50 protein-coding genes and 2 tRNA genes (2 of these 52 running past the window's edge) are annotated in these 57,671 nt (G+C 58.7%); 16 read left to right on the top strand and 36 right to left on the bottom strand.

The features are described 5' to 3' along the window. A protein-coding gene (locus CE491_RS27435; protein ID WP_110951444.1) for a LacI family DNA-binding transcriptional regulator crosses the window boundary here: on the top strand, window positions 1-464 show its final stretch. 553 nt of this gene lie to the left of the window's left edge; 464 of the gene's 1,017 nt are visible here — the last part of the coding sequence; its start codon lies off the left edge, out of view; it ends in the stop codon at window positions 462-464. A gap of 198 nt (window positions 465-662) precedes the next feature. On the opposite strand, the gene CE491_RS27430 is transcribed toward CE491_RS27435, so the two are convergent. The 6 genes from CE491_RS27430 to CE491_RS27405 form a co-directional block, all read right to left on the bottom strand. Continuing rightward, the gene (locus tag CE491_RS27430; protein WP_110951443.1) at window positions 663-1,400 is read right to left on the bottom strand and encodes an SDR family oxidoreductase; all 738 of its coding nucleotides are present in this window, start codon (window positions 1,398-1,400) and stop codon (window positions 663-665) included. Window positions 1,401-1,402: 2 nt separating this feature from the next. Further along, a complete protein-coding gene (locus CE491_RS27425) occupies window positions 1,403-2,935 on the bottom strand; it encodes an FGGY-family carbohydrate kinase (protein ID WP_110951442.1) in 1,533 nt (510 codons plus the stop codon). 176 nt (window positions 2,936-3,111) lie between these two features. Further along, window positions 3,112-4,203 (bottom strand): alcohol dehydrogenase catalytic domain-containing protein, encoded by a 1,092-nt coding sequence (locus CE491_RS27420; RefSeq protein ID WP_110951441.1) that lies wholly within the window; start codon window positions 4,201-4,203, stop codon window positions 3,112-3,114. Window positions 4,204-5,163: 960 nt separating this feature from the next. After that, window positions 5,164-6,123, bottom strand: a complete 960-nt coding sequence (locus tag CE491_RS27415) for an ABC transporter permease (RefSeq protein ID WP_110951440.1) — start codon at window positions 6,121-6,123, stop codon at window positions 5,164-5,166. Between the two features lie 4 nt (window positions 6,124-6,127). After that, on the bottom strand, window positions 6,128-7,639 hold the full coding sequence (locus CE491_RS27410; RefSeq protein WP_110951439.1) for a sugar ABC transporter ATP-binding protein: 1,512 nt from the start codon (window positions 7,637-7,639) through the stop codon (window positions 6,128-6,130). 84 nt (window positions 7,640-7,723) lie between these two features. After that, window positions 7,724-8,668: a substrate-binding domain-containing protein gene (locus tag CE491_RS27405; RefSeq protein WP_110951438.1), complete on the bottom strand. Its 945-nt coding sequence runs from the start codon at window positions 8,666-8,668 to the stop codon at window positions 7,724-7,726. A gap of 328 nt (window positions 8,669-8,996) precedes the next feature. On the opposite strand from CE491_RS27405, the gene CE491_RS27400 reads away from it, so the two are divergent. The 8 genes from CE491_RS27400 (at window position 8,997) to CE491_RS27365 (ending at window position 16,721) form a co-directional block, all read left to right on the top strand. Further along, window positions 8,997-9,821: an NAD-dependent epimerase/dehydratase family protein gene (locus CE491_RS27400; RefSeq protein WP_110951437.1), complete on the top strand. Its 825-nt coding sequence runs from the start codon at window positions 8,997-8,999 to the stop codon at window positions 9,819-9,821. A gap of 67 nt (window positions 9,822-9,888) precedes the next feature. After that, a complete protein-coding gene (locus CE491_RS27395) occupies window positions 9,889-10,788 on the top strand; it encodes an SMP-30/gluconolactonase/LRE family protein (protein WP_110951436.1) in 900 nt (299 codons plus the stop codon). Window positions 10,789-11,054: 266 nt separating this feature from the next. Then, complete coding sequence (locus CE491_RS27390; protein ID WP_234407692.1) at window positions 11,055-11,816, top strand: hypothetical protein; 762 nt, start codon at window positions 11,055-11,057, stop codon at window positions 11,814-11,816. Window positions 11,817-12,123: 307 nt separating this feature from the next. Further along, entirely contained in the window at window positions 12,124-13,035 is a 912-nt protein-coding gene (locus CE491_RS27385) for a TauD/TfdA dioxygenase family protein (protein ID WP_110951434.1), read from the top strand. Between the two features lie 32 nt (window positions 13,036-13,067). After that, window positions 13,068-14,186 (top strand): ABC transporter substrate-binding protein, encoded by a 1,119-nt coding sequence (locus tag CE491_RS27380; RefSeq protein ID WP_110951433.1) that lies wholly within the window; start codon window positions 13,068-13,070, stop codon window positions 14,184-14,186. Window positions 14,187-14,190: 4 nt separating this feature from the next. Continuing rightward, window positions 14,191-15,102: an ABC transporter permease gene (locus tag CE491_RS27375; RefSeq protein ID WP_110951432.1), complete on the top strand. Its 912-nt coding sequence runs from the start codon at window positions 14,191-14,193 to the stop codon at window positions 15,100-15,102. Beyond that, on the top strand, window positions 15,099-15,887 hold the full coding sequence (locus CE491_RS27370; RefSeq protein WP_110951431.1) for an ABC transporter permease: 789 nt from the start codon (window positions 15,099-15,101) through the stop codon (window positions 15,885-15,887). Before CE491_RS27375 ends, CE491_RS27370 begins: the two co-directional genes overlap by 4 nt. 39 nt (window positions 15,888-15,926) lie before the next feature. Further along, entirely contained in the window at window positions 15,927-16,721 is a 795-nt protein-coding gene (locus CE491_RS27365) for an ABC transporter ATP-binding protein (RefSeq protein ID WP_110951430.1), read from the top strand. A gap of 156 nt (window positions 16,722-16,877) precedes the next feature. Here CE491_RS27365 and CE491_RS27360 read toward each other — a convergent pair whose 3' ends face one another. The 18 genes from CE491_RS27360 to rlmE all read right to left on the bottom strand — a co-directional run bounded on the left by CE491_RS27360 (window position 16,878) and on the right by rlmE (window position 35,705). Further along, complete coding sequence (locus CE491_RS27360; protein ID WP_110951429.1) at window positions 16,878-17,837, bottom strand: sensor domain-containing diguanylate cyclase; 960 nt, start codon at window positions 17,835-17,837, stop codon at window positions 16,878-16,880. A gap of 3 nt (window positions 17,838-17,840) precedes the next feature. Continuing rightward, complete coding sequence (locus tag CE491_RS27355) at window positions 17,841-18,839, bottom strand: response regulator (protein WP_110951428.1); 999 nt, start codon at window positions 18,837-18,839, stop codon at window positions 17,841-17,843. Window positions 18,840-19,707: 868 nt separating this feature from the next. After that, complete coding sequence (locus CE491_RS27350) at window positions 19,708-20,058, bottom strand: BON domain-containing protein (protein ID WP_110951427.1); 351 nt, start codon at window positions 20,056-20,058, stop codon at window positions 19,708-19,710. Between the two features lie 296 nt (window positions 20,059-20,354). Then, entirely contained in the window at window positions 20,355-22,460 is a 2,106-nt protein-coding gene (gene pnp / locus CE491_RS27345) for a polyribonucleotide nucleotidyltransferase (RefSeq protein WP_110951426.1), read from the bottom strand. A gap of 175 nt (window positions 22,461-22,635) precedes the next feature. Further along, on the bottom strand, window positions 22,636-22,905 hold the full coding sequence (rpsO, locus tag CE491_RS27340) for a 30S ribosomal protein S15 (protein ID WP_002555121.1): 270 nt from the start codon (window positions 22,903-22,905) through the stop codon (window positions 22,636-22,638). 150 nt (window positions 22,906-23,055) lie between these two features. Continuing rightward, window positions 23,056-23,973 (bottom strand): tRNA pseudouridine(55) synthase TruB, encoded by a 918-nt coding sequence (truB, locus tag CE491_RS27335; protein ID WP_110951425.1) that lies wholly within the window; start codon window positions 23,971-23,973, stop codon window positions 23,056-23,058. 4 nt (window positions 23,974-23,977) lie between these two features. Further along, window positions 23,978-24,379: a 30S ribosome-binding factor RbfA gene (rbfA, locus tag CE491_RS27330; RefSeq protein WP_110951424.1), complete on the bottom strand. Its 402-nt coding sequence runs from the start codon at window positions 24,377-24,379 to the stop codon at window positions 23,978-23,980. A 158-nt stretch (window positions 24,380-24,537) separates the two neighbouring features. Beyond that, window positions 24,538-27,075, bottom strand: coding sequence for a translation initiation factor IF-2 (gene infB / locus CE491_RS27325; protein ID WP_110951423.1), 2,538 nt, complete (start codon window positions 27,073-27,075; stop codon window positions 24,538-24,540). A 27-nt stretch (window positions 27,076-27,102) separates the two neighbouring features. Then, a complete protein-coding gene (gene nusA / locus CE491_RS27320) occupies window positions 27,103-28,584 on the bottom strand; it encodes a transcription termination factor NusA (RefSeq protein WP_110951422.1) in 1,482 nt (493 codons plus the stop codon). A 47-nt stretch (window positions 28,585-28,631) separates the two neighbouring features. Next, window positions 28,632-29,090, bottom strand: a complete 459-nt coding sequence (gene rimP, locus CE491_RS27315; protein ID WP_199885276.1) for a ribosome maturation factor RimP — start codon at window positions 29,088-29,090, stop codon at window positions 28,632-28,634. 131 nt (window positions 29,091-29,221) lie between these two features. Next, window positions 29,222-29,298: transfer RNA gene (locus CE491_RS27310), tRNA-Met, on the bottom strand. A 97-nt stretch (window positions 29,299-29,395) separates the two neighbouring features. Next, window positions 29,396-29,481: transfer RNA gene (locus CE491_RS27305), tRNA-Leu, on the bottom strand. 45 nt (window positions 29,482-29,526) lie between these two features. Further along, a complete protein-coding gene (gene secG / locus CE491_RS27300) occupies window positions 29,527-29,910 on the bottom strand; it encodes a preprotein translocase subunit SecG (protein ID WP_110951420.1) in 384 nt (127 codons plus the stop codon). A gap of 4 nt (window positions 29,911-29,914) precedes the next feature. After that, window positions 29,915-30,670, bottom strand: a complete 756-nt coding sequence (gene tpiA / locus CE491_RS27295) for a triose-phosphate isomerase (RefSeq protein WP_110951419.1) — start codon at window positions 30,668-30,670, stop codon at window positions 29,915-29,917. Between the two features lie 66 nt (window positions 30,671-30,736). Further along, window positions 30,737-32,080 (bottom strand): phosphoglucosamine mutase, encoded by a 1,344-nt coding sequence (gene glmM, locus CE491_RS27290; RefSeq protein WP_110951418.1) that lies wholly within the window; start codon window positions 32,078-32,080, stop codon window positions 30,737-30,739. 16 nt (window positions 32,081-32,096) lie between these two features. Beyond that, the gene (folP, locus tag CE491_RS27285) at window positions 32,097-32,948 is read right to left on the bottom strand and encodes a dihydropteroate synthase (RefSeq protein ID WP_110951417.1); all 852 of its coding nucleotides are present in this window, start codon (window positions 32,946-32,948) and stop codon (window positions 32,097-32,099) included. Window positions 32,949-32,956: 8 nt separating this feature from the next. Continuing rightward, window positions 32,957-34,867, bottom strand: a complete 1,911-nt coding sequence (gene ftsH / locus CE491_RS27280; protein WP_093464327.1) for an ATP-dependent zinc metalloprotease FtsH — start codon at window positions 34,865-34,867, stop codon at window positions 32,957-32,959. A 187-nt stretch (window positions 34,868-35,054) separates the two neighbouring features. Further along, window positions 35,055-35,705, bottom strand: a complete 651-nt coding sequence (gene rlmE, locus CE491_RS27275) for a 23S rRNA (uridine(2552)-2'-O)-methyltransferase RlmE (RefSeq protein WP_110951416.1) — start codon at window positions 35,703-35,705, stop codon at window positions 35,055-35,057. A gap of 102 nt (window positions 35,706-35,807) precedes the next feature. Between rlmE and yhbY the strand changes: the two genes are divergently transcribed. After that, window positions 35,808-36,116: a ribosome assembly RNA-binding protein YhbY gene (gene yhbY, locus CE491_RS27270; RefSeq protein ID WP_110951486.1), complete on the top strand. Its 309-nt coding sequence runs from the start codon at window positions 35,808-35,810 to the stop codon at window positions 36,114-36,116. Between the two features lie 134 nt (window positions 36,117-36,250). Here the strand turns inward: yhbY and greA are convergent, their stop codons facing one another. From greA to grpE, 7 genes are all read right to left on the bottom strand, one after another. Further along, the gene (gene greA, locus CE491_RS27265) at window positions 36,251-36,727 is read right to left on the bottom strand and encodes a transcription elongation factor GreA (protein ID WP_110951415.1); all 477 of its coding nucleotides are present in this window, start codon (window positions 36,725-36,727) and stop codon (window positions 36,251-36,253) included. Continuing rightward, window positions 36,724-39,945, bottom strand: a complete 3,222-nt coding sequence (gene carB / locus CE491_RS27260) for a carbamoyl-phosphate synthase large subunit (protein WP_110951414.1) — start codon at window positions 39,943-39,945, stop codon at window positions 36,724-36,726. Before carB ends, greA begins: the two co-directional genes overlap by 4 nt. Before the next feature lie 128 nt (window positions 39,946-40,073). Then, entirely contained in the window at window positions 40,074-41,210 is a 1,137-nt protein-coding gene (gene carA / locus CE491_RS27255) for a glutamine-hydrolyzing carbamoyl-phosphate synthase small subunit (protein WP_110951413.1), read from the bottom strand. Between the two features lie 280 nt (window positions 41,211-41,490). After that, the gene (gene dapB / locus CE491_RS27250) at window positions 41,491-42,297 is read right to left on the bottom strand and encodes a 4-hydroxy-tetrahydrodipicolinate reductase (protein ID WP_110951412.1); all 807 of its coding nucleotides are present in this window, start codon (window positions 42,295-42,297) and stop codon (window positions 41,491-41,493) included. Between the two features lie 10 nt (window positions 42,298-42,307). After that, window positions 42,308-43,438 carry a molecular chaperone DnaJ gene (gene dnaJ, locus CE491_RS27245; protein WP_110951411.1) on the bottom strand — a complete coding sequence of 377 codons (1,131 nt, stop codon included), beginning with the start codon at window positions 43,436-43,438 and terminating at the stop codon, window positions 42,308-42,310. A gap of 335 nt (window positions 43,439-43,773) precedes the next feature. Beyond that, on the bottom strand, window positions 43,774-45,693 hold the full coding sequence (dnaK, locus tag CE491_RS27240) for a molecular chaperone DnaK (protein WP_110951410.1): 1,920 nt from the start codon (window positions 45,691-45,693) through the stop codon (window positions 43,774-43,776). 104 nt (window positions 45,694-45,797) lie between these two features. Continuing rightward, window positions 45,798-46,364: a nucleotide exchange factor GrpE gene (gene grpE, locus CE491_RS27235; RefSeq protein WP_110951409.1), complete on the bottom strand. Its 567-nt coding sequence runs from the start codon at window positions 46,362-46,364 to the stop codon at window positions 45,798-45,800. Window positions 46,365-46,640: 276 nt separating this feature from the next. Here grpE and recN point away from each other — a divergent pair, with 276 nt between their 5' ends. Beyond that, window positions 46,641-48,314: a DNA repair protein RecN gene (gene recN / locus CE491_RS27230; protein ID WP_110951408.1), complete on the top strand. Its 1,674-nt coding sequence runs from the start codon at window positions 46,641-46,643 to the stop codon at window positions 48,312-48,314. A gap of 89 nt (window positions 48,315-48,403) precedes the next feature. On the opposite strand, the gene fur is transcribed toward recN, so the two are convergent. After that, window positions 48,404-48,811 carry a ferric iron uptake transcriptional regulator gene (gene fur / locus CE491_RS27225; protein ID WP_110951407.1) on the bottom strand — a complete coding sequence of 136 codons (408 nt, stop codon included), beginning with the start codon at window positions 48,809-48,811 and terminating at the stop codon, window positions 48,404-48,406. 98 nt (window positions 48,812-48,909) lie between these two features. On the opposite strand from fur, the gene CE491_RS27220 reads away from it, so the two are divergent. Further along, window positions 48,910-49,434, top strand: coding sequence for an outer membrane protein assembly factor BamE (locus CE491_RS27220; RefSeq protein ID WP_110951406.1), 525 nt, complete (start codon window positions 48,910-48,912; stop codon window positions 49,432-49,434). An 88-nt stretch (window positions 49,435-49,522) separates the two neighbouring features. Here CE491_RS27220 and CE491_RS27215 read toward each other — a convergent pair whose 3' ends face one another. Genes CE491_RS27215 through CE491_RS27205 form a run of 3 tightly spaced genes read right to left on the bottom strand, consistent with a single transcriptional unit; the run spans window position 49,523 to window position 51,678 of the window. Further along, a complete protein-coding gene (locus CE491_RS27215) occupies window positions 49,523-49,840 on the bottom strand; it encodes an RnfH family protein (RefSeq protein WP_110951405.1) in 318 nt (105 codons plus the stop codon). Further along, window positions 49,833-50,267, bottom strand: coding sequence for a type II toxin-antitoxin system RatA family toxin (locus CE491_RS27210; protein WP_110951404.1), 435 nt, complete (start codon window positions 50,265-50,267; stop codon window positions 49,833-49,835). The genes CE491_RS27215 and CE491_RS27210 overlap by 8 nt, the downstream gene beginning before the upstream one ends. 7 nt (window positions 50,268-50,274) lie before the next feature. Next, window positions 50,275-51,678 carry a sodium-dependent transporter gene (locus CE491_RS27205; protein WP_110951403.1) on the bottom strand — a complete coding sequence of 468 codons (1,404 nt, stop codon included), beginning with the start codon at window positions 51,676-51,678 and terminating at the stop codon, window positions 50,275-50,277. A 128-nt stretch (window positions 51,679-51,806) separates the two neighbouring features. Here CE491_RS27205 and smpB point away from each other — a divergent pair, with 128 nt between their 5' ends. After that, on the top strand, window positions 51,807-52,289 hold the full coding sequence (gene smpB / locus CE491_RS27200) for an SsrA-binding protein SmpB (RefSeq protein ID WP_110951402.1): 483 nt from the start codon (window positions 51,807-51,809) through the stop codon (window positions 52,287-52,289). Window positions 52,290-52,411: 122 nt separating this feature from the next. On the opposite strand, the gene CE491_RS27195 is transcribed toward smpB, so the two are convergent. After that, window positions 52,412-53,179 carry a GntR family transcriptional regulator gene (locus CE491_RS27195; protein WP_110951401.1) on the bottom strand — a complete coding sequence of 256 codons (768 nt, stop codon included), beginning with the start codon at window positions 53,177-53,179 and terminating at the stop codon, window positions 52,412-52,414. A gap of 418 nt (window positions 53,180-53,597) precedes the next feature. On the opposite strand from CE491_RS27195, the gene CE491_RS27190 reads away from it, so the two are divergent. From CE491_RS27190 to CE491_RS27180, 3 genes are all read left to right on the top strand, one after another. Continuing rightward, window positions 53,598-55,295 carry a lactate permease LctP family transporter gene (locus CE491_RS27190; protein ID WP_110951485.1) on the top strand — a complete coding sequence of 566 codons (1,698 nt, stop codon included), beginning with the start codon at window positions 53,598-53,600 and terminating at the stop codon, window positions 55,293-55,295. Window positions 55,296-55,365: 70 nt separating this feature from the next. Continuing rightward, the gene (lldD, locus tag CE491_RS27185; protein WP_110951400.1) at window positions 55,366-56,511 is read left to right on the top strand and encodes an FMN-dependent L-lactate dehydrogenase LldD; all 1,146 of its coding nucleotides are present in this window, start codon (window positions 55,366-55,368) and stop codon (window positions 56,509-56,511) included. Window positions 56,512-56,581: 70 nt separating this feature from the next. Next, window positions 56,582-57,671, top strand: the 5' portion of a protein-coding gene (locus CE491_RS27180) for an FAD-binding and (Fe-S)-binding domain-containing protein (protein WP_110951484.1). It continues 1,721 nt past the right edge of the window; only the first 1,090 of its 2,811 coding nucleotides appear in the window; its start codon is at window positions 56,582-56,584; its stop codon lies off the right edge, out of view.

The raw sequence follows: 57,671 nt of genomic DNA, 5'->3' as shown, positions 1-57,671 counted from the left end.
CGCAGATGCAGCGCCTGCTGGTGTTGACCGGGCCTGCGCACTCGCGCATTTCCCAGGAGCGTCTCAAGGGCGTGAAAGCCGCGCTGACGCAAAGCGGCAAACAGGTGCAGCTGGTTGTATTCGCCGGTGATTACACCCTCGAACCTGCCTATAAAAAAACGCTGGATTACCTGCGACAGCACCAACTGCCAGATGCGATTTTCGGATTCAATCAATTGATCACACTGGGCGCGATGAAGGCCCTGCGGGACCGGGACATCGCCCACGAAAGCCTGCCGATCTGCGGCATCGACCGCCTGCCGTTCGCTGACATCTTCGGCATTCCCATCGCCTGCATTGCCCATGACGCCTCGCTGGCGGGAAGCAGCGCGGTGAAGATGCTGCTGGAGCGGATCCAGGATCGATATCTGCCTAAAGCGAAAGTAGTGATTGTGGGGGAGCTGGAGAATGGGGTGGCAGGATGACGCCAGCGCTCGTTCACGACGCGTCGCAAGCGACCTGGCACTTCAGGCGAGATCAACACCCGACCCGTGGGAGTGAGCTTGCTCACGAAGGCTAAGCTTCAGCCGCTGAAAATTTGGCGGATGTACCCACCTCTTCGTGAGCAAGCTCACTCCCACAGGGGTATGCGACCAGCAGCCATATCGCGCCGGACTCATGAATCAACGACTCGTATACCCCCCATCGATCGGCAATGACACCCCGCTGATCATCGACGCCGCGCTACTGAGCAGGAACAGAATCGGTGCGGCGACTTCGGACGTCTGGGCAAAACGCCCAAGCGGAATCGCCGCCAACGCCGGGTCGCGCTTGCTCGGTTCGCTCCACGCCATCTGCGCCATAGGCGTCAGCGTGACCGTAGGGTTGACGCTGTTGACGCGGATTCCGTGCCTGCCCCACTCGCCACATTGCACGCGGGTCATGGCGTCCATCGCGCCTTTGGATGCGCAATAACTCAGATGATCGTCCAACGCCACCAATGACGCCTGGCTCGACACGTTGACGATGCTGCCCGCCACGCCCTCGCCGATCATAGCCTTCGCCACGCTCGCCGCGACCATCGCCGCGGCGCGCACATTGACCGTCATGACCTGATCGAACGCAGCGGCGCTGACCTCTGTCGCGGCTTCGAGAATGGAAATCCCCGCGCAGTTGACCAGGCCGTGCATCACCGGCAGCCCGGCGAGCACAGTGGCCAGTTGCGGTGCCTCGCCGATGTCCGCGCGCAGCACGTGACAGCCTTGAGCTTCCAGTTTATGCAGTGCCAGCGCGTCGCGCCCCAGGGCGTATACCTCGGCGCCGCTGATGAGCAATTGCTGTGCGACTTCCCAGCCAATACCGCTGCTGGCCCCGGTCACCAGAATGCGCTGGCCGCTGAAATCGAAGTGGGCAGTGTTCACATTCAAGCTCCCTGCAGACGATGCATGATGGGTTTGAGCGCCGGATACAGCGCCACGTAATCGGCGAACAAACGCGAATACAGCGCCACATTCTCGGCCTGCGGTTCGGCCCTGCGCTCCAGCTGCACCCAGCCTGTATGTACCTGCGCCTCGTCCACCAACCCTACGGCGTGGGCTGCGAGCAGTGCCGCACCCAGCGCTGCTTCCACTTCCTGCACGATGGTGTAGACCGGGAAGTTGGTGACGTCGGCGATGATCTGCATCCACAGATCCGAATGGCTCGCGCCGCCGACCACGATCAATCGTGGGTCCAGGGATTGCGCGCCTCTGGCACCGGCTTCGATGTTGTGGCGTAGGGCGAAGGTGACGCCTTCCAATACCGCGCGGTACAGGTGAATGCGTGTGTGATAGAGGTTGAGCCCGACGAAACTGCCGCTGGCCCTGGCATCCCAGATCGGGCTGCGTTCGCCCATCAGGTAGGGCTGGAACAGCACGCCGTCGCTGCCTGCGGGAATCTGCGTCGCGGCGCGTTCGAGAATGACGTGGCTGTCTTCATTCGTCTCGCGGCCCTGTTGCTCTTCAGCCTGGCAGAACTGCTCGCGAAACCAACTGACCGAGGCGCCCGCTGTAATCGCCCCGCCGAAGATGTAGAGGTCTTTGGCGCCGTTGAAGACGTGGGGGAAACTCACCAGGCCATGCCGTGCATCGACCTGCTGATTGAGGTAGCCCCAACACATGCTGGTGCCGATCATGGCCACGTGGTTGCCAGCCTGAGTGACGCCCGCCGCGAAGGTCGCCATCGCCGCATCGACGCCACCGCCGAGCAAAGGAATGCCTGCCGAGAGGCCCAGACGCTCGGCCCAATCAGCCAGCAACCCGCCGACCACCTCGCCGGAGTGCACCAGCCGCTCGGGCATCATTGATGACGCGATGCCGAGTGCGTCGAGCATCTGCGTCGACCAACTGCGTGCCTCGATATCGTAGACGCCGCCGATGTTGCCAGCGGAACTGTGATCGACCGCTATCTCGCCGGTGAGGCAGTAGTTGACGTAGCTGTTGGGCGGCAGCAAATAACGCGTATCGGCCCAGATTTGCGGCTGTTTGTCCTTGAGCCAGAGCATCTTGGTGAAGCCGTAATAACTGTCCACGGAATTGCCGGTGATCGAATACAGGCGCTCGATATCGACATTCTTATTGACCCACTCGACCTGCTCTTCGGCACGCCGATCCATCCAGATCAGGCACGGATACAGCGGTTTGATCTGGGCGTCTACGGCGATGCCGGAGCCGCCATACAGGCTGCTGACGCACAGGGATTTGACGCTGTCTCTGGGCACGCCGCTCTTGTGCATGCAGGCGGTGACGCAGATTTCCACGGCATCGAGCCAGACCTGCGGCCATTGCTCCGCCCAGCGCGGTTTGGGGGTGTCGACCTTGTAGCCGTGGCTGTGCTGCGCGACGATCCGACCCTGAGCATCGACCAGCAATGCCTTGGTGCTCTGGGTGCCGATGTCGACCCCGATGACGTATTCCATCTTGGTGCGCTCTCTTGTTATTGGCTTTCAGGCTTTGGAATCGGCGATGCCAGGGCATATGCCTTCGTGAGCAAGCTCACTCCCACAGGTTCAGTGCATGGCAACAAAATCTGCCACACCGCCGATTACTGTGGGAGTGAGCTTGCTCACGAAAGCGTCATCCCCAGCACCCCAACTCAGGCCCCGGCTACCGGCTTGAGCAGCACTTTGATCGACTTGGTCGAATTGGCCAGCTCGAACGCCTCGGCATAATCATCCAGCCCGAAATCATGGGTGACGATGCCTTCGGACGTCACCAGCCCACGCTCGAACAGGTCGATGGCGATCGGGTAGCAGTACGGACCCAGGTGAGCGCCGCGCACGTCCAGTTCCTTGCGGTCGCCGATGATCGACCAGTCGGCGCTGGTCTCGGCACCGAACACGCTGAACTCGACGAAACGGCCCAGTTTGCGGATCAGGTCCAGCCCCTGAGTCACGCCGACCGGCACGCCGGTGGTCTCGATATACACATCGCAGCCATAGCCATCGGTGAGGCCGTTGATGATCTCTTTGGCATTGTCGCGGCTGGGGTTGATCACCACGTCGGCGCCGAATTTCTTCGCCAACTCCAGACGCTCGTCGACCATGTCGATGACCACCAGTTTCTTCGGCGTCTTCAGCGCGGCGACCTGGACCATGCACAGGCCCAGCGTGCCTGCGCCCGCGATCACCAGCACGTCATCGAGCTGCACGTCGCCACGATTGACCGTATGGATCGAGCAGGCCATCGGCTCGATCAGCGCGGAGTCTTCCAGCGAAACCGACTCGGGAATCTTGTGCACGATGGCCGTCTTCGGAATGCGCATGTACTGCGCCATGCCGCCTTCGGCCACGTCCTTCTGGAAGCCGAAAATATTGTGCACTTCGCACATCCAGTACTTGCCGGATTTGCAGAATTTGCACTTCTCGCAGGGCACGATTTGCTCAGCGATAACCTTGTCGCCGACCTTCACGTCGAAGTGCTCTTCAGCGCCGTCGCCAACCGAATCCACGTAGCCAAAGAATTCGTGACCAGGCACGACAGGCGCCTTGACCCACGGGTTTTCGCCCCCCCAGAACATTGCCGCGCCCGAGTGGCATTTGCAGTCGCTGGCACAGATGCCACAGGCGCCGATGCGAATCACCAGCTCATTGGCGCGGGCCACGGGCTTGCTGATGAGTTCGAGTCGGTAGTCCTTCGGCGCGTGGCAGACGACGGCTTGCATGGTGGTTTTTGTGTTTTGTTCCATGTCGGTTCACCTGTTGTTGTTCGGGCGGCTGATTTGGCCGCTGATTTCACTTTCGATTCGTTGGTGCTGGACCGGCCCTTTCGTGAGCAAGCTCACTCCCACAGGTCTTGTGCTTGATCAAAAACACATGTGCTCGCCACCTCTACAAAGCCTGCGCATGGCTACAAATAGTCGCCACACCACAGGCCTTGTGCCTGATCAAAAACACGTGTGTAGCCCCTTCTATAAACCCTGCGCATGGCTGAAAACATTCGCCACACCACTTGCTTTGTGTTTGATCAAAAACAAGTGCGTCTCCATCTCTACAAATCCTGCGCATGGCTGCAAACAGTCGCCACACCACAAGCCTTGTGTCTAATCAAAAGCAAGCGTGCTCGCCACCTCTACAAATCCTGCGCATAGCTGCAAATAGTCGCCACACCACCGGCTTCGTGCCTGATCAAAAACAAGTGCGTCTCCACCTCTAAAAATCCTGCGCATAGCTGCAAACAGTGGCCACACCACAGGCCTTGTGCCTGATCAAAAACAAGTGTGTAGCCCCTTCTATAAATCCTGCGCATGGCTACAAATAGCCGCCACACCACAGGCCTTGTGCCTGATCAAAAACAAGCGTGCTCGCCACCTCTAAAAACCCTGTGTATGGCTGCAAATAGTGGTCACGCCACAGGCCTTGCCAGATCAAAAACCAGTGTGTAGCCCCTTCTATAAATCCTGCGCATGGCTGCAAACAGTCGCCACACCACAGGCCTCGTGCCTGATCAAAGCAAGCGTGCTCGCCACCTCTACAAATCCTGCGCATGGCTACAAATAGTCGCCACACCACCGGCTTCGTGCCTGATCAAAAACAAGTGCGTCTCCACCTCTACAAATCCTGCATATGGCTGCAAGCAGTGGCCACACCACAGACCAACTGTGGGAGTGAGCTTGCTCACGAAGGCGCCGGAACAGTCATCACCTGTCTTATTTATGCCGCTGCCGACTGATGAAAATCGCCAGCAAAATGATTGCGCCCTTGATCACGCTCTGCACATACGGCGAGACGCCGAGCATGTTCAACCCGTTGTTGAGCACGCCCAGCAACAGCGCGCCAACCAGCGTGCCGATGATCACGCCACGTCCGCCAGCAATCGAAGCGCCACCGAGTACAACGGCAGCAATTGCATCCAGCTCGAAACCGACCCCGGCGTTGGGTTGGCCGCTCATCAGGCGCGACGACAGCACCAGCCCGGCAATCGCCGCGGTCAGGCCGCTGATCGAATACACCAGCAGCTTGAACCGCGAGGCACGCACGCCAGACAGGCGCACCGCTTCCTCGTTGCCGCCAATGGCATACACATAGCGACCGATGCGCGTGTGCTGCAGCAGTACCCAGGCAACGAAGTAGGTCAGCAGCATGATCAGGATCGGTACCTGAATCCCGAACAGGGTCCCGCGACCGAACCAGGCGAACCAGTCAGGCATGCCCGAGATCGGGTAGCCGTCGGTGTACATCAGGCCCAAGCCGCGGGCGATGCCCATGGTCGCGAGGGTGACGATGATCGGCGGCATCTTCAGGTAAGCGACGAAGATGCCGTTGCCGACACCAAAGCCCACGCCAACCAGCAGACCGATGAGAATCGCAACCGGCGCCGGAACACCGGCGACCATCAAGCCCGTGGTCAGCGTGCCGGACAGCGCCATCACCGGCCCCACTGACAAATCGATACCGCCGGTGAGAATCACGCAGGTCATGCCCACGGCGATGATCGCGTTGATCGACACTTGTCGCGCGATGTTCTCCAGGTTGGCGCCGGTGAGGAATTTGTCGCTGGCGAAGATCATGAACACCGTTACCACCACCAGCCCGACGAAGGGATAGAACGCAGGTGAGCGGATCAGTCGGGCGAAGTTGAGCTTCATCTGGCCGGGTTGTCTGGTCATGGTTTTAATGGAAGTGTTCACTGTTCAGACTCCCGGTGGCATGGCGCATCACTTCTTGTGGATTGATGGCCGCTGACTCCAGCACGTTGACGATGGTGCCCTTGTTGAAGACGGCTACGCGGTCGCACATGCCGATGATTTCCGGCAATTCCGAAGAGATCATGATGATCGCGAAGCCTTGTTCGGTGAGTTTGCGCATCAGGTTGTAGATCTCCGCCTTGGCGCCGACGTCAATGCCTCGAGTCGGCTCGTCGAAGATCAGGATGTCGCAGTGGTGGTTGATCCAGCGCGCGATCACCACCTTCTGCTGATTGCCGCCGCTGAGGTTGAGCACCCGGCTTTCGCAGGTCGGTGCCTTGATCGACAGCTGCTTCATCAGCTGGACAGTGGTGGTGTCTTCCTTGTGCCGATCGAGCAAGCGCGCTGCGCCTTCGTACTTGCCCAGGTTGTTGAGCGAGATGTTTTCACGAATGCTGAAATCGACGATCAACCCCTCGCTCTTGCGACTTTCCGGCAGCAGGCCGATGCCGTTGGCCAATGCATGCGCCGGGTCGCTGAGGCTGACCGATTGCCCGCGCAGCAGAACGTTCTTGCTCACCACCGGCAGCGCGCCGATCACCCCCAGCGCCAGCTCCGTACGCCCGGAACCGACCAGCCCAGCGAAACCGAGGATCTCGCCCTCATGCAGATCGAAACTGTTGTGTGGGCCGTTGCGGGTCAACTGAATGTCGCGCACCTGCAGCACCACTTCGCCGCGCGCATGGGTGGGTTTGGGCGGAAAGCTCGCCTCCAGACGCCGCCCGACCATCATCTCCACCAGCGTATCGATATCGCTGTCGGCCACGGTCAGCGCGCCGACATTGGCGCCGTCGCGCAGCACGCTGATGCGATCGCAGACCTGGAAAATTTCCTCAAGATGATGAGAGATGAAGATCACCGCCACGCCCTGAGTTTTCAACTCGCGCATGATGTCGAACAACAGTTCGGCTTCGGACGGCGTCAGGGTCGCGGTGGGCTCATCCAGAATCAGCAGACGCGCCTCGAGGGCCAGCGCCTTGGCGATCTCCACGAACTGCTGCTCGGCGACGCTCAGATGCTGTACCGAACACTCCAGATTGATCTTCACGCCCAGACGATCGAACAGCGCGATGGCTCTCTCACGCATCTCGTTCTTGCGCAGCAGACCGAAGCCGTTGACGATCTCGTGACCGAGGAAAATGTTTTCCACGGCGTTGAGGTAAGGAATCAGGCTGAACTCCTGAAAGACGATTCCAATACCCGCCGCAATCGCTTCGTTGTACGTCGCGAAGTGCTGTTCGGCGCCATCGATGAGAATGCTGCCTTTGTCCTGATGCTCGACACCGGCGAGGATCTTCATCAGCGTGGATTTGCCCGCGCCGTTTTCGCCGAGCAGTGCATGAATCTCGCCGCGTTCGACCTGCAGATTGATCGACTTGAGCGCATGCACGCCGGGGTAGCTTTTACAGATGTTTTCCAGTTGCAGAAGGCAGCTCATGCGCACCTCGCCAAAGCAGAAACTCGCTCGAATCGGTGGTGCTCGCGTGACCCGGAGAAGGTCAAGCGAGCAACGACAGGCCCGTTACCAGGAAAAGGTTTTGGCCTTGGCCTGATCCACCAGCAGGATGTCCACCGGAATGGTCGCCGGGACTTGCGAGCCCCACTTCCTGGCAAGCGCCAGCCCCAGCGCCAGACGCACCTGATCGCGGGGGTATTGCGCGGAGGTGGCGATGAACTTGGTGTTCGGCTTCTGGATTTCCTTGATCGCTTCCGGCGAGCCGTCGACGCTGGTCAGCTTGACGTCCATGCCGCTGGATTCGATAGCCGCCAGCGCACCGAGCGAGCCGTTGTCGTTGACGCTGAACAGGCCTTTGAGATTCGGCTGCGCCTGAAGCATGTTCTCGGTCACGCTGAGCGCCTGATCACGTTCCTGCTTGCCGTTCTGAATGCTGACGATCTTGATGTCCGGGTACTTGCCCAGCGCTTCCTTGCAACCGCGAACGCGCTCGAGGATCGGCACTACCGCGATGCCATCGAGAATGCCGACGTCGCCTTTGCCGCCGATGTTCCTGGCCAGGTAATCACAGGCCTGAACGCCCGCATCGAAGTTCTTCGAGCCGACGAACGCATCCAGCGGGCCATCGGCCTGCGCATCCACCGCGACCACCACGACGCCTTTGTCATGGGCTTGCTTGACTGCTGACTGCACGCCCACTGTATCGGTCGGGTTGATGATCAGAATGTCGATGCCCTTTTGCAGCATGTCCTCGATATCGCTGATCTGCTTGGAGACATCGTGACGAGCGTCGGTCACCAGCAAGGTCGCGCCGATACTGCCAGCGGCGTCCTGCAGCGCGTCCTTCATGGTCACGAAATAGGGATTGTTGATCTCTTGAAACGAGGCCCCGATCTTCAGTGGACCGCTTTTGGCATCGGCCGCCTGAACGGCAAAGGAGCTGGCACAGGCCACAGCGACGGCGAGCGAACAGAGGACGGCGGAGAAGCCCTGCTTTAGGCGAGTTGTCATAGCGAAAAATCCCGTTGTTTTTATTGTTAAAGCGGAAATGTCATCGTTAACATTTTCGAAACTAGCAGAGAAATCGGGGGTTCGCAACAGCCAGGAGCAGACGCTGGTCGGGGATCATCTCATCGCTTTTTGTGGGGACGCGCTTGCCCGCGACAGGAACAACGCGATGTGCCGGATTCACCGCGTGTTCCTTCATCGCGGGCAAGGGCGCGTCTACACACATGGCACTCGTTGACAAAAATTGTTACCGCTGCCGATAATCCGGCGATATGTCATACGACGACGGATGACACCAATAACAACAACATTTGAAGCAGGGCTTCTCACGATGACTCAATACAGTGCCCACACCCCATTCAATCGCCTTCTGCTGACCGGCGCCGCTGGCGGACTTGGCAAGGTGCTGCGCGACAGCCTGCGGCCCTATGCCCAAATATTGCGTCTTTCCGACATCGTCGAAATGGCCCCAGCCGCGGGCGCGCACGAAGAAGTGCAGATCTGTGATCTGGCCGACAAGGCTGCCATTGATCAACTGGTCGAAGGCGTCGATGCCATCGTGCACTTTGGCGGCGTTTCAACCGAGCGCCCTTTCGAAGAAATTCTCGGGCCTAACATCTGCGGCATTTTTCACATCTACGAAGCAGCCCGTCGGCATGGCGTGAAGCGCGTGGTGTTTGCCAGTTCCAATCATGTGATCGGTTTCTATCGTCAGGACGAGACCATCGACGCCAGCGCCGTGCGACGCCCCGACAGTTATTACGGGCTGTCGAAGTCCTACGGCGAAGACGTCGCCAGCTTTTACTTCGATCGCTACGGCATCGAAACCGTGAGCATTCGCATCGGCTCCTCGTTCCCGGAAGCGCAAAACCGCCGCATGCTGGACACCTGGCTGAGCTACGACGACCTGACGCAATTGATCGAGCGTGGCCTGTTCACGCCCAATGTCGGCCATACCGTGGTGTATGGCGCTTCCGACAACGCGAACGTGTGGTGGGACAACCGTCTGGCCAGCCATCTGGACTACCAGCCCAAAGACAGCTCCGAGCAATTCCGCGCCAAGGTCGAAGCCCAACCGATGCCGGCTGCGGACGATCCGCTGCTGGTCTATCAGGGTGGTGCATTCGTCGCATCGGGTCCGTTTGGCGACCAGTGATGCCACGCTGAAAACGGCCAACGCTCGGTTGGCCGCCCTGCCCTCTTCAAACTCCCGGATGGTCACCATGCAGGCTGAACTGGTCCTCGACGCGCGCAATGCCACGGGCGAGTGCCCGGTATGGGACGCACGTGAACAAGCGCTTTACTGGGTGGATATTCCGGCGCGCACACTTAACTGCCTGAGCTTGATGGACAATCGTGTGCAGCGCTGGGAGGCGCCGCAGATGCTGGCCTGCATCGCCAGCTACGGCGACGGCAGCTGGCTGGCCGGGATGGAGAACGGCCTGTTCCACGTTACCCCCCGGGACGATGGAACACTCGCCTCGCAGCGGCTGATCGATGTCGAGCACGCTCGCCCCGGCATGCGTTTCAACGATGGCCGCTGCGACCGCCAGGGGCATTTCTGGGCGGGCACGATGTTCATGGACATGGCCGAAGCGTCCGCAGTAGGCAAGCTGTACCGTTACGCCAGCGGCCAGCGCGAACCGCTTAACGCATACGTCACCAACATGATCGTGCCCAACGGTCTGGGCTTCAGCCCTGACGGCAACATCATGTACCTCTCCGATTCGCATCCCTCCGTGCAGAAAATCTGGGCCTTCGATTACGACGTCGACACCGGCACGCCGCACGATCGCCGCCTGTTCGTCGACATGAAGCACTACCCAGGCCGCCCCGATGGCGCTGCGGTGGATGCCGAGGGTTGCTACTGGATCTGCGGCAACGATGAAGGTTTGATCCATCGTTTCACGCCTGCCGGGAAGCTGGATCGTTCGATGCCGGTGCCCGTGAAGAAGCCGTCGATGTGCGCTTTCGGAGGTCGCGACCTGGACACGTTATTCGTCACCTCGATCCGTCCTGGCGGCGATCTCGGTGATCAGCCATTGGCCGGCGGGGTGTTCGCCCTGCGTCCTGGAGTCAAAGGCCTGCAAGAACCGGTTTTTCGTAGTGACCTGTCGACATGAGCCTTGAAAAAGCATGTGACACAAAATCGTTACAGTTGCCAACCCGTACAAAAACGCCACTCTGCGTCGATCTGTTTCAAAAACTGACACAAAATCGGTGTTTTTGATGGCAAAAAACATATTTCGAAATATTTATTCCGTGCATGACGATAAAGTCGTGCTAGCTGCTAGTCTGTCGCTTCGCCCGGCAGGAGCGGCACATCTCAGGCATTAGGTCCGAGGGCAAAAAAAGAACGATTCAACGACCCCGCAATGAGGTTATTCCGATGCCCTACTCGACCTTTTCGGACGCCCAGGTGAACAGCCTGATCAAGGCCATCGACAGTGACGGATACGCTGTTTTGCCGGACTGGGCCAGTCCGGCGCAATTGCAGGAGCTGCAGGCACTGGTGGCAGAAACAGTGGCCGCCAACGGCAACGAATACGTTGCCCTTTCCGGTCGAAGGGCCGTGGCCGGAACCCCCATGTGCGACTGGGGCAACTCCCGGGACTTCATCGACCTGTGCCGTCGCATCGTTGTAGGTGCCACCGGCGACCACTCCAGCGATACCACGCTGACCCAGACACTGCGCTGCCTGACCGGTAACGGCGGGCGCAGGGAATCGCTGATCTTCCACTACGACTCGTTCGTGCTGACCACGATCATGCCGGTTTGCATGCCGCAAACCGGCGAGCGCGGCGATTTGCTGATGCTGCCCAATCGTCGTCCGATCAGGCACAGCTACCTGCGCAATCTCATCGACAAGGTGCTGGTGGATAACAAGTGGGTACAGCGCTACCTGAAAAACCGGCTCGAGCGCGATGCTCAAGCCTTCACCCGGATTGCCATGCAACCTGGGCATCTCTATCTGTTCTGGGGTTACCGCTCGCTGCATACGAACATGCCGGTGGCCGAAGACGCCCTGCGCGCCACGGCGGTTTTCCATTACCACAACGTGCATGGCAGCAGCTCTCTGGCGAGCCGGCTGCGCAAATCGCTGGGGACATTGAAGGGACCGGATCTTCAGGACGATGTTCCGCAAACGTAAAATGCCAACCCGGTAACTGTCGCAGCGATAGCCTGTGGCAGTGAGCCTGCTCACGAATGCAGTGGTTCAAATGCCAACGAAGGGGCGGCTCTACCTGCCTATTCGTGAGCAGGCCCATTCCCGCCGCATGTCGTTGCCAGCCAAATCCGGGGACCACCGTTTCGTAATAACCTTATGAAATCTGGTTATCTTCATAAACACCCCGCATAAACTCTCCTTCTATATTTATGACAAAAGGTGATTAGCGAATCGCTGATTTATATCTTTATGATCTGAGCCACAACAACCCTAAACAGGAGTTCAGGACATGGCGATTCAGATCAAACCCGTGGCAGGCAGAATTGGCGCCGAGCTGAGCGGCGTAAAACTCTCCGGTGATATCTCCGCGCAAGACTTCGACTTCATCAATCAGGCGCTGCTCAAGCACAAGGTGCTGTTCTTCCGTGAACAGTTCCTGACCGATGAGCAACACGAAAGCTTCTCCCTGCGCTTCGGCGATCAGGTGCCGCATCCGACCGTGCCTTCTGCCAAGCAGAGCAATGCCATCCTGCACCTTGATGCCAAGGAAACTCGCGCCAACTCCTGGCACACCGACGTCACCTTTGTCGCCAACTACCCGAAAATCTCTATTCTGCGTGGCGTGGTCATTCCGCCCTATGGTGGCGATACCGTGTGGGCCAATACCGCTTCGGCCTACGCCGACCTGCCTGCTCCGCTGAAAGCGCTGGCCGACAATCTGCGCGCCCTGCACACCAATCTCTATGATTACGCAGCGCCGCGCGATACCGGCGATGCGGGCGTGAAACGCTACCGCGAACAGTTCACCGCAGAGGTCTATGAAACCGAACACCCGCTGGTGCGCGTGCATCCGGAAACCGGTGAGCGCAGCCTGCTGCTCGGCCACTTCGTCAAACAGATTCAGGGCGTGAGCAGCAACGACTCCAAGCAACTGATCCGCCTGTTCCACGACCGCATCACTCACCTGGACAACACCGTGCGCTGGCGCTGGAGCGAAGGCGACGTGGTGATCTGGGACAACCGCGCCACGCAGCACATCGCGATCAATGACTACGGCAACGCCGAACGTATCGTTCGTCGCACAACCGTAGCCGGCGACATCCCGGTCGGCGTCGATGGACGCGCGAGCCAGGCGATCAAGCCGACACCCGACACCCTTTCCCCGTCGACAGAAGCCGACAAAAAACATCTGGCCGCCTGATCCTCGTCACTCAATTTCAAGGAAAAAACGTCATGGCAAAGGCCAAGCGAACATCTGTATTCAGCACGACAAGCGTAGCTGCCGCACTGGCGGCGCTGCTGCTGATGCCCTTGGCCGAGGCGGACGTTCTGCGTATCGGCGTGGCCAGCGCAGGGGGCGGTGACCCCGTGACCTTCAGCGGCTCGCCATTGGGCATCGTGCGCAACCAGAAACTCTTGGAAAAGGCCTTCGAAGGCACTGGCACCGAAATTCAATGGTTCTTCTTCAAGGGCGCAGGGCCTGCTGTGAACGAGGCGCTGTCGAACCAGCAGCTGGACTTCGCCTATGAAGGCGACCTGCCGCAAGTGGTCGGTCGCGCCAACGGGCTGGACACCAAACTGCTGGCCGCGATCGGCGTGCGCTCCAACGTGTATCTGGCGGTGCCAAAAGGCTCCGACATCAAGACCATCGAAGACCTCAAGGGCAAGAAAGTCGCCGTTTTTCGCGGCACCAACGGCCATTTGGTGTCGATCAACCTGTTGGCTGACCACGGCTTGACAGAACGCGACTTGAAAGTGATCAACCTCGACAGCGGCAGCAGCCAGGCTGCGTTGGCTTCCAAGGGCGTCGATGCCGCGTTCGGTGGCCGCGAGCTGTTCAAGCTGCGCGATCAGGGGCTGGTCGACATCATCTTCGATAACCCGAACAACGACGTGCGCTACACCCGCCAGTGCGCCCTGGTGGTTCGTGGCGCCTATGAAAAGGAACATGCCGACAACGTACAGAAAGTGGTCGATACGCTGGTCGACGCCGCGAAGTGGGAATCCGAGGAAAGCAACCGCGACGCCGTGCTCAACGAATGGGCCAAGACCAACGAGCCGCTGGCCTCGCTCAAGGCCGACTTCGAACACATCACCTTGCGTGACAGCGCCTCGCCGCTGGTGGATGAATTTCTGCGCACCCGTTATCAGGCAGTCGCCGATCAGGCCAAGGACGAGAAAATGATTCGTCGCCCGGTGACCATCGACGGCTGGTTCGAAACCAAATACCTGGAAACCGCGCTGAAGGCCAAGGGCCTGGAGCATTACTGGACCGCCTATGGCGCGGACGGCAAGGCGACGGCGAACACCGCGACGGCGTCATCGGATAAAACCGTCAACAACGGAGGCTGATGTCATGGCCAGAGCCACCGCAACCGCGCTCGATCAACAACCGTCGCCAGCGAAAAAGCTGGCGCCCGTAGAACGTCTGCCCAACTTTCCGGCGCGCGCGCCACGCCAGGTCGCAGCTGCCACGCGTCCCCGTTCAGGCTGGCAAAGCCGCGCGCTGAACATCGCCCTGTCTTGGTTGCTGCCCATCGCGCTGCTTGGCCTGTGGTACCTGGGCACCGAACGCGGCTGGCTATCGGAGCAAGTACTGCCGCCACCGGCGTACGTCTACCAGACACTCACCGACCTGATCACCACCGGCGACCTGTGGCTCAACGCCTCGGCGAGTCTGCAGCGGGTGTTGGTGGGCTTTCTGATCGGTTCGGGTCTAGGCGTGACGCTGGGCCTGTTCATGGGGCTTTCGAAAACCGTCGAAGACTATCTGCTGCCAACCTTCAACGCGCTGGTGCAGATCCCGGTGCTGGGCTGGATGCCCTTCGCCCTGCTGCTGTTCGGCATAGGCGAGCCTTTGAAATACGTGCTCATCGCTCACGCGGCGCTGGTGCCGGTCACCCTGTGTACCTTGCAGGCATTTCATCAGGTGCCCAAGCGCCTGCTGGAAGTCGGTCAGGCCTACGGCTTCAGTCAGCGCCAGATCGTCACCGACATCGTACTGCCGTCTGCGGTCGCACCGATTTTCACCGGGCTTCGGCTGGGCTTCACCAAAGCCTGGTTGTCGCTGGTGGTGGTCGAACTGCTCGCCTCCAGTGAAGGCCTGGGCTATCTGATTGCTTACGGACGTCAGCTGTTTCAGCTGGATCTGGTGATGGCGGCGGTGGTCGTGGTGGGCACGGTCGGGCTGTTGATCGATCGCGGCTTCGAAGTCATCGAGCGTCGGCTCAACAAAGGTCGGGCAATTACGCCGGGGAGACTGGCATGAGTTCACTGGCAGCAACACACGCACCCCGTCAGCATCGCTATCGCGGCTGGGTCGTGCCGGTGGTCGGCGTCGCGATCTGGTGGCTGGCGGCGAGTCAAGGCTGGAGCGATTCGGGCCTTCTGGTCTCGCCGCAAAAGGTCGCCGTCACGGCTTGGGAACAAGTGACCTCCGGCCAGTTCTGGCGGGCGATCTCGTCGAGTCTGGCGCGCAACCTCAGTGGATTTTTCATCGGCACTGTCCTGGGGCTGATCCTCGGCTGCCTGCTGGGTTTCTCGCGCCTGTTCGAGCGTCTGGTGGGGCCGAGCTTCAATACGTTCAAGCAGATTTCGCTGTTCGCCTGGATCCCGCTGATCTCGGTGTGGTTCGGCCTGGGCGACGTGGCCAAAGTGGTGTTTCTGTCCCTTGCGGCGCTGGTCCCGGTGGTGGTCAACACCTGCGACGGTCTGCGCAACGTGCCTAACGCCTTTCTGGAAGTAGCCAAGGTGTATGGCTTCAGCCGCTGGCAGACCATCATCGGGGTGATGTTGCCTGCCGCACTGCCTTCGATCTTTACCGGGATCTATCTGGCGCTGGTGTACTCGTGGCTCGCGACCATTGGCGCTGAATACCTTCTGGTTTCCGGCGACGGTATCGGCAACACGCTGATCGACGGCAGCGAGCATTTCATGATGGATCTGGTGCTGTTCGGCATGGTCATCATTGGCCTGGTCGGCTGGGGCCTGAACGTTCTGGCACGCCGACTGGAGCGCCGCATGCAGCGCCTTTACGGCATCACACCTCGCTAGTTCTTACTTTGACATTTCAAGCATTCAAAGGAATTCACCATGTCCGCCAGTCAACCGCTCCCCCTTTCAACACAGCAAGGCAACGGGCTGCGTCTGGAGAACATCAGCAAACGCTTCTCCGGCGCCAGCACCGACACCCAACTGCAAGTGCTGGACAACATTGAGCTGGACATCGCCCCCGGCGAATTCATCACCATCGTCGGCGCCAGCGGTTGCGGCAAGTCGACGTTGCTGCGACTGATCCTCGGTCTCGACGAGGAGTTCGACGGACGCATCCTGCTCGACGAAAAACCGATCAAGGGCACCGGTCTTGAGCGCGGCATCGTGTTTCAGGATCATCGGCTGTTCCCGTGGCTGACCGTGGAGCAGAACGTGGCGGTGGGTTTGAAGAACGCGCCCCTGACGACTGCGCAAAAACGTGAGACCGTGCGCGAGCATATTCAGCTGGTGGGTCTGCAGGATTTTACCGAGTCCTACCCGCATCAGATTTCCGGCGGTATGGCTCAACGGGTGGCGATCGCTCGCGGTCTGGTCAATCGCCCGAGCGTGTTGCTGCTGGACGAGCCTTTCGGCGCCCTCGATGCCCTGACTCGTACGCGCCTGCAACGTGAGCTGCAGAACATCTGGCAACAGGAAAAAATCACCATGGTGCACGTCACCCACGACGTCGACGAGGCGGTGTATCTGGGTGATCGCGTGGTGGTGATGCAACCGCATCCGGGGCGGATTCGTCGCATCGTCGACATTGACCTGCCCCGCCCACGTAACCGCAGCGATGCGCGATTCATTGCGCTGCGCGATGATGTGTTGAGCGATTTTGCGGAGTTGTCTTGAGTAGTTAAGAGCGGTTAATTCTGGCGTTCGCAGTACACCTGTGGGAGTGAGCTTGGTCACGAAGGCAGCCTGTCAATCGCTACAGATGTTGCCTGAGTGGACGCATCATTGAGCAGGCTCACTCCCATAGGTCTGCGTTGAGTCAGCAAAACATAATCACCCCGCCCCATGCAACGACACCTGATTACGCCCATTCTTCTTCGAGGCGTATAGCGCCTGGTCGGCCCATTCGATCAGGGTCTTGTGCTCGCTCAGCGGTGTGTTCATGTCTGCGACGCCGAGGCTGATGGTGCAGCGGATGACCTCGCCTTCATGGATGATTTCCTGCGCCTGGACGGCCACCCGCAGGCGCTCGGCGAACATCCCTCCACCGTACTTGTCGGTGTCCGGTAACAGCACCGCATACTCCTCGCCGCCATAACGACCGGCGATATCGGTGTCGCGAATGTGTTCGCGAATCACGTCAGCCACCCGCTGAATCACCTTGTCTCCACACTGATGACCGTAGGTGTCGTTGACGCGCTTGAAGTGATCGATGTCGAACATCACCAAGGCTGCCGTCGTGCCGTAGCGTAAATGCCGCGCATACTCCAGGCGCAACGCCTCTTCCCAGTGCCCGCGGTTGTAGAGCCCGGTCAGGCGATCGGTGCTGGAGAGTTGCTGCAGTTCCTTGTTGGCCGTCTGCAATTGCAACCGGTTGGTCGCCACATCCGTGACGTCGTAGATCACCAGACACACATGGGAAACCTCGCCACTGGTGGAACGCAGCGGGAACATCGTGGTGTTCTGATACATGAAGTCTTCCAGCCCGGTGATTGGCTGATAGCTCTTGAAGCGCACCAGGTACGGACGCTGCTCCCAGATGGTGAACGCCGGCGTGCCCAGGGTCATCACACTGTCGATCTTTTTTTTCAGCCAGTCCCGATTGACCTCCGGGAACAGCTCGAAGAACGAGCGATTGGCTGCCTCGTACGGCAACACCCCCGAACGGTTTTCCATGAAGGTGTTCCACACCTGTACCCGATAGTCCTGATCCAGCACCACCACGCCGACGTCGATGCTCTGGGTGATGGTCAGCAGCCAATGCAGTTCTTTGATGTCGATACGATCGTTCATGAATCAGCTCATCAGGTAGGCGAGTTTTCGCGACAGCCGCTCTACCGAGTCTTCGGTGAACAGCATCAACAGATCGAAATGAATATTGTGGCCTTCCAGGCTGTAACTGATCTCCACAGCGAGGGTCTTCCTCCAGCGCTGCTGATTGATCCGGATCAGTTCCTCGATCCCGCTGTGCACGCCAAGGACCTGTGGATGCCCCTGGGAAAATGCGATGTCGATCTGCTCGGCAATGCCGCAGAGGCAGGCGCCGATCAGGATCGACGACAGGTCCAGCAGCATCTCCATCTCGGAATAGTCGCTGTCGTCGATCTTCATCAACTGAGCCATGTCGGCGATTTCGGAATCGTGAAACAGCAGCAGCGCCTCACCGGCGATACCGCCACCGATATATCCCTGGCAGACGGCAGTCAATCGGTCGCTGGCCTGGGCATCGGCGAGCGCCATGTGCAGCTCACCGACTTCCAGCATGTTGACGTTGGGCACCGGCAGCTGCACGAACACACCGAGCACCCGGGCCAGCAAGGCAGCGGCACGCCCCATGGCGACGTTGACGGTTTCGCGGAACGCGTCCTGAAAGCTGATAGCGGCGTGCTCGACCTTTGGCGAGACAGCCACAGCGGCGGTCGGCTCACCCAGCAGTCCGAGGCGCTGCAACGTCTGCTGCAGTTCGAGGGGGTCCGCCGGTTTTTTCAGGAATGCCAAGGCACCCAATTCAAAAGTTCGGCGCACAGCCTCTTCCTGGACATCGCCCGACACCACGATGACCTTGGCCTGCAGGTTTTCTGCGCGGATGACGGCCAGTGCCTGGTAGCCGTCCATATCCGGCATGGTCAGGTCGAGTAACACCACCTGGCCCAGACCCTGACGAATAGCCTCCAGACCTTCATGTCCATTGGTCGCTGTCGTGACCGACACCCCCCAATCGGAAGGTAAGGCCCTTATCAGCTGTTTGCGCGCCATGTTGGAGTCATCGCAAATCAGCAGCGGAATCGTGGGCATTGCTTTCAATCTCACGGCAAAAGAGTTTCAGGCCTGGCCCGGAATATCTGTGCAATTATTTGTGTGGCAACACTTGAGCCCACCGGGAACTGAAAAGTTATTCAGTCAAGGATCAGCAGACAAAGTGAGTTGAATCATCACTGGTTTATATAAGTGATGGCAGTATGCAATATTTATGCTCAGGGACAAGCCCATTTACACTCAAACGAATGAATAAAATATCCATCGCTTGTCTTCTGGCGTCAATAATCACGCATATGGATTGGTTAACCCGGGTAGATCATGCCACCGTTCACGAAACAGCAGCAGGGCCCCCTCTGCAAGCGAGCCAAACAACTTTATTTGTCCAGTTTACGTGAGCAGTAACGCTTGATGACAAGGCTTCAGGGTCCGGATACCAAGTCCAATCCTCGGCAGAACGCTGAGTGCGGGGGGCAGCGCTCGCCCGCCCAGGCTGTGCGTGCAGACGAAGCTCATCGACGGTGCGTCGGCGGTTTAAGGGCGAACCAATACGGTGCTTATCAACTTGAGCAGATAAATGGGGGTGTAAGTTGTATTTAAAGAATAGACCCTGGACTTCAGATCCGCTCTTAAAGGGATAACGGCGCAACGCCATGATCTATATGATTTTTTATACGCTGCTCTGAATTATATCCAGAGCCCTGAACCGGATAGTTGACCTGGCTCACTGGTACAAGCGTTAGTCAGCCACGATTGAACAAATCCCCTGAATAGAACAAGCCCCGACACAAAGGCCGAGGCTTGTAATGGCCACATCCTTGTGGCCTTCGCATGAACCTTCAATCGATCAATCAACAGCCTCCCTGGCCGTCAATCGTCCGTTCGTATGGTTCTTGGAGAAAATCGGTTACTCGGCTTTCAGGCCGTCAGCCGAAACGGCTTTCACGCCTTTGATTTTCTTGGTGATGGCAACAGCGGTGGTTTTCTGAGCGTCAGTGATGGCTACAGTCGAGGACAGGGAAACAACACCCTTGTTGGTTTCGACCTTGATGTCCGAGCCTGGAATGCCTTTTTCAGTCAGCAGGTCCGATTTGACCTTGGTGGTGATCCAGGTATCCGAAGTTGCTTCTTTGGTTTTGGCGACTTCGTTGGCGGCGACTACCATTGGAGCTTGAGCAGAGGTTTGAGCCATGGCTACGTTAGCCATAGTCAGAGTCAGAGCAGTGGCGGTAGCGGCAGCAATAGCGAACTTCTTCATACGAGTAACTCCTGTTTTTCTCAGAAACTGCGCCAACCTGGTTGGCTGCAGGGTTACTGATATATCGCAAGCGCTGTGCCAAACCTTGGCTTAATACTTTTACTATATAAATCAGATAGTTAATCAATAACGGATCGTTTTCCATCGTGCAGATTGCCCGTTTACGAAAAGTTCCGCTTGCAAGATGCATGTTCAGGCCATCTGACCAAGGGGCGCCCGAGCCGTAAACCATTAATTGCAATCGAAAAAAAAGAGCCCCGAAGGGCCCTTTTCTCTACCGCCTGAGCGATATGCGATTAAACGCCCGACGCCTTGGCGGCTGCCACGTCTTTAATTGACAGCTTGATGCGACCACGGTTGTCGACGTCCAGTACCAGTACTTCGACCTCCTGACCTTCTTTGAGGATGTCGGTCACTTTCTCGACGCGAGCATCGCTCAGCATGGAGATGTGAACCAGACCGTCCTTGCCCGGCAGAATGTTGACGAAAGCGCCGAAGTCGACGATGCGCTCGACCTTACCAACGTAAATCTTGCCGATCTCGGCCTCTGCGGTGATACCCAGAACGCGCTGACGTGCCGCTTCAGCCGCTTCCTTGGTTTCGCCGAAGATCTTGATCGAGCCATCGTCTTCGATGTCGATCGAAGCCTTGGTTTCTTCGCAGATGGCGCGAATGGTTGCTCCACCTTTACCGATGACGTCACGGATCTTGTCGGTGTCGATCTTCATCGCGATCATGGTCGGAGCGTTTTCCGACAGCTCGGTGCGCGACTGACCGATGATCTTGTTCATCTGGCCGAGGATGTTCAGGCGAGCTTCCAGGGCCTGGCCCAGGGCGATCTCCATGATCTCTTCAGTGATGCCCTTGATCTTGATATCCATCTGCAGCGCGGTGACGCCATTGGCGGTACCGGCCACTTTGAAGTCCATGTCGCCAAGGTGGTCTTCGTCACCCAGGATGTCGGTCAGAACAGCGAACTTCTCGCCTTCTTTAACCAGACCCATGGCGATACCGGCAACCGGCGCCTTCATCGGCACACCAGCGTCCATCAGAGCCAGGGAAGCGCCGCAGACCGAAGCCATGGAGCTCGAACCGTTGGACTCGGTGATTTCCGATACGACACGGATGGTGTACGGGAACGCGTCAGCGGCTGGCAGCATGGCCTGAACCGAACGACGGGCCAGACGGCCGTGACCGATTTCGCGACGACCAGCGCCACCCATGCGACCACACTCGCCCACCGAGAACGGAGGGAAGTTGTAGTGCAGCATGAAGGGGTCTTTCTTCTCGCCTTCGAGGGTGTCGAGCAGCTGTGCATCACGCGCGGTACCCAGAGTGGCAACCACCAGCGCCTGAGTTTCGCCACGGGTGAACAGTGCCGAACCGTGAGTCTTGGGCAGAACGCCAACCTCGATGTTCAGCGGACGCACAGTGCGGGTGTCGCGACCATCGATACGTGGCTTGCCGTTGACGATGTTTTCGCGAACGGTGCGGTATTCGATTTCACCGAAGGCTGCTTTGACTTCGGAAGCCGTCGGGCTGCCTTCTTCAACAGCCAGCTTGGCAACGACTTGATTCTTCAGCTCGCCCAGGCGAGCGTAACGGTCGGCCTTGACGGTGATGGTGTAGGCCTCGGAGATGGCAGCGCCGAATTCGGAACGGATAGCGCCCAGCAGTTCGGTGGCCTCAGCCTGAGGAGCCCAGGTCCAGGTTGGCTTGGCAGCTTCGGCGGCCAGCTCTTTAACGGCCTTGATGACCGACTGGAATTCGTCATGGGCGAACAATACGGCGCCCAGCATCTGGTCTTCGGTCAGCTCTTTGGCTTCGGATTCAACCATCAGCACCGCTTCTTCGGTACCGGCAACGACCATGTCCAGGCTCGACGCCTTCAGTTGCTCGTAAGTCGGGTTCAGCAGGTAGCCGGTGCTTTCGTGGAAAGCTACGCGAGCGGCGCCGATCGGGCCGTCGAAAGGGATACCGGAGATCGCCAGAGCGGCCGAGGTGCCGATCATCGCAGCGATGTCCGGATCGGTTTTCTTGCTGGTGGAAACGACGGTGCAGACAACCTGCACTTCGTTCATGAAGCCTTCGGGAAACAGTGGACGGATCGGACGGTCGATCAGACGCGAAGTCAGGGTTTCCTTTTCGGAAGGACGGCCTTCACGCTTGAAGAAACCGCCTGGGATCTTGCCGGCAGCGTAGGTTTTTTCTTGGTAGTGAACGGAAAGTGGGAAGAAGCCTTTGCTGGCGTCCGCTTGTTTGGCGCCGACCACAGTCACGAGCACGGTGACGTCGTCGTCAACGGTGACCAATACTGCGCCAGAGGCTTGACGGGCGATGCGGCCTGTCTCCAGGGTTACGATCGATTGACCGAATTGAAACTTCTTGATTACCGGGTTCACGGTTTCCTACCTTCTTTGTGGCTCTTGGGGGAACTGGTTTCTTGCGAATTCTTGGGCAGCGAGGGGAATCGGACCCTTCGGCAGTCCAGATACAACTAGAGGCTGGGAGCCTGCCAGGAACCGTCGATTGAATCGATGGAACATGACAGACAACCAACCTCTATCTGAGTCGTTATTAGCGACGCAGACCCAGACGACCGATCAGGGCGCTGTAACGGCTAACGTCCTTACCTTTCAGGTAATCCAGCAGCTTACGACGCTGGTTTACCATACGGATCAGACCACGACGGGAGTGGTGATCTTTACCGTTGGCCTTGAAGTGGCCTTGCAGTTTGTTGATGTTGGCGGTCAGCAGTGCAACTTGCACTTCTGGCGAACCAGTGTCACCAACAGCTTGCTGGTAGTCGGTTACGATCTGAGCTTTTTCTTCAACGCTGAGTGCCATGTGGGCATTCCTTTTATCAGGAAACCAATCCAGGGAGAGGTTTCAACAGGCCGAGAGCAGACTCTCGTATTAAAAAGTGAGGAGTGACCATGCCTGTTAACAGCCATCCTCATACTGCCATGCCAGGAAACCCTGTCACGACAGCTTCGGTCACTCTGACCGAATCAGCCGACGCGGCGCAATGCGTCCGTCTTCGCTCACTTCACCGATCCCGATGAAGCGTCCTTCATGATCCTGCACCCGCACCATGCCGGAGTTCGGCGCATCGGGGGCCCGAACTGGCTGACCATGCAACCAGTAAAACGAACTGTGCTCGGAAAACTTCAACAGCGGCCAATCCTGCAAGCCGCTGTCGGAAGGCATCAGGAAGCGATCAACCGCCTCGTTACCGCCTTCGGCGTGTACTGCTTCCAGCTCTTCCAGCGTTACCGTCTGGGCAAGACCGAAAGGACCCGCTTGTGTACGACGCAATTCGGCAACGTATGCACCACAGCCGAGTTTTTCACCGATATCCTCCACCAGGGTACGAATATAGGTGCCCTTGCTGCAGTCAACGGCCAGGCGTGCGGTCTCGCCTTCGCTCGCCAATAATTCCAGGCGCGCAATAGTAACAGAACGTGCTTCGCGCTCCACCACTTCCCCTGCTCGAGCCAGCTTGTACAGCGGCTGGCCATCACGCTTGAGGGCGGAGTACATCGGTGGTATCTGACTGATTTGCCCACGAAAATCGGGCAATACAGCTTCGATATCAGAGCGACCAACGGTCACCGGACGAGTTTGTAACACTTCGCCTTCGGCATCCGCCGTGGTGGTGGTTTTGCCCAATTGCATCAGGGTTTCGTAACCCTTGTCGGAATCGAGCAGATACTGAGAGAACTTGGTTGCCTCGCCGAAGCACAGCGGCAGCACGCCGGTGGCCAGCGGATCGAGGCTACCGGTGTGGCCGGCCTTTTCCGCATTGAGCAACCAGCGAACCTTCTGCAAGGCCGCGTTGGACGTGAACCCCAATGGCTTGTCGAGCAGGATGATGCCGCTGACGTTGCGGCGAATACGCTTGACCTGGGCCACGCCGTTACTCCTCCGAGCCGTCTTGCTTGGCAGAAGTGTCGTGCTGACCGTCTTCGGCCACCGCGCGTTCGATCAACGCCGACAGATGCGCACCACGAACAACGCTTTCGTCGTAGTGGAAGTGCAACTGAGGCACGCTGCGCAGCTTCATTTCCCGCGCCAGTTGCATGCGCAGGAAACCGGCTGCCGAGTTCAGTACCTTGATGGTCTGAGCAATGTCTTCGGCGTTGTCCTGCCCCATCACGGTGATGAAAATCTTCGCGTGGCCCACGTCGCGGCTGACATCGACTGCGGTGATGGTGACCAGACCCACACGCGGGTCTTTCACTTCGCGACGGATCAACTGAGCCAATTCGCGCTGCATCTGATCGCCGATACGTTGAGTACGGCTGTATTCTTTTGCCATGTCTTGTTACCTGTCACTGACCCACTGCAAAAGCCGTGCGGTCTGAAAGCGGCAAACGCCCGGCCTGGCAGAAGCCGGACCGGGCGTTGCGTTTAGAGTCCATGACGGGCGCTGGGCATTTGCATGCGACGCCTGCCATGACTCCTGAAGCTCGCGGTTTAGAGGCTGCGAGCCACTTGGACCTTCTCGAAGACTTCGATCTTGTCACCGACCTTGACGTCGTTGTAGCTCTTGACGCCGATACCGCATTCCATGCCGGCACGTACTTCGGAAGCGTCATCCTTGAAGCGGCGCAGGGATTCCAGCTCGCCTTCGAAGATAACGATGTCTTCACGCAGTACACGGATTGGACGGTTACGGAACACGACACCTTCGATGACCATGCAACCGGCGATCGCACCGAATTTCGGCGAGCGGAATACGTCGCGAACTTCGGCGATACCCAGGATGTTCTCCCGGACGTCACTGCCAAGCATACCGGTGAGGGCTTTCTTGACGTCTTCGATGATGTCGTAGATGACGTTGTAGTAACGCATGTCCAGACCTTCCTGCTCGACGATCTTGCGCGCGCCAGCATCAGCACGCACGTTGAAGCCGAACAGGACCGCGTTGGAAGCCAGCGCCAGGTTGGCGTCGCTCTCGGTGATACCACCGACGCCGCCGCCCACTACACGTACTTGTACTTCGTCGTTGCCCAGGCCATTCAAAGCGCCTTGCAAAGCTTCCAGAGAACCACGGACGTCGGATTTGAGGACGATGTTGAGCGTCTTCTTCTCTTCCTGACCCATATTCTCGAAGATGTTTTCCAGCTTGCCGGCGTGAGCACGGGCCAGCTTCACTTCGCGGAACTTGCCTTGACGGAACAGAGCCACTTCGCGGGCTTTCTTCTCGTCAGCCACAACGCTCATCTCGTCGCCAGCGTCCGGTGTACCGTCCAGGCCGAGGATCTCGACCGGGATGGACGGACCGGCTTCCTTAATAGGCTTGCCGTTTTCGTCGAGCATGGCGCGAACGCGGCCGTAGTTGGAGCCGACCAGAACCATGTCGCCCTGACGCAGCGTGCCGTCCTGAACCAGAACGGTCGCAACTGGACCACGGCCCTTGTCCAGGCGCGATTCAACCACGACACCACGGCCAGGAGCCGATGGCGTAGCGACCAGCTCAAGCACTTCAGCCTGCAGCAACACGGCTTCGAGCAGCTCGTCTACACCGGTACCGACTTTCGCCGAAACAGGTACGAACGGTGTATCGCCACCCCATTCTTCGGACGTCACGCCATGAACCGACAGTTCACTGCGGATGCGGTCCAGGTCAGCGCCCGGCTTGTCGATCTTGTTCACGGCCACTACCAGCGGAACACCAGCAGCCTGTGCATGTTGCACGGCTTCGATGGTCTGCGGCATCACGCCGTCGTCAGCAGCGACAACCAGGATCACGATGTCGGTCGCCTTGGCACCACGAGCACGCATTGCGGTAAACGCGGCGTGACCAGGGGTGTCGAGGAAGGTCACCATGCCACGATCGGTTTCCACGTGGTACGCACCGATGTGCTGGGTAATACCACCGGCTTCGCCAGCGGCGACCTTGGCACGACGAATGTAGTCGAGCAGCGAGGTCTTACCATGGTCAACGTGACCCATGACGGTCACGACCGGCGCACGAGGAACCGTCTCACCTTCGAACTTCAGGGACTCGGCCAAGGAATCTTCCAGGGCGGTGTCGCTGACCAGGGTCACTTTGTGGCCCAGTTCTTCGGCGACCAGCTGGGCAGTTTCCTGATCCAGTACCTGGTTGATGGTGGCTGGAGTACCCAGCTTGAACATGAACTTGATGATTTCAGCGGCTTTGACCGACATCTGTTGAGCGAGATCGCCCACAGTGATGGTCTCGCCGATCTTCACTTCACGAACCACAGGACCGGTAGGGTTCTGGAAGCCGTGAGCATTGCGTTTCTTCAGCTTGGCCTTGCCACGACCACCGCGACGGAAGCCATCGCTTTCTTCGTCGGTAGTACGTGGAGCAACCCGTGGCGCAGGCGCCTTTTCCTTGACCGAAGCGCGATGCGGAGCGTTCTTACGCTCGCCATCACCACCACCGCCGCGACGATTGTTGTCATCGTTGCGTGGTTTGTCAGGGCGGCGAGGTTCGTCCTTCTTGCGCTCGGCAACCGGTGCAGGTGCAGCGACAGGCGCCTCCTGGACAGGCTGGGCAGCGACTTGCGGAGCCGGTTCGGCAACAGGCGCGCTGGCAGCGACAGCGTCGGCAGCTTGCGGGGCAGCAGCAGGCTGACGGCGCGCTTCTTCTTCGGCACGCTGACGGGCTTCTTCTTCAGCCTTTTGACGCGCGGCATTTTCTACCGCACGACGCTCTTCCTGCTCACGCTTGCGCTCGGCTTCGATTTCTTCCGGGCTGCGCTGTACGAAGACCTTCTTTTTACGCACCTCAACGCTGATGCTTTTACTGCCAGCAACGCGCAGGGTACTGGTGGTTTTACGCTGCAAAGTGATCTTGCGCGGTTCTTCCACTTTAGCCTTGTGGCCGCTTTTCAGGTGCGTCAACAGGGCTTGTTTTTCGTTATCGGTCACAACTTGCTCGGCGGCGGTGTGCGGCAGACCTGCCTCACGCATCTGCTGTAACAGGCGCTCTACCGGTGTGTCGACCGTTTTGGCCAGTTCTTTCACCGTGACTTGCGTCATGCACTTCTCTCCTCAGGCCGCATCTACTTACTCGAACCAATGGGCTCGGGCGGCCATGATCAACTTGCCGGCACGATCATCGTCAATGCCGTCGATGTCGAGCAGATCGTCAATAGACTGCTCGGCCAGGTCTTCGCGGGTAATTACGCCGCGCACCGCCAGTTCCATCGCCAAATCCTTGTCCATACCCTCAAGCGAGAGTAGGTCTTCGGCCGGATGGGCGTCTGCCAGCTTTTCCTCAGTAGCGATGGCTTTGGTCAACAAACGATCCTTGGCGCGAGCACGAAGCTCGTTGACGATGTCCTCGTCAAAGCCGTCGATGTTGAGCATTTCTTCCAACGGTACGTAGGCAATCTCTTCCAGGCTGGTGAAGCCTTCGTCTACCAGTACCTGAGCGAGTTCTTCGTCGACTTCCAGCTCGTCGATGAAGTTGCGCAGGATGTCACCGGTTTCCGCTTGCTGCTTGGCCTGGATGTCCGACTCGGTCATCACGTTCAAGGTCCAGCCAGTCAACTGACTCGCCAGACGCACGTTTTGACCACCGCGGCCAATCGCCTGGGCCAGGTTGTCTGCGCCTACAGCGATATCCATGGCGTGGGCGTCTTCATCAACGATGATCGCTGCCACTTCGGCAGGCGACATGGCGTTGATAACGAACTGTGCCGGGTTGTCGTCCCACAGCACGATATCCACACGCTCGCCGCCCAACTCGCCGGAAACAGCCTGGACACGCGAACCGCGCATTCCGATGCAAGCGCCTTGCGGGTCGATGCGTTTGTCCTTGGAGCGAACTGCGATCTTTGCACGCGAACCAGGATCACGAGAGGCAGCCATCACCTCGATGAGACCTTCGGCAATTTCCGGAACTTCAATCCGGAACAGCTCGATCAGCATTTCCGGCGCTGTACGCGACAGAATCAACTGAGGGCCACGGTTTTCAGTGCGGATCTCTTTGAGCAATGCACGAACGCGGACACCTACGCGGAAAGTTTCCCGAGAGATGATGTCTTCACGCGCCAGCAGAGCCTCGGCATTGTTACCCAAGTCGACGATGACATTGTCTCGTGTAACTTTTTTAACAGTACCGGAAATGATTTCGCCCAGACGCTCACGATAAGCGTCCACGACTTGGGCGCGCTCGGCCTCGCGAACCTTCTGCACAATGACTTGCTTGGCAGTCTGGGCAGCGATACGGCCGAACTCGATGGACTCGATCTTTTCTTCTACGACGTCGCCAACGTTGGCGCCCGGATGAGTCTCGGCAACCTTGCTCGGCCAGGTTTCGATGGCCGGATCATCAAGATCGTCTTCTTCAACGACTGTCCAGCGACGGAAAGTCTCGTATGCGCCCGTGTGGCGATTGATTTCCACACGAAGGTCAACTTCGTCTTCGAAACGCTTTTTAGTGGCCGTGGCCAGAGCTATTTCAAGCGCTTCAAAAATCACACCGGCCGGTACGCCTTTTTCATTGGATACCGACTCAACAACCAGCAGTACTTCTTTGCTCATCGTACGCCTCGCCTTTCGCAAGCCATTGGATCCGCGGGATCCGCGTCTCAGTCAAACGTGGGAATAATGTTGGCTTTGTCGATCAGATCGATCGGCAACAGGTATTCGTGGTCATCCACTTGCACCACGACGTCCTGCTCCTCCACCCCGCGGAGAAGGCCTTGAAAGTTGCGTCGACCGTCGAAGGGCGAACGCAGCTTTATCTTCACTTGTTCCCCGGCAAAGGATGCAAACTGCTCGATCGTGAACAGCGGGCGTTCCATGCCAGGAGAAGAAACTTCGAGTGTATATTCGGAGCTGATCGGATCTTCTACGTCCAGAACACCGCTGATCTGACGGCTGACGATGGCACAATCGTCCACCAGCACGCCGCCCTCTTTATCGATATAAACGCGCAACATTGAGTGACGACCCTGGGCCGAGAACTCGATACCCCAGCATTCATAGCCAAGGGCCACGACCACCGGGGCCAGCAAGGCCTGCAACTGTTCTAGCTTGCTCGACACCTGAACCCCCTCGTGCATGCTGTGCAAATAAAAAATGGGCAAAGCGCCCATCATGAAAAAACGCCGTTGAACAGCGGCGTAATAAAGTGTCCAGCTAACAAAAAGCCCCTGAAAAGGGGCTCGGCTAAAACTGGTTGCGGGGGCTGGATTTGAACCAACGACCTTCGGGTTATGAGCCCGACGAGCTACCAGACTGCTCCACCCCGCGACAAAGCTGGGGCGGAAGTATACGACCGATCCCGATTTGGGTCAATCCACCACACCCACCTACAAGAAAGCCCGCTACTGCGGGCTGACTTGTTAATTGGTACCGAGAAGGGGACTCGAACCCCTACACCCTATGGGCACAACCACCTCAAGGTTGCGTGTCTACCAATTCCACCACCTCGGCATTACAACTCTTTTTGCAGCCCCAATACCGACTGCGAATCCTGTGTTACTTCTGTTCTGGAGCGGCAGGAACGTCAGCTGGAGCAGCGGCTGGTTTCTGTTGCCCTTCCAGAACCGGAACATCATCTGTCGCCGGTTTTTGTTTAACTTCCAACACTGCTGGATCTGGCAAACCTACTTGAGTCAGCTGATGAGCTTTCTCTTTAGCAAAGTAACCTAACCCCAAGCTGGTTATGAAGAAACAGGCGGCAAGTATAGCAGTAAACTTACTAAGAAAGGTAGAGGAACCTTGGCCTCCGAAGACAGTATTTGATGCACCTGCCCCAAACGACGCGCCAGCGTCCGCACCTTTACCCTGCTGCAGCAATACCAGAGCAACAACGCCCAGCGCACCCAGCAGATGAAGAACGACTACGACTGTTTCCAGCATTTTTTCAGTTTCCCGCGGCGCGAATGATCGCACCGAACTCATCTGCATTCAGGGAAGCTCCACCAATGAGCCCCCCATCGATATCCGGCATGCCGAACAGTTCGACCGCATTGGCCGCCTTCACGCTGCCGCCATATAGAAGCCGCACACCTTGCGCGACTTCAGAATTCTCTTTCGCCAACTGCGCACGAATGGCTGCGTGCACTTCCTGCGCCTGTTCCGGCGAGGCTGTCAGTCCGGTGCCAATGGCCCAGACCGGCTCGTAAGCAATTACCGCATTCACGAAAGCATCGATACCCAGCTCTTCGATGATGCTGTCGAGCTGCTGCCCGACGACCTCAAGCGTTTTGCCGGCCTGGCGCTGCTCAAGGGTTTCACCAATACACAGCACCGGCGTAAGGCCACAGGCCTGGGCCGCCGCAAATTTGCGGTTCAGGACTTCATTGCGCTCGCCCATGATCTGGCGACGCTCCGAATGACCCACAAGCACCAGTTTGCAACCCGCATCGGCCAGCTGAGTCGGCGAAATCTCACCGGTCAGCGCACCCTGTCCCGCTTCATGTGCGCTGTTCTGCGCACCGACCGAAATCGAATGCCCTTCCAGGCAGTCGACGACGAAACCGATATGAAGACTTGACGGAAACACCGCTACGTCGACATCGCTCGGGAGGACCATGTTCGCAAGGCCCTCGACCAGCTCAGCGACGCTGGCGCAGGTACCGTGCATCTTCCAGTTACCAGCTACCATAGGGCGACGCATGCTGTACCTCGTCGGTCAAAGTGGGCGCAGATGTTACCCAACAGTTTCAACACTGGCAAGCCGAAATCAGGCGCAAACTTCAGCGACCAGTTTTGCCAGTTCATCGGCATAGCCAGCGACCACGGTTTCATCCTCGCCTTCGACCATAACGCGCACCAGAGGCTCTGTGCCGGACTTGCGCAACAACACACGACCACGACCGCCCATGGCCGCCGTCACGCGATCACAAGCCTCCTTGACCGCCGGGTGCTGAACCGGGTCCACACCACCGCCTTCGAAACGCACGTTGACCAGCACTTGCGGGCATTTCTTCAACCCCTGACGCGACTCGGCCAGGCTCTGTCCCGAGCGCTTAAGCGCCAACAGCACCTGCAGCGCGGCGATAATCGCATCGCCCGTAGTAGTGTGCTGGAAACACACGACATGACCGGAGTTCTCGCCACCCACTTGCCAGTTACGGTCCAGCAGCTCGGCAATGACGTAGCGGTCGCCGACATTGGCTCGCACGAACGGAATATTCAGCTCTGCCAGCGCAAGCTCCAGACCGAGATTGCTCATCAGAGTCCCGACGACGCCACCCTGCAAGCGTCCTCGCTCATGCAAGTCACGGGCGATGATGTAAAGCAACTCGTCACCGTCGACGATCGCACCGGTGTGATCGACCATCAGCACTCGGTCGCCATCGCCGTCGAAACCGATGCCCAGGTCGGCCCTCTCCGCCACGACTGTCGCCTGCAGGTTGCCCATGTGGGTCGAGCCGCAGTCATCGTTGATGTTAAGGCCGTTAGGCGCGGCGGAGAGCACCGTGACTTTCGCACCCAACTCGCGAAACACGTTCGGCGCGACTTTATAGGTCGCGCCGTGCGCGCAGTCGACGACCAGCTTGAGGCCGGCAAAATCAGTGCTGCTCGGTACGCTGCTTTTGCAGAACTCAATATAGCGACCCGCCGCATCGTTGATCCGCGAGACCTTGCCGAGCTTTTCGGACTCGGCGACAGTCATCGGCGTGTCCAGCAGTTCCTCGATCATCATCTCGATTTCGTCCGGCAGCTTAGTGCCCTGCCCCGAAAAGAACTTGATGCCATTATCGTGATGCGGGTTGTGCGATGCGCTGATGACGATTCCTGCCTCGGCATGGAACGTACGCGTCAGATAGGCGATTGCAGGAGTTGGCATCGGGCCGAGCAACATCACGTCGGCACCGGCGGCGGACAGGCCAGCCTCCAGCGCGGATTCGAACATGTACCCAGAGATGCGCGTGTCCTTACCGACCAGGATCCGACAGGCGCCCATCTTGCGGAACGCCATGCCTGCCGCCCAGCCGAGCCTGAGCATGAAATCGGGGGTGATCGGAAATTGACCGACTCGACCGCGAATGCCGTCGGTTCCGAAATATTTTTTCTTGGTCATGAGTACTCCCAACTTCTTATTGTGCCGATTCGACGGCGGCAATCATCCGCACCACGTCGACAGTTTCCGCAACATCGTGCACGCGTAAAATTCTTGCACCCTGGATCATGGCCATCGCGGCCAGAGCGAGCGCGCCGTAAAGGCGTTGGTCTACTGGTTTGTCGAGCACCTTGCCGATCATGCTTTTGCGCGACACGCCAACCAGCAGCGGCCGGCCCAGCACGTGCAGGGCTTGCATATGCTTGAACAGGCTCAAGTTGTGATCAAGCGTTTTGGCGAAGCCGTAGCCCGGATCAAGGACGATTTTTTCAGCCGGGATACCGGCGGCGATGCAAACGTCCATTCGCTCCCGAAGAAATGAAGTCACCTCGCCCACCAGATCGTCGTAGCGCGGATCGTCTTGCATATCTGTCGGTTCGCCGCGCATGTGCATCAGACAGACCGGCAAGCCGGTCGCCACCGCTGCGTCCAGCGCGCCATCACGACGCAAAGAGCGCACATCATTGATCAGGCCCGCGCCGAGCCGAGCACTCTCGCGCATGACCACAGGTGTCGAAGTGTCCACCGAGATGACCACATCGAGTTCGCGATTGATCGCTTCGACAATAGGCGCAACGCGCTCCAGCTCTTCGATTGGAGAAACCGCACGCGCACCAGGACGGGTGGACTCACCGCCCACGTCGATCAGAGTCGCGCCCGCCGCCACCATCGCCTCGGCATGGCTCAAGGCGAGATCGCGCTGGGCGAAACGACCACCATCGGAGAACGAATCAGGGGTGATATTGAGGATTCCCATGACATGTGTCCGGGATAAATCAAGAACCCGGTTGCCGCAAGGCAACCGGGTTGGGTACAGCGCAGGAGTCATGTCAGGCCTTAGTGGTCAGCGGCGGGACCGCCGATCGGTGTTTCCGGGCGCGGACCGACCGGAGCGGTTGGCGTGCCGGAAGCACCGGAGCCACCTTCCCAATCGCGCGGTTCGCGAGGGGTGCGTCCCGCCATGATGTCGTCGATCTGTTCGGCGTCGATGGTTTCGTACTTCATCAACGCATCGGCCATCGCGTCAAGCTTGTCGCGATTGTCGGTGAGGATCTGTTTCGCCGTGCCATAGCACTGATCAATGATGCTACGAACTTCCGAATCGATCAGGCGAGCAGTATCGGCCGACAGGCTGGCGTTCTGACCGCCACCACCGCGACCCAGGTAACCGCCATCTTCCTCTTCGGAATACATCAGCGGGCCAAGCTTCTCGGACAGGCCCCACTTGGTAACCATATTCCGAGCAATCTGGCTCGCTCGCATGATGTCGTTGGACGCGCCGGTAGTGACCCCGTCAAAGCCCAGAGTCATCTCTTCAGCGATACGACCACCGTACAACGAGCAGATCTGGCTGATCAGCGCACGCTTGGACAGGCTGTAGCGATCTTCCTCAGGAAGGAACATCGTGACACCCAGTGCACGACCGCGCGGAATGATCGAAACCTTGTACACCGGATCGTGCTCAGGCACGACGCGACCGACAATAGCGTGGCCCGCTTCGTGATAAGCAGTGTTCTGCTTCTCTTTCTCGGACATGACCATGGATTTGCGCTCGGCGCCCATCATGATCTTGTCTTTTGCCAGTTCGAATTCTTTCATCTCGACGATGCGCTTGCCGACGCGAGCTGCAAACAGCGAGGCTTCGTTAACTAGGTTGGCCAGGTCGGCACCCGAGAATCCGGGGGTACCACGAGCGATGACGGCAGCATTGACGTCGTCACCCATTGGCACCTTACGCATGTGCACTTTCAGAATCTGTTCACGGCCGCGGATATCCGGCAGACCCACCACCACCTGACGGTCGAAACGACCTGGACGCAACAGCGCAGGGTCGAGAACGTCTGGTCTGTTGGTCGCAGCGATCACGATGATGCCGTCGTTCATTTCGAAGCCGTCCATCTCTACCAGCAATTGGTTGAGAGTCTGCTCACGCTCATCATGACCACCGCCCATGCCAGCGCCACGATGGCGACCGACGGCGTCGATTTCGTCGATAAAGATGATGCAAGGCGCGTGCTTCTTGGCTTGTTCGAACATGTCACGGACACGGCTTGCACCAACACCCACGAACATTTCAACGAAGTCGGAACCCGAAATGGTGAAGAACGGCACTTTCGCCTCACCGGCAATCGCCTTGGCGAGCAAGGTTTTACCAGTACCCGGAGGACCGACCATTAGCACACCGCGCGGGATACGGCCGCCCAAACGCTGGAACTTGCCCGGATCTCGGAGAAATTCGACAAGCTCACCGACCTCTTCCTTCGCCTCGTCGCAACCTGCGACGTCAGCCAGGGTGGTCTTCACCTGATCTTCGGAGAGCAGACGCGCCTTGCTCTTGCCGAAGCTCATCGGCCCGCCCTTGCCTCCCGCGCCACCTTGCATCTGGCGCATGAAGAACATGAAGACGGCAATGATGACCAGAATCGGGAAGCTGGCTACCAGCAACTGAGTCCAGATGCTCTGCTGCTCAGGCTGCTTGCCTTCGATCACGACGTTGTTGTCGACCAGATCACCGATCAGCCCGTTGTCTTGAATCGCCGGACGAATGGTCTTGAAGGTGTCGCCGTCGCTGCGTTTGCCCGTGATGACATAACCGTCCACGGCAACCTTCTCGACCTTGCCATCCTTCACCTGCTGGATGAACTCAGAATAGTTGAGGGTCTGCGGCTCGTTCGGGCTGGAGAAGTTGTTCATCACGGTCACCAGGACCGCAGCGATGATCAACCACAGGATCAAGTTCTTTGCCATATCGTTCAATTAGCTACCCTCTGAAGCAAGCTCCACGCTGGAGCGTGCCTCGCATGATATTCACCGGCCTAACTTACTACAGATCCTACAGGTGTGGCAGGCGGCGTCTGTAACCCTTTGTGAAACTTTGACTACAAGATGTTCGTTACGCTTCATGAATAAAGCCATTTGAAAAAAGCTATTGCCTTTACTCAAAATCGCTTGGGGCCTCATAACCGCCCTTGAACCCACGGCCTAGAAGGTACTGCTCGCGAGAGCGGTCACGGGAGGAAAGCGGCTTGCGCATCTGTACCTTGTCAAACATCTTGCGCACTTCCTTGTGGTACACATCGAAGCCTTCGCCCTGGAAGACCTTGATCAGAAAATCACCACCGGGGCGCAGTACCCGACCCGCCAGGTCGAGCGCCAACTCACAAAGGAACATGGCGCGTGGCATATCCACAGCGCTCAATCCACTCATATTGGGGGCCATATCGGAAATCACAAGGTCTACCTGCGTATTACCGATCGCCGCCAGAATCTCTTTGAAGACGCCGTCCTCCGTGAAGTCCCCTTGAATAAAGGTCACATCGGGGATGCTGTCCATCTCCAGAATGTCGGATGCGATCAGGCGACCTTTACCACCAATCAGACGACTGGTCACCTGCGACCAACCTCCCGGGGCTGCACCAAGGTCGACAACCGTCATGCCGGGACGAATGATTTTGTCTTTCTCCTGGATCTCCAGCAGCTTGTAGCTGGCACGGGAACGGTAGCCATCTTTCTGTGCCATTTTGACGTACTTGTCGTCGAAATGTTCTCTCAGCCAGTTATGGCTGCTCTTGGAACGCTGCGCCACGGGGCACCTCGATGATATGCGTCGTGATTAACTGGGCGGAGCCACGGGCCCTCGGGTAAAATGGCCGCCAATTTTACAGAATCAGACGAAAAGGGTCAGATTATGCCGCTCACTAACGAGCAGAAGAAACAGTACAAATCCATTGGACATGACCTGAAGCCGGTCCTGATGGTTGCCGGCAACGGTCTGAGCGAGGGCGTGCTGGCCGAGCTGGACCGCGCTTTGGTGGATCATGAACTGATCAAGGTTCAGATCAAGCTGGAAGACCGCGACGATCGTCGCGCCGTGATCGACGAACTGTGCAAACAAGGCCGCGCGGAACTGGTGCAGACCATCGGCAAGATGGCGCTGATCTACCGCAAGAATCCGCAGCCTAACAAACAACTGTCCAACATTCATCGCTACAAGTAACCGTGCCCTGGCCAGCGGCGCAACTCGCGCCCTGGCCGGGCCCGCAGAAATCAGCGCAGAACCTTCATAAACCTGCCTTCTGAATCCTGCGTTCCAGTGGAAGCCACCCGTCAGCATGGCATCCACTGACTCCGTCAGACGTGCTTGACCTCTACGATCTCGTACTCGATCACCCCGCCAGGCGTTTTCACGACGACCACATCACCCTCTTCCTTGGCGATCAACGCGCGAGCGATTGGTGAGCCGACGGAAATCTTGCCCAGCTTGATGTCGGCCTCATCCTCACCCACGATCTGGTAGACCACGCGTTCGTCGGTTTCGACGTTGGCGATCTCCACGGTCGTGCCGAAGATGACTTTGCCCGTATGAGGAATCGATGTGACGTCGATGACCTGTGCGTTCTGCAGGCGGCCTTCGATATCGCGGATACGCGCTTCGACCATACCTTGCTGCTCACGGGCGGCATGGTACTCGGCATTTTCCTTCAGGTCCCCCAACTCGCGAGCCGTGCCGATGTCCTGGCTGAGCTTTGGACGGACGACCTTGGTCAGGTGGGCGTGTTCATCTTCCAGGGCTTTGGCGCCCTGGACGGTCATTGGGTACTTGATCATGCTTTCAATCCTGCGTGTAGATCCTGCAAGCGCCGTACGGTTTTTTCAGGACCGAATTTCAGCGCTTCACAGATAGCCTCGCCTGCGGCAATGGTAGTGGTGCAGTAAATCTTGTGCTGCAGGGCGTTACGACGGATGGAGTAGGAATCGGCGATCGACTGCCGGCCTTCGGTGGTGTTGATGATCAGAGTGACTTCGTCGTTCTTGATCATGTCGACCACATGCGGGCGTCCCTCGGTCACCTTGTTCACGCGACGAACTTTCAGGCCCGCTGCCTCGATCAGGCGTGCAGTGCCCGCCGTTGCGACGACCTCGAAGCCCAAGTCGATCAGGTTACGCGCAACGCCAGCGACCAGCGGCTTGTCGTCATCGCGCACGCTGATGAACGCGGTACCACCGGTCGGCAGGACTTCGCTGGCGCCCATTTGCGCCTTGGCGAAGGCTTCGCCGAAGGTGTCGCCGACGCCCATGACTTCACCGGTGGATTTCATCTCCGGCCCGAGGATCGGGTCAACACCAGGGAATTTGGCGAATGGGAACACCGCCTCTTTCACGCTGTAGAAATTCGGGATGATTTCCTTGGTGAAGCCCAGCTCTTTCAGGCTTTTGCCAGCCATGACGCGGGCCGCGATCATTGCCAGGGAGACACCAATGCACTTGGAAACGAACGGCACGGTACGCGAGGCACGCGGGTTCACTTCGATGACGTAGATGTCTTCGCCTTGCAGCGCGAGCTGCACGTTCATCAGGCCGACGACACCCAGTTCCAGCGCCATCTTCTTGACCTGTTCACGCATCTCGTCCTGGATGCGGGCCGGCAGCGAGTAGGGCGGCAGCGAGCACGCGGAGTCACCGGAGTGAACGCCCGCCTGTTCGATGTGCTGCATGATCGCGCCGATTACCACATCGGTGCCGTCGCAGACCGCGTCTACGTCCATTTCGATGGCGCAGTTCAGGAAGTGATCCAGCAGCACCGGACTGTCGTTGGACACTTGAACCGCTTCACGCAGGTAGCGCTTGAGTTCTTCTTCCTCGTAGACGATTTCCATCGCGCGACCACCCAGTACGTAGGACGGACGAACGACCAGCGGATAACCGATCTTGGCGGCGGCACGAATCGCTTCGTCTTCGCTGCGCACAGTGGCGTTCGGCGGCTGACGCAGGTTCAGGCGCTCGACCATCTGCTGGAAGCGCTCACGGTCTTCGGCACGGTCGATGGCGTCAGGGCTGGTACCGATGATCGGCACGCCTGCAGCTTCCAGAGCGCGGGCCAGTTTCAGCGGGGTCTGGCCGCCATACTGGACGATCACGCCTTTCGGCTTCTCAACGCGGACGATTTCCAGCACATCTTCCAGGGTCACTGGCTCGAAGTACAGGCGATCGGACGTGTCGTAGTCGGTGGATACGGTTTCCGGGTTGCAGTTGACCATGATGGTCTCGTACCCGTCATCACGCAGCGCCAGCGCCGCGTGCACGCAGCAGTAGTCGAACTCGATACCCTGACCGATACGGTTGGGACCGCCGCCCAGGATCATGATCTTGTCGCGAGTGGAAGGGTTGGCTTCGCACTCTTCTTCGTACGTGGAGTACATGTACGCAGTGTCGGTGGCGAACTCGGCCGCGCAGGTATCGACACGCTTGTAGACCGGGTAGATGTCGAGCTTGTGGCGATGCGTGCGCAGATTCTTTTCGGTAACGCCCAACAGCTTGGCCAGACGCGCGTCGGAGAAGCCCTTGCGCTTGAGGCGCAACATCAGGTCGCGGTCGATGGCGGACAGGCCAAGGGTCTTGACCTTCTCTTCTTCCTTGATCAGATCTTCGATCTGCACGAGGAACCAAGGGTCGATCATATTCATGCCGAAGATCTGCTCGACGGTCATACCCGCGCGGAAAGCGTCAGCCACGTACCAGATGCGCTCTGCGCCCGGAACGGTCAGCTCGCGTTTGAGGACGCTCGCACTTTCAGGGTTGCTCAGATCCAGTTTCGGATCGAGACCGCTCACACCCACTTCCAGACCACGAAGGGCTTTTTGCAGGGATTCCTGAAAGGTGCGGCCGATGGCCATGACTTCGCCGACCGACTTCATCTGAGTGGTCAAGCGTGCGTCGGCCTTAGCGAATTTCTCGAAGGCAAAGCGTGGCAACTTGGTCACGACGTAGTCGATGGAAGGCTCGAACGACGCCGGGGTCTTGCCGCCGGTGATGTCGTTCTGCAGCTCATCCAGGGTGTAGCCCACTGCCAGCTTGGCAGCGACCTTGGCGATCGGGAAGCCAGTGGCCTTGGAGGCCAGTGCCGATGAACGGGATACGCGCGGGTTCATCTCGATCACGACCATGCGCCCGGTGTCCGGGCAGATGCCGAACTGCACATTGGAGCCGCCGGTTTCCACGCCGATCTCGCGCAGGACCGCCAGCGAGGCGTTACGCAGGATCTGGTATTCCTTGTCGGTCAGGGTCTGCGCCGGGGCCACGGTGATCGAGTCACCGGTGTGCACGCCCATTGGGTCGAAGTTTTCGATGGAGCAGACGATGATGCAGTTGTCCTTTTTGTCGCGGACAACTTCCATTTCATATTCTTTCCAGCCGATCAGGGATTCGTCGATCAGCAGCTCTTTGGTCGGTGACAAATCCAGACCACGGGCGCAGATTTCTTCAAATTCTTCACGGTTGTAGGCAATACCGCCACCGGTGCCGCCCATGGTGAAGGACGGACGGATGATGCATGGGAAGCCCAGCTTTTCGAGGACCGCATTGGCCTCTTCCATGCTGTGGGCGATGCCAGAGCGCGGGCATTCCAGGCCGATGGCCTTCATGGCCTTGTCGAAACGCGAGCGATCTTCGGCCTTGTCGATGGTGTCGGCGTTGGCGCCGATCATCTCTACGCCGAACTTCTCAAGAACGCCTTCACGCTCCAGGTCCAGTGCGCAGTTCAGCGCGGTCTGGCCACCCATAGTCGGCAGCAGTGCGTCCGGACGCTCTTTCTCGATGATCTTGGCGACGGTCGCCCACTTGATCGGCTCGATGTAGGTGGCGTCGGCCATCGCCGGGTCGGTCATGATGGTAGCCGGGTTGGAGTTCACCAAGATGACGCGGTAGCCCTCTTCGCGCAGAGCCTTGCAGGCCTGGGCGCCAGAGTAATCGAATTCGCAGGCCTGGCCGATCACGATCGGGCCAGCGCCAAGAATCAGGATGCTTTTAATGTCTGTACGTTTTGGCATGGGTTGTCACTCGAATCCTGTGTCAGTCGGCAAGCCGTCTTGAACATTCTCTGAGGTGCCTGGGCGGGCAGTCGGATCAAGTCCGGCCTGCCGCAGTCACCTGCTCGCTACAGTCGCAAGTCAGCCGCTCAGCGGCGCTTGGCCATGGCTGTGATGAAGCGATCAAACAGCGGGGCGACGTCTGTCGGACCCGGGCTCGCTTCAGGGTGCCCCTGGAAGCTGAACGCATCCTTGTCGGTACGCTCGATGCCTTGCAGGCTGCCGTCGAACAGCGACTTGTGAATAGCGCGAACATTGTTCGGCAGGGTCGCTTCGTCTACCGCGAAACCGTGGTTCTGGCTGGTGATCATGACTACGCCGGTATCCAGGTCTTGCACAGGGTGGTTTGCCCCGTGATGGCCCAGGTCCATTTTAATGGTCCGCGCGCCGGAAGCGAGCGCCAGCAGTTGGTGGCCCAGGCAGATGCCAAATACCGGGATGTCGGTTTCCAACACATCCTTGATCGCCTGGATGGCGTAGTCGCAAGGTTCTGGATCCCCCGGGCCGTTCGACAGGAAGACGCCGTCAGGATTGAGCGCGAGGACTTCTGCAGCTGGGGTTTGCGCAGGTACAACCGTCACGCGGCAGCCACGCTCGACCAGCATGCGCAGGATGTTCAGTTTGACGCCGTAGTCGTAGGCGACCACGTGATATTTCAGATCCGCTGCAGCGATTTCAGGACTGCTGTCAGTCTTCAAACCCCAGACACTGGAGCGCCATTCGTAACTCTTTTTGGTGCTGACTTCTTTCGCCAGGTCCATGCCTTTGAGGCCCGGGAAGCCACGCGCGGCGGCTATGGCTGCTTCTTCGGAAATGTCGTCGCCGGCCATGATGCAGCCGTTCTGCGCCCCTTTCTCACGCAGGATGCGGGTCAGGCGGCGAGTGTCGATACCCGCGATCGCGACGGTGTTGTTCGCCTTCAGATAGTCACCCAGGGACAACTTGTTACGCCAGTTGCTCGCTACCAGTGGCAGGTCACGAATCACCAGACCCGCCGACCACACGCGATCCGACTCGGCGTCTTCCGGCGTGGTGCCGGTATTGCCGATGTGAGGATAAGTCAGAGTGACGATTTGCTGGGCATAGGAAGGATCGGTAAGGATTTCCTGATAGCCGGTCATTGCGGTGTTGAACACCACCTCACCAACGGTCTGACCGTCGGCTCCAATGGCTTCGCCGCGAAAAATGCTGCCATCAGCAAGGGCGAGTATGGCTGGCTTAGTCAAGAAGACCTCCCGTAATAAAGCCTGAAAGGGCGATCGCAGGTTGTAAAAAAGCGGAATGACGTATAGACACGTCACCCCGCTTCATTAATCGAATTATCTGCGCGCTTTTAGTGGACACACTAAAGCTGTAGCTTACAGAAAAAGGCTTTTTTAATCCACCGCTAAAACGCCTTTAAGGCTGGAGAATGCGACAGGACATCGCGTGGCGGTGTGAAACCGCGGGCAGGATACAGGTAAAACACCCATCCCGCCCGCGTTGTTGCGCGGATCCTGCAGCAGCTTAGCGCAGATCGAGCACGTCCTGCATGGCGTACAGACCCGCCTCCTTGCCATCGAGCCACAGCGCGGCACGCACTGCCCCCTTGGCGAAGGTCATGCGGCTGGACGCCTTATGGGTGATCTCCAGACGCTCGCCCTCTGCAGCAAACAGAACCGTGTGATCACCGACCACGTCACCGCCACGTACGGTGGCGAAGCCGATGGTGTCGCGCGCACGAACCCCGGTGTGGCCCTCACGTCCGTAGACCGCGACCTTGCTCAGATCGCGCCCCAGCGTTTTAGCGATCACCTCGCCCATGCTGACGGCCGTACCCGAAGGCGCATCGACCTTGTTACGGTGGTGCGCTTCGATGATCTCGATATCCGCATCTTCACCCATCACCCGCGCGGCCAGCTCCAGAAGCTTGAACGACAGGTTCACGCCAATACTGAAGTTGGACGCAAAGACGATCGGAATCTCCTTGCTTGCCTCTGTCAGCAGATGCTTCTGCTCGGCGCTCAGGCCGGTGGTGCCGATGACCATGGCCTTGCCTGCCTTGCGGCAGAACGCCAGGTTTTTCAGCATCACGTCAGGCAAGGTGAAATCGATCAGGACATCGAACTCGTCCGCGACCTGTTCCAGGTTGCCCGTCAGTTGCACACCAATTCTGCCCAGCGAAGCCAGCTCGCCGGCGTCAGCACCAATCATGGTGCTACCCGGACGAACGATCGCCGCCGTCAGCCCGGTCAGCGGCGCGCGCTCCTGAACGGCTTCGACCAGATGCCTGCCCATGCGCCCGGCAGCACCCATCACAGCAATACGTCGCATGCCCTGCTCCTTACAGATCGCCGAAGAAACGCTTCACGCCTTCGAACCAACCACTGGCTTTTGGCGAGTGCGAGCTGTCGCCTTCAAGCGAAGCACGGAACTCTTCGAGCAATTCACGCTGACGACGACCGAGATTGACCGGCGTTTCCACCGCTACACGGCACATCAGGTCGCCCGCGCCACCGCCACGCACCGGCGCAACGCCCTTGCCGCGCAGACGGAACTGCTTGCCGGTCTGAGTGCCTTCCGGGATTTTCAGTTTGACGCGGCCGTCCAGGGTCGGCACCTCAAGCTCGCCACCCAATGCAGCGTCGGTAAAGCTGATCGGTACTTCGCAGTACAGGTGCTTGCCGTCGCGCTGGAAGATCGCGTGCTCGCGCACGTTGATCACGACGTACAGATCGCCCGTTGGCCCACCCTGCACACCCGCCTCGCCTTCGCCGGACAAGCGAATGCGATCGCCGGTATCGACCCCCGCCGGCACCTTGACCGACAAGGTCTTGTATTCCTCGACACGACCTTCGCCATGGCAGGAATCGCAAGGATCGGAAATGATCTTGCCGTTGCCGTGGCAACGCGGACAGGTCTGCTGTACGGAGAAGAAACCCTGCTGCATGCGCACCTGGCCAATGCCGCCACAGGTCGGGCACGTGATAGGCGAGGAGCCTTTCTTGGCACCGCTGCCATCACATGGCTTGCAGTTGACGAGCGTCGGCACGCGAATGCTGACGGTAGTGCCGCGAACAGCTTCTTCCAGATTCAGTTCCAGGGTGTAACGCAGATCGCTGCCACGCTGGGCGCCGCCACGACCACCGCCACCTGCGCGACCGCCACCGAAGAAATCACTGAAGACATCACCGAAGATGTCAGAGAAGTTCGCGCCGCCGTAGCCCGGGCCACCACCGCCCATGCCCTGATCGACACCGGCATGACCATACTGGTCGTACGCCGCGCGCTTGCTGGCATCGGAAAGCACTTCATACGCTTCGTTGGCTTCCTTGAACGCATCTTCCGAGGCTTTGTCGCCCGGGTTGCGGTCAGGGTGAAATTTCATTGCGAGGCGACGGTATGCCTTTTTCAGATCCGCCTCGCTGGAGCCACGCTCCACCCCCAATACTTCGTAATAGTCACGCTTTGACATAAGTTTCTGCACTCTTGAGGACGCCCGGCAAAACCCTCCTGAGTTTGCCGAACTCGTTGAGCCCCTTTCAGGCCCGGACCCAACTCACGTCAATTCAACGATCCTGGTCTTGGTTCAACGGCCTGCGATCGACCGAAATGCGGCAGAACAAGCCGGACTGCAGGAGCGTCCAGCTTTGCCACAAAGCCCGCGACGAAGCGCCGCGAACCTGAAAAATTCCTGTATTCCAGACACGCCAACGCGGGAGCAAGCTCCCGCGCGGCGACATCCTACCAGCGACCACCCGAAAGCGGTCGACCGGCGATCAAGTGAGCCTGCGCCTACTTAATGATCCGTTACTTATGGTCTTTCACTTCTTCGAACTCAGCGTCGACGACGTCATCGGCTGGCTTGCTCTCTTCCTGAGCGGCCTGCGCGCCACCTTCAGGCTTTTCAGCCTGCTCGGCGTACATTTTCTGAGCCACTGGAGCGGAGACCTTCGAAAGTTCTTCGACTTTGGCATCAATTTCAGCCTTGTCGCCGCCCTTCACTGCCGCTTCCAGAGCCACCACGGCAGCTTCGATAGCGGTCTTCTCCTCGGCCGTCACCTTATCGCCCGCGTCAGCGACCAGCTTGCGAGTCGAGTGGACCAGCGCGTCGCCCTGGTTGCGAGCGGAGGCCAACTCCTCGAACTTGCGGTCTTCTTCCGAGTTCGCTTCAGCATCACGGATCATCTGCTGGATTTCTTCATCCGACAGACCCGAGTTGGCCTTGATCACGATCGACTGGGTCTTGCCGGTGGCCTTGTCTTTCGCGCCGACGTGCAGGATACCGTTGGCGTCGATGTCGAAGGTCACTTCGATTTGAGGCACGCCGCGTGGAGCAGGTGGAATCTCCGCCAGGTCGAACTTGCCCAGCGACTTGTTCTGAGTGGCTTGCTTGCGCTCACCCTGCAGCACATGAATGGTCACGGCGCTCTGGTTGTCGTCGGCAGTCGAGAAGACTTGCGATTTCTTGGTAGGAATCGTGGTGTTTTTCTCGATCAGCGCAGTCATCACGCCACCCATGGTTTCGATACCCAGGGTCAGCGGGCTGACGTCCAGCAACAGAACGTCTTTCACGTCACCAGCCAATACCGCGCCTTGAATCGCAGCGCCCATGGCGACCGCTTCGTCAGGGTTGACGTCTTTGCGGGCTTCTTTGCCAAAGAACTCGGTGACCGCTTTCTGAACCAGCGGCATACGAGTCTGACCACCGACCAGGATCACGTCGTTGATCGAACCGACGTCGATACCCGAATCCTTCAACGCGATGCGGCAAGGCTCGATGGTGCGTTGAACCAGGTCTTCAACCAGCGATTCCAGCTTGGCGCGGGAGATCTTTACGTTCAAGTGCTTGGGACCGGTTGCGTCTGCGGTGATGTACGGCAGGTTCACGTCGGTTTGCTGGCTCGAAGACAGCTCGATCTTGGCTTTCTCGGCAGCCTCTTTCAGGCGCTGCATCGCCAGCGGATCACCTTTGAGGTTCATGCCGCTTTCTTTCTTGAATTCGTCGACGAGGTAATCGATCAGACGAATGTCAAAGTCCTCACCGCCCAGGAAAGTATCGCCATTGGTGGCCAAGACTTCGAACTGGTGCTCACCGTCTACTTCAGCGATTTCGATGACCGAAACGTCGAAGGTACCGCCACCCAGGTCATAAACGATGACAGTGTGGTCACCTTTGGCTTTGTCCATACCGTAAGCCAGTGCGGCTGCGGTCGGCTCGTTGATGATGCGTTTTACGTCCAGGCCTGCGATACGGCCGGCATCTTTGGTGGCCTGACGCTGGCTGTCGTTGAAGTAGGCCGGCACGGTGATAACCGCTTCGGTCACGGACTCGCCGAGATAATCTTCAGCGGTCTTCTTCATTTTCTTCAGGATTTCCGCGGAAATCTGAGGAGGCGACATCTTCTTGTCGTTGACCGAAACCCATGCGTCGCCGTTGTCAGCCTTGGCGATGGTGTAAGGCACCATCTTGATGTCTTTCTGCACGACTTCTTCGTCGAACTTGCGACCGATCAGACGCTTCACCGCGTACAGGGTGTTATGCGGGTTGGTGACCGCCTGACGCTTGGCGGACTGACCGACCAGGGTCTCGCCGTCGTTGGCGTAAGCGATGATCGAAGGAGTGGTACGCGCGCCTTCGGCGTTCTCAATCACCTTCGCAACACCGTTTTCCAGAACCGAAACGCAGGAGTTGGTGGTCCCCAGGTCGATGCCGATAATCTTGCCCATGTCTTGACTCTCCCGAAACTTAAATTAGGTTGCCGCAACTGCGTTTACAAATTGCGGTAATTCTTTAAACGCATGGCCTGTAAATGGGGGCCACTCAGCTGATTTCAAGCCTGCTCGTCAATTGACGGTGCGACAGGCGACGGCGCCTTGCTGACCACGACCATGGCCGGGCGCAGCAGGCGACCATTGAGCTGATATCCCTTCTGGAACACTTTCAGCACGCTGTTCGGCTCGACGTCAGCGCTTTCCTGCATCGCCATTGCCTGATGGTGCTCGGCATTGAATGGCTGGCCATGCGGATCGATGGCTTCCAACTGATAGCGCTTGAGCGTGTCGCTGAACATTTTCAGAGTCAGCTCGATACCTTCACGCATCGGACGGATGCTCTCGTCATCCGGGTTGGACAGGTCCAGGCCACGCTCCAGGCTGTCGACGATTGGCAGCAGGTCACCAGCGAACTTCTCCAATGCGAATTTGTGAGCCTTTTCCATGTCTTGCTCTGCACGGCGGCGGACGTTCTGCAGATCCGCAGCCACACGCAGAGACTGATCCTTGGCGGCAGCCAGTTGCTCTTCCAGCACTTGCACGCGAGTTGCCAAATCTTCTCCGGAGTTCGCCGCATCTGCAGCTTGATCCTGAGCCTGCGTATCCGGGTTCTGTTCGTCAGCCATAGTTCTCTCCTTCCAATTACGTCCGTGAGCTCAACTCACGCTTCTGCCCGGCTATATGGGGCCGTAATTTCCCGCTTCAAGGGGTTTGGTTGCATGAGAACGCGAATAACCCTACAAATTTTCCGACATGGGTCGAATCGTAATTGAAGCTGTCCATCGCCGGGATCGGTGCTGAAAATTGTTTGCCGCCTGTCAAATCGAGGCAGGTCAGGGCATTGTCAGCCGAAAGCAAAAGACTGTATAAATAACCAGACAAATCGCTTGGGAGCCGCCCTTATGCTGGTGCACCTGTCCATACACAACTACGCCATCGTTGAACATCTGGATCTCGAACTGGATCGCGGCATGAGCGTCATCACCGGGGAAACCGGTGCCGGCAAGTCGATCATGCTCGACGCTCTGGGCCTGACGCTGGGCGATCGTGCCGACAGCGGCGTTGTGAGACCGGGCGCCGACAAGGCCGATATCCTGGCCACGTTCGACGTTGCCGACATTCCTGAAGCCCGCGCCTGGCTCGCCGAGCGCGATCTGGAAACCGACGGCCCGTGCATCCTGCGTCGGGTCATCACGGCTGAAGGCCGCTCCCGCGCCTATATAAACGGCACGCCCTGCCCCCAAGGCGATCTGAAAGCCCTGGGCGAGCTGCTGATCGACATCCACAGCCAGCACGAACATCAGTCGCTGCTCAAGACCGACACCCATCGCCGACTGCTGGATGAATACGCCGGCGCCACCGATCTCGCGCGCCAGGTTCATCTGGCGGCTCAACGCTGGCGTCAGACGCGTTACGAGTTGGAGCGGCTCTCTAATTCCGGCGACGAACAGCGCGCCAAACACCAGCTGCTCAGTTATCAGCTCGAGGAGCTCGAAGGCCTGAGCCTGGGCGAAAACGAGCTGGAACAGCTGGAGCAGGAACACACTACCCTGACCAACGCCGAAAGCCTGCTGGGCATTTGCCGACAGGTAGTCGAGCTGTGCAGCGAGAGCGATTCAGGCAATGCGCTGAATGCGCTGACAGCGAGCCTCAATCGCCTGACCAGCGTCAACAATTCGCCGGACGCACTGAATGAGGCGACCAATCTGCTCTCCAGCGCGCAGATTCAGGTCGAGGAAGCGGTCGGTGAGATCAATCGTTTTCTGGATCGGTTCGAGGCTGATCCGGCACGCCTGCAACAGATCGAAGAACGCCTGGACACCATTTACACGCTGGCGCGCAAACACCGGGTGCAGCCGACCGAAGTTCCAGCATTGCATCAAAAGCTGCTGGACGAAATTGAAACGCTGAATGCCAACGACGAAGCCATCGAACGTCTGGAGCATGAGTTGGGCTCTTACGCTCGCCACTATCAGGAAAAGGCCCGCGAACTGAGCGACCTGCGTCAGCGTGCAGCACCGCAACTGGCGCATGCGGTGGAGCATGAAATCCAGCGACTGGGCATGCCGGGCGGGCGCTTCAATATCGAGCTGCGGGAAAACGTCGACAAGGAGCTGTCACCCAACGGCCTGGAGCAGGTGGAACTGCTGGTCAGCGCCAACCCCGGTCAGCCGCTCAAGGCATTGGCGAAGGTGGCGTCAGGGGGTGAGCTGTCGCGGATCAGTCTGGCCATTCAGGTCATCACCGCGCAGACGTCTCGCATTCCTACGCTGGTGTTCGACGAAGTGGACGTTGGCATCGGTGGCCCGACTGCAGAGATTGTCGGGCAGTTGCTGCGCCGACTGGGCGAACGCGGTCAGGTCATGACCGTCACCCACCTGCCGCAGGTTGCTGCACAAGGTCATCAGCATCTGTTCGTGCACAAGGTTCGCGAGGAAGAAGCCACGCGTACCGCGGTTTCCAAACTCAGCAAGAGCGAACGCGTGGAAGAAGTGGCGCGAATGCTGGGCGGGATCGATCTGACCAAGGAATCGCTGGCCCACGCGAAGAAGATGGTGGTGGCTACGAAATCCTGACGGCGCGTTTCACTCGCGATCATTCGGCAGATACGCTGAGACAACAAAGGCGACCCTGAGGTCGCCTTTGTTTTGTACCGGAAAAAAACTTACGCTTTTTTCTTGCGTACGTAGAGCACCAGATTGTGATCCACCAGCTCGAAGCCGTGCTTGACCACAATGGCTTTCTGCAGCTTCTCGATTTCTTCGTCGAAGAACTCGATCACCTCGCCGGACTCCACGTTGACCATATGGTCGTGGTGGCCTCCGTCGGCCAATTCGAACACGGCGTGACCGCCGTCGAAGTTGTGGCGAACCACCAACCCGGCTGCTTCGAACTGAGTCAAAACACGGTAAACCGTCGCCAGACCGACGTCTTCGTTGGCCTCCATAAGCGCCTTGTAGACGTCCTCCGCGCTCATGTGGCGCTGCTCTGCAGAATCGAGCATTTGAAGGATTTTGACCCGCGGCAGGGTCACTTTAAGTCCAGCTTTGCGTAGTTCGCTATTTTCAACCATGGTCAGCTTTCTCGCAGACGCTGCTTCGCAGCTTCTCTTAATGCAGGTATGATCGGGGTTTACGTTGTCCCAGCCAAGATAGTGGAAGTCGCCCACCGATGCAAAACACCAAGCTCTTGCTAACCAGTTTCACCTTCGTGGGACTGCTCGCACTCGCCGGTTGTTCATTCCCCGGGGTTTATAAAATCGACATCCAACAGGGCAATGTCGTCACGCAGGACATGATAGACCAGTTGCGCCCGGGAATGACCCGACGGCAAGTACGGTTTATCATGGGCAACCCCTTGTTGACCGACACCTTCCATCCTGATCGCTGGGACTACCTGTACAGCCTGCAGCCAGGTGGCGGTGAGCGCCAACAGGAACGTATCAGCCTGATCTTCAATGGTAACGATCAACTGGCCAGCCTTTCCGGTGACTTCAAGCCAGGTGTAAGCCGCGACGAGGCGATCCTCGGAAAAGGCAGCGACACCAACGTCACCCCCGAAAACAAAGGCGATCAGCCTCAGAAGGAAGAGCCGCCGAAGCCTGGCTCCCTGCTCGAGCAGATCCAGAACGACGTCGACAAGGTCGAAACCGTTCCCGTCCCGACTCAGGAACCGCTGGATACCGATCCACGCTGATCCTCTTCGCCGCACTCAAATCGGCAGCACAAAAAAGCCCGGCGATACCGGGCTTTTTTACGTCCGCCAAATCGAAGCGATGCAAAATTTAAATCGGTTTGGACTGCTTTTTCGCCAATGCCGCTTTCTGCGCACGCAATCGGCGCACCTCTTTTGGATCAGCCAGCAACGGGCGGTAAATTTCTACCCGGTCACCTTCCCCCAATTGACGCGTCTCAGGAGACGCTACGACCTTGCCGAATATTCCGACAGGGCACCGAGCCAGGTCCAACCCAAAGCGTCGAGCGAGGCCAGACGTCTCCATAGCCTCAAGCACCGTGCTACCCACAGGCACTTCCAGCGCGATCAGCTCCTGGCGTTCAGCAGTGGCATAGACCACTTCAACGCGAATCGTCGACTCAACCATGGAGCTCTTTGGCACGCTGACAGAAAGCATCCACCAGGGTATTGGCCGCCTGATTGAACAATGGGCCGAGTGTGGCTCGCACGATGGAGCCAGAGTAATCGAAGGACAGATCGAGGCTGATCTTACAGGCCTTCTCATTCAGCGCCTTGAAGGTCCAGACGCCATGCAACTGGCTGAACGGCCCTTCTTCAAGGTTCATCTCGATGGTCTGCCCCGGCGTCAGCGTGTTGCGCGTCACGAAATGCTGACTCAGCCCCCCTTTTGCCACTTCGACCCGAGCGCGCATGGAGGTATCGCTGTGTTCGAGCACCGTGGCGCCGGAGCACCAGGGCAGGAATTCCGAATAGCGAGCTACATCGTTGACCAGGTCGTACAGGGCCTTTGCGGGATAGGGCAACAGGGCCGAGCGTTGAATATGCGTAGTCATGTCAGCGTTATTTCCAAAGCTGAGCGGCAAAGACAATCAGAATGCCGATCGGCGCCACATAGCGCATCAAAAAGAACGTCAAGGCGAACAGGACCGGGCCGCGTACCGACAACTCGTCGCGCACCGCCTCACGCCCCATCACCCAACCTGCGAAAATCACGAAGCACAAACCACCCAGCGGCAGCATGATCCTCGACGTGAAGAAATCGATCACGCCAAAGAAGTCCAGGCCTGCCGTCGCACCCCACTGGTAGAGGTGAAACGCGCCGCCTTCGTTCACGAAAAATTTGGCCTGCTTCCAGATGTTGAACGAAAACACCGTGCCCAGACCTACGAACCAGCAGATAAACGATAGCCAGAATGTCACCCAGCCGCGGCGTACTTTGGTGCGTTCAACCAGATACGCCACCATCGGTTCCAACAGCGAAATAGCCGAACTCCACGCAGCCACGGCAACGAGGATAAAAAACACCACACCCATCACGGTGCCGAACGCTACGTTACCAAACGCGTAAGGCAAGGTGACGAACATCAGGCCCGGCCCTTCGCTCGGGTTCAGGCCTGCTGCGAAAACAATTGGAAACAAAGCGAGGCCAGCCAGCAGCGAAACGAAAGTATCCAGTAGCGCTACCCCGACCACGGTCGCACTGATCGAGGCTTCCTTGGTCATGTACGCGCCGTAAATCATGATCGACCCCACGCCGACACTCAGCGAGAAGAACGCATGCCCCATCGCCGGGAGCAGGCCTTCCATGATTTGCTCGGGCTTGAAGTCGAACATGAAATGCACGCCTTCCATGAAGTGCCCGGTGGTCAGGCTGTAGCCCAGTAGAATCACCATTAACACGAACAGCAGCGGCATCAGGATACGCAAACTGCGCTCCAGCCCCGCATTCACGCCCTTGGCGATGGTGATCGCCGACAGCAGCATGAACACCGTATGCCAGGCCACCAGACGCCAGGGGTCAGCGATCATCGCATCGAAAAACGCGCCGACCCCGTCAGGCGTCACTGCCTGAAAATCGCCCTTGCCGACATCGATGATGTATTCCAGCGACCAGCCGCCGACCACGCTATAAAAAGAAAGAATCAACAGTGCAGTGATCATCCCGGCGAATGCGCCCCAGGACCATTTGCCCGAATGACCGGCTTCCCGCGCCAGCACCTTCAAGGCGTTGGCCGGACTTTGCCGGGCGCGCCGACCGATCAGTGTCTCGGCCATCATCACCGGAATGCCGATCAGCGCGATGCACGTCAGAAACACCAGCACGAATGCGCCGCCGCCATAGACGCCGACCATGTAGGGAAATTTCCATATACTGCCCAACCCCACCGCGGAGCCAGTGGCGGCCAGAATGAACACCCAGCGACTCGCCCAGCTACCGTGGACTGAAACCTTGTCCGTCGACATCGTTGACACGTCCAACACCAAAAAAGATCGCGCATTGTCCGGGATTCACTCCACGTGCTCAAGCGCACAGCTTCACGCTATCGGAGCCCATAGCCGAGAGGCCCGTTGATCCCTATAATGCGTCGCCTATGGCCAAGCTCAAGAAACATCCCACAGGGACCATCGCGCAGAATAAGAAGGCGCGACACGATTACTTCATCGAACACAAGTTCGAGGCCGGTCTGGTCCTGGCCGGTTGGGAAGTAAAAAGCCTGCGTGCCAACAAGGTGCAGCTGGTGGACAGTTACGTGCTGCTCAAGGACGGTGAGGCCTGGCTGATGGGCAGCCATATCTCGCCGTTGACGACAGCCAGTACCCATGTCATCGCTGACCCGACACGCACCCGTAAACTGTTGCTCAACAAGCGCGAGCTGGACAAGCTCATCACCTCTGTTTCGCAGAAAGGCTATGCCGCCGTCGCCCTCTCCCTTTACTGGAAACAGCACTTGATCAAGTGCGAAATCGCTCTGGGCAAGGGTAAGAAGGAATACGACAAGCGCCACACCGAGCGCGAACGCGATTCCGATCGCGAGCTGCAACGCGCCGTGCGGACCAAGGGCAAGGAAGACTGACTCTTCAGGCGCCTTATCTGTAGGAGTGCGCTTGCCCGCGATGACGTTGCGTCAGAGACATCTATAGCGTCTGACGCAACGTCATCGCGGGCAAGCGCGCTCCCACAGTGCTTGCATAGCCTCTAAATCCCGTTACGCCGCTCAGCCCTGGCAGTGCGCTGCACCTGCTGACGCACCTCTTCCAGCACTTCCTGCACGTACAGCAGATGACGGCTCGATACCTCGCGAGCATCGTCCGCACGGCCTTCGATGATCGCCTGGTACAACTCACGATGTTGATTGATCAGCATGTCGCGAGTCTCTGCGCGCTGCTTGTACATTCCACCGATGTTGGTCACGACGTTGCGCTTGAGCAGATCGAACAGGCCTCTGATGGTGTGCAACAAGACGGCGTTATGACTGGCTTCGGCAATGGCCAGATGGAAGTTCGCATCGGCCGCGCCCTCTTCCGCGCGGCTCACTTCATCGACCCGGCTGTAGCGATCCTGCAAGGCATCGAACGCTTCGCGCAGGCGGGTGCGATCGACATCTGTCGCGCGAATCGCGGCGTAATAGGCGCAGGACGCTTCGAGGGTATGGCGAAACTCCAGCAGGTCGCGTTGGGCCTCGGAGCTGCTCTCCAGGAGATGCAGCAGCGGGTCGCTGAATGTCGACCCCAGGTTCTCGACCACGTAATTGCCCCCGCCCTGACGACTGACCAGCAGCCCTTTGGCAGTGAGTTTCTGAATGGCTTCGCGCAACGAGGGGCGAGATACACCGAACTGCTCGGCCAGCGCGCGCTCGGCCGGCAAACGCCCGCCTGCCCTGAGCGTGCCCTCAAGGATCATTCGTTCGAGCTGTTCGACGATATCATCAGACAAGCGGCGCTGACGCACCTGATCAAAGCCCATACCCCTCACTCCACATCCCAGTGCCCCTCGTCTGACATAACAGCGGGGGCGCATATTCTCGCTGATAGCGCTCAGACATTCACCCGGCAGATGTAGGACAAATTGCCAACTCAGCAAATAAGCGGGCCATGTACTACAAAAGTTTTAGCGTCATAAATTGACACACCATGGCCAAGGCTTTTAACTTAGCGCCAAGACATTGTAAATTGGTATTACCAATTTTTCGATGCCGGCGATTAGTGGTCATCCTCCACGAACGCCGCAAGTCATTCACGACGGTGAAAGGCTTGAGCTGGTGAGCTGTGCGATTCGTTCGTCAGCGCCGGTAAGACGACAGACAAACAGTTGTCGCTTGCAGGAGCCGCGCACGTAAGACATGGACACCGGGCCTAACCAAAAACAACTAGGGGCCTCCTACATGCAAACCTGGCAACAGCTCTACACACCACTCGGCAGCCTGGGCCTTTCGGCGTTGGTTGCAGTCGTTCCCATCGTGTTCTTCTTTTTGGCCCTGGCGGTGTTTCGGCTCAAGGGACATGTCGCGGGCACCATCACCCTGGTGCTTGCTGTCCTGGTCGCGATCTTCGCATTCCAGATGCCCGCCGATATGGCAATCGCCGCGGCGGTCTATGGCTTCCTCTATGGCCTCTGGCCCATCGCGTGGATCATCGTAGCGGCCGTATTCCTCTACAAACTCACAGTCAAAAGCGGCCAGTTCGAGATCATTCGAAGCTCGATCATGTCGATCACTGACGACCAACGCCTGCAGGTCCTGCTCATCGGTTTCTGCTTCGGTGCCTTCCTCGAGGGTGCGGCAGGTTTCGGCGCGCCAGTGGCCATCACCGCCGCCTTGCTCGTAGGCCTGGGTCTGAACCCGCTGTACGCAGCCGGGCTGTGCCTGATCGCCAACACCGCGCCGGTCGCATTCGGCGCCCTGGGAATTCCGGTCATCGTGGCTGGGCAGGTTTCCGGAATCGATGCGTTCAAGATCGGCGCCATGGCAGGCCGCCAGTTGCCGCTGCTGTCGATGTTCGTGCCGTTCTGGCTAATGTTCATGATGGACGGCGTCAAAGGCGTGAAAGAAACCTGGCCCGCCGCGCTGGTTGCAGGCGGCAGCTTCGCCATCGTGCAATTTCTGACCTCCAACTTCATCGGCCCGGAACTGCCAGACATCACCTCGGCGCTGGTCAGTCTCGTTTGCCTGACCTTTTTCCTGAAAGTCTGGCAACCGGCGCGCGCGGCCGACGTGCAAGTGGCCAGCGCAGGCGGCAGCGCGGTGTTGATGGGGGGTGGGCCTGGGGGCTTCGGTCAACCACGCACCACTACGAAATCGCCGCACTCGGTCGGCACCATCTTCAAAGCCTGGTCCCCGTTCCTGATTCTCACAGTGGTGGTGACGATCTGGACCCTGAAGCCGTTCAAGGCCCTGTTCGCCGCCGGAGGTGCGCTGCAGGCGCTGACCATGAGTTTCTCGGTGCCGCACCTGGACAACCTGGTGATGAAGGTTGCGCCGATCGTGGCCAATCCCACCGCAATGCCGGCCGTTTACAAGTTGGACCTGCTCGCTGCGACGGGTAGCGCGATTCTGGTTTCGGCAATTTTGGCAATGATCGTGTTGCGCATAGGCGTTAAAACCGGTCTGACCACGTTCAAAGAGACGCTGACCGAGTTGCGTTGGGCCATCGCGTCCATCGGTATGGTGCTGGCTTTTGCCTTCGTCATGAACTACTCGGGCATGTCCACGACGCTGGCGCTGGTATTGGCGGCCACCGGTTCGGCATTCCCGTTCTTCTCGCCGTTCCTCGGTTGGTTGGGCGTGTTCCTGACCGGGTCTGACACCTCGTCCAATGCGCTGTTCGGCTCGCTGCAAGCCACGACCGCGCATCAAGTGGGCGTCAGTGACGTGTTGATGGTGGCCGCCAATTCAAGCGGCGGCGTGACCGGCAAGATGATTTCGCCACAGTCGATCGCCGTCGCCTGTGCGGCCTCCGGCCTTGTTGGTAAAGAGTCGGACCTGTTCCGCTTCACCCTCAAGCACAGCATCTTTTTCGCCGCCATCGTCGGCTGTATCACGTACGTCCAGGCGTACTGGCTGACCGGCATGCTTGTTCATTAACGAGACGAGCGCCGGGCGTGCTGATAGGCGCCCGGTCGCTGCCCCCGCTCACTCAATGTTGCGAGACCCCATGATCATTTCCGCCTCCACCGACTATCGCGCAGCCGCGCAGCACAAGCTTCCGCCCTTTCTGTTCCACTACGCCGACGGTGGCGCCTACGCCGAACACACCCTGCGCCACAACGTTTCGGACCTGGCCAGCATTGCCCTGCGTCAGCGCGTGCTGAAGAACATGTCCGAACTGAGCCTGCAAACCTCGCTGTTCAATGAAACGTTGAGCATGCCGGTGGTACTGGCCCCGGTCGGCCTGTGCGGCATGTATGCCCGTCGCGGCGAAGTGCAGGCTGCGCGCGCGGCAGCGGCCAAAGGCATTCCATTTACCCTGTCCACAGTGTCGGTGTGCCCGATAGAAGAAGTCGCCCCGGCCATCGACCGCCCGATGTGGTTCCAGCTTTACGTGCTTAAGGACCGCGGCTTCATGCGCAACGCCCTCGAGCGCGCCAAGGCCGCAGGAGTCAAGACGTTGGTGTTCACCGTCGACATGCCGGTACCCGGTGCCCGCTATCGGGATCTTCACTCCGGCATGAGCGGCAAGAACGGCCCGATTCGCCGCGTCCTGCAAGCCATGACCCATCCGCAGTGGGCTTGGGACGTAGGCGTCAATGGTCGCCCCCACGATCTGGGCAACGTCTCGGCCTATCGTGGCAACCCCACTGGTCTGACCGACTACATTGCCTGGCTTGGCAACAATTTCGACCCGTCGATTTCCTGGAAAGACCTGGAGTGGATCCGCGAATTCTGGGACGGCCCGATGCTGATCAAAGGCATTCTCGACCCCGAAGACGCCCGCGACGCCGTGACCTTCGGCGCTGACGGGATCATCGTTTCCAACCACGGCGGTCGTCAGCTCGATGGTGTGCTGTCCAGCGCCCGTGCTCTGCCAGCCATCGCAGATGCGGTGAAGGGCGAGCTCAAGATCCTCGCCGATTCGGGCATTCGCAGCGGGCTGGACGTGGTGCGCATGATCGCCCTGGGCGCCGACGCCGTGCTGATTGGCCGCGCTTTCATTTACGCCCTCGCGACTCATGGCGAAGCGGGCGTGAAAAATCTGCTCGACTTGTTCGAGAAGGAAATGCGCGTGGCGATGGTGTTGACCGGCGCCAAGTCCGTCAACGAAATCACCCGCGATTTGCTGGTCCGTGAACAGCTGGCCTGAGCGACCGCCCATACCGCACGCGGCATGTCAGATGCCGCAGCGCCACCAGGATGACAGCATGGAACACAGCATGAGCCTGCCCACCGCTTTCCTCGCCGACGTGAAGCGCCTGATCCCCGCCGAGCGTCGCTTCGATGATCCGTTGTCGACCCTCGCCTTTGGCACCGACGCCAGCTTCTATCGGCTGATCCCCAAGCTGGTGATCCGCGTCGAATCCGAAGACGAAGTCGTGACGCTGCTTAAGCTGGCGCAGGTCGACCGTGTTCCAGTGACATTCCGCGCGGCAGGCACCAGTCTCTCGGGCCAGGCCATCAGCGACTCGGTGTTGCTGGTCCTCGGCGATAACTGGAACGGTCGGGAGATTCGCCACGAGGGCGAGCAGATCCGCCTGCAACCTGGGGTCATCGGCGCACAGGCCAATGCTTGGCTGGTCCCGTTCGGACGCAAGATCGGTCCTGATCCGGCATCGATCAACGCCGCCAAGATTGGCGGAATCGTCGCCAACAACTCCAGTGGCATGTGCTGCGGCACGGCGCAAAACACTTATCACACGCTGGCCGGCATGCGCCTGGTGCTGGCCGATGGCACCCGTATCGACACCGAAGACGCCGCCAGCGTCGCGGCCTTTCGGGCAAGCCACGGCGAGCTGCTGGAGCGCCTGGCTCAACTGGCCCGCGAGACCCGCGCCAACACCGAACTCGCGGCAAGGATTCGCCACAAATATCGCCTGAAAAACACCACGGGCCTGTCGCTCAACGCCCTGGTCGACTTCGAAGAGCCGCTGGATGTCCTCAGCCACTTGCTGGTCGGCTCCGAAGGCACACTTGGCTTCATCAGCGCAGTGACTTACGACACCGTGCTCGACCATCCGAACAAAGCCTCGGCGCTGATTGTGTTCCCGGATGTAGAAACCTGCTGCAACGCAGTGACCGTGCTGAAAACCCAGCCGGTGTCTGCAGTCGAATTGCTCGACCGACGCAGCATGCGCTCGGTACAGAACAAACCCGGCATGCCGCCTTTCGTACGCGAGCTGTCGGAAAATGCCTGCGCCCTTCTGATCGAAGCCCGGGCAGCCACTCAACCGCTGCTGCACGAACAGCTGGCGCAGATCATGGGCTCGATCGCACATTTCCCGGTGGAAAAGCAGGTCGACTTCACCG

It is taken from the genome of Pseudomonas bohemica, assembly GCF_002934685.1.
Classification (GTDB): Bacteria; Pseudomonadota; Gammaproteobacteria; order Pseudomonadales; family Pseudomonadaceae; genus Aquipseudomonas; species Aquipseudomonas bohemica.
This window is presented reverse-complemented; position numbering and strand designations above follow the sequence as displayed.

What these genes read in the sequence shown, in the direction of transcription:
- CE491_RS27425 (WP_110951442.1), bottom strand. Translation starts at nt 2,935, where the DNA reads ATGGAATACGTCATCGGGGTCGACATCGGCACCCAGAGCACCAAGGCA.
- CE491_RS27420 (WP_110951441.1), bottom strand. Translation starts at nt 4,203, where the DNA reads ATGGAACAAAACACAAAAACCACCATGCAAGCCGTCGTCTGCCACGCG.
- CE491_RS27415 (WP_110951440.1), bottom strand. Translation starts at nt 6,123, where the DNA reads ATGACCAGACAACCCGGCCAGATGAAGCTCAACTTCGCCCGACTGATC.
- CE491_RS27410 (WP_110951439.1), bottom strand. Translation starts at nt 7,639, where the DNA reads ATGAGCTGCCTTCTGCAACTGGAAAACATCTGTAAAAGCTACCCCGGC.
- CE491_RS27405 (WP_110951438.1), bottom strand. Translation starts at nt 8,668, where the DNA reads ATGACAACTCGCCTAAAGCAGGGCTTCTCCGCCGTCCTCTGTTCGCTC.
- CE491_RS27400 (WP_110951437.1), top strand. Translation starts at nt 8,997, where the DNA reads ATGACTCAATACAGTGCCCACACCCCATTCAATCGCCTTCTGCTGACC.
- CE491_RS27395 (WP_110951436.1), top strand. Translation starts at nt 9,889, where the DNA reads ATGCAGGCTGAACTGGTCCTCGACGCGCGCAATGCCACGGGCGAGTGC.
- CE491_RS27390 (WP_234407692.1), top strand. Translation starts at nt 11,055, where the DNA reads ATGCCCTACTCGACCTTTTCGGACGCCCAGGTGAACAGCCTGATCAAG.
- CE491_RS27385 (WP_110951434.1), top strand. Translation starts at nt 12,124, where the DNA reads ATGGCGATTCAGATCAAACCCGTGGCAGGCAGAATTGGCGCCGAGCTG.
- CE491_RS27380 (WP_110951433.1), top strand. Translation starts at nt 13,068, where the DNA reads ATGGCAAAGGCCAAGCGAACATCTGTATTCAGCACGACAAGCGTAGCT.
- CE491_RS27375 (WP_110951432.1), top strand. Translation starts at nt 14,191, where the DNA reads ATGGCCAGAGCCACCGCAACCGCGCTCGATCAACAACCGTCGCCAGCG.
- CE491_RS27370 (WP_110951431.1), top strand. Translation starts at nt 15,099, where the DNA reads ATGAGTTCACTGGCAGCAACACACGCACCCCGTCAGCATCGCTATCGC.
- CE491_RS27365 (WP_110951430.1), top strand. Translation starts at nt 15,927, where the DNA reads ATGTCCGCCAGTCAACCGCTCCCCCTTTCAACACAGCAAGGCAACGGG.
- CE491_RS27360 (WP_110951429.1), bottom strand. Translation starts at nt 17,837, where the DNA reads ATGAACGATCGTATCGACATCAAAGAACTGCATTGGCTGCTGACCATC.
- CE491_RS27355 (WP_110951428.1), bottom strand. Translation starts at nt 18,839, where the DNA reads ATGCCCACGATTCCGCTGCTGATTTGCGATGACTCCAACATGGCGCGC.
- CE491_RS27350 (WP_110951427.1), bottom strand. Translation starts at nt 20,058, where the DNA reads ATGAAGAAGTTCGCTATTGCTGCCGCTACCGCCACTGCTCTGACTCTG.
- rpsO (WP_002555121.1), bottom strand. Translation starts at nt 22,905, where the DNA reads ATGGCACTCAGCGTTGAAGAAAAAGCTCAGATCGTAACCGACTACCAG.
- rbfA (WP_110951424.1), bottom strand. Translation starts at nt 24,379, where the DNA reads ATGGCAAAAGAATACAGCCGTACTCAACGTATCGGCGATCAGATGCAG.
- infB (WP_110951423.1), bottom strand. Translation starts at nt 27,075, where the DNA reads ATGACGCAAGTCACGGTGAAAGAACTGGCCAAAACGGTCGACACACCG.
- nusA (WP_110951422.1), bottom strand. Translation starts at nt 28,584, where the DNA reads ATGAGCAAAGAAGTACTGCTGGTTGTTGAGTCGGTATCCAATGAAAAA.
- secG (WP_110951420.1), bottom strand. Translation starts at nt 29,910, where the DNA reads ATGCTGGAAACAGTCGTAGTCGTTCTTCATCTGCTGGGTGCGCTGGGC.
- tpiA (WP_110951419.1), bottom strand. Translation starts at nt 30,670, where the DNA reads ATGCGTCGCCCTATGGTAGCTGGTAACTGGAAGATGCACGGTACCTGC.
- glmM (WP_110951418.1), bottom strand. Translation starts at nt 32,080, where the DNA reads ATGACCAAGAAAAAATATTTCGGAACCGACGGCATTCGCGGTCGAGTC.
- folP (WP_110951417.1), bottom strand. Translation starts at nt 32,948, where the DNA reads ATGACTCCTGCGCTGTACCCAACCCGGTTGCCTTGCGGCAACCGGGTT.
- ftsH (WP_093464327.1), bottom strand. Translation starts at nt 34,867, where the DNA reads ATGGCAAAGAACTTGATCCTGTGGTTGATCATCGCTGCGGTCCTGGTG.
- yhbY (WP_110951486.1), top strand. Translation starts at nt 35,808, where the DNA reads ATGCCGCTCACTAACGAGCAGAAGAAACAGTACAAATCCATTGGACAT.
- greA (WP_110951415.1), bottom strand. Translation starts at nt 36,727, where the DNA reads ATGATCAAGTACCCAATGACCGTCCAGGGCGCCAAAGCCCTGGAAGAT.
- carB (WP_110951414.1), bottom strand. Translation starts at nt 39,945, where the DNA reads ATGCCAAAACGTACAGACATTAAAAGCATCCTGATTCTTGGCGCTGGC.
- dapB (WP_110951412.1), bottom strand. Translation starts at nt 42,297, where the DNA reads ATGCGACGTATTGCTGTGATGGGTGCTGCCGGGCGCATGGGCAGGCAT.
- dnaJ (WP_110951411.1), bottom strand. Translation starts at nt 43,438, where the DNA reads ATGTCAAAGCGTGACTATTACGAAGTATTGGGGGTGGAGCGTGGCTCC.
- dnaK (WP_110951410.1), bottom strand. Translation starts at nt 45,693, where the DNA reads ATGGGCAAGATTATCGGCATCGACCTGGGGACCACCAACTCCTGCGTT.
- grpE (WP_110951409.1), bottom strand. Translation starts at nt 46,364, where the DNA reads ATGGCTGACGAACAGAACCCGGATACGCAGGCTCAGGATCAAGCTGCA.
- recN (WP_110951408.1), top strand. Translation starts at nt 46,641, where the DNA reads ATGCTGGTGCACCTGTCCATACACAACTACGCCATCGTTGAACATCTG.
- fur (WP_110951407.1), bottom strand. Translation starts at nt 48,811, where the DNA reads ATGGTTGAAAATAGCGAACTACGCAAAGCTGGACTTAAAGTGACCCTG.
- CE491_RS27220 (WP_110951406.1), top strand. Translation starts at nt 48,910, where the DNA reads ATGCAAAACACCAAGCTCTTGCTAACCAGTTTCACCTTCGTGGGACTG.
- CE491_RS27215 (WP_110951405.1), bottom strand. Translation starts at nt 49,840, where the DNA reads ATGGTTGAGTCGACGATTCGCGTTGAAGTGGTCTATGCCACTGCTGAA.
- CE491_RS27210 (WP_110951404.1), bottom strand. Translation starts at nt 50,267, where the DNA reads ATGACTACGCATATTCAACGCTCGGCCCTGTTGCCCTATCCCGCAAAG.
- CE491_RS27205 (WP_110951403.1), bottom strand. Translation starts at nt 51,678, where the DNA reads ATGTCGACGGACAAGGTTTCAGTCCACGGTAGCTGGGCGAGTCGCTGG.
- smpB (WP_110951402.1), top strand. Translation starts at nt 51,807, where the DNA reads ATGGCCAAGCTCAAGAAACATCCCACAGGGACCATCGCGCAGAATAAG.
- CE491_RS27195 (WP_110951401.1), bottom strand. Translation starts at nt 53,179, where the DNA reads ATGGGCTTTGATCAGGTGCGTCAGCGCCGCTTGTCTGATGATATCGTC.
- CE491_RS27190 (WP_110951485.1), top strand. Translation starts at nt 53,598, where the DNA reads ATGCAAACCTGGCAACAGCTCTACACACCACTCGGCAGCCTGGGCCTT.
- lldD (WP_110951400.1), top strand. Translation starts at nt 55,366, where the DNA reads ATGATCATTTCCGCCTCCACCGACTATCGCGCAGCCGCGCAGCACAAG.